Source organism: Phycisphaeraceae bacterium (assembly GCA_019636735.1).
In the GTDB taxonomy this organism is placed as follows: domain Bacteria; phylum Planctomycetota; class Phycisphaerae; order Phycisphaerales; family SM1A02; genus VGXK01.
Genome location: JAHBWY010000001.1, coordinates 519,042 through 576,712 on the forward strand (window position 1 = coordinate 519,042; position 57,671 = coordinate 576,712).

At 64.9% G+C, this 57,671-nt stretch carries 43 protein-coding genes, 1 tRNA gene and 1 pseudogene (2 of these 45 cut by a window edge); 24 read left to right on the forward strand and 21 right to left on the reverse strand.

Features of this window, described 5'->3' with window-relative positions:
- Nucleotides 1-1,653, forward strand: partial view of a PD40 domain-containing protein gene (locus KF724_01980; protein MBX3354449.1) — the final stretch only. Its footprint begins 1,848 nt before the window's first position; 1,653 of the gene's 3,501 nt are visible here — the last part of the coding sequence; its start codon lies off the left edge, out of view; the stop codon is at nucleotides 1,651-1,653.
- Nucleotides 1,654-2,163: 510 nt separating this feature from the next.
- Here the strand turns inward: KF724_01980 and KF724_01985 are convergent.
- Nucleotides 2,164-4,083: a serine/threonine protein kinase gene (locus KF724_01985; GenBank protein ID MBX3354450.1), complete on the reverse strand. Its 1,920-nt coding sequence runs from the start codon at nucleotides 4,081-4,083 to the stop codon at nucleotides 2,164-2,166.
- Nucleotides 4,084-4,419: 336 nt separating this feature from the next.
- Here KF724_01985 and KF724_01990 point away from each other — a divergent pair, with 336 nt between their 5' ends.
- Together KF724_01990 and KF724_01995 are read left to right on the forward strand one after the other, a co-directional pair.
- On the forward strand, nucleotides 4,420-5,040 hold the full coding sequence (locus KF724_01990; GenBank protein MBX3354451.1) for a hypothetical protein: 621 nt from the start codon (nucleotides 4,420-4,422) through the stop codon (nucleotides 5,038-5,040).
- Between the two features lie 64 nt (nucleotides 5,041-5,104).
- Nucleotides 5,105-5,716: a hypothetical protein gene (locus tag KF724_01995; GenBank protein ID MBX3354452.1), complete on the forward strand. Its 612-nt coding sequence runs from the start codon at nucleotides 5,105-5,107 to the stop codon at nucleotides 5,714-5,716.
- A gap of 194 nt (nucleotides 5,717-5,910) precedes the next feature.
- Here KF724_01995 and KF724_02000 read toward each other — a convergent pair whose 3' ends face one another.
- From KF724_02000 to KF724_02010, 3 genes are read right to left on the reverse strand one after another with little or no spacing between them, the layout of a single operon-like run.
- Nucleotides 5,911-7,476, reverse strand: a complete 1,566-nt coding sequence (locus tag KF724_02000) for an MmgE/PrpD family protein (protein MBX3354453.1) — start codon at nucleotides 7,474-7,476, stop codon at nucleotides 5,911-5,913.
- Nucleotides 7,473-8,603, reverse strand: a complete 1,131-nt coding sequence (locus tag KF724_02005; GenBank protein MBX3354454.1) for a cobalamin-dependent protein — start codon at nucleotides 8,601-8,603, stop codon at nucleotides 7,473-7,475. Before KF724_02005 ends, KF724_02000 begins: the two co-directional genes overlap by 4 nt.
- A gap of 38 nt (nucleotides 8,604-8,641) precedes the next feature.
- Entirely contained in the window at nucleotides 8,642-9,460 is an 819-nt protein-coding gene (locus KF724_02010; GenBank protein ID MBX3354455.1) for a hypothetical protein, read from the reverse strand.
- Between the two features lie 171 nt (nucleotides 9,461-9,631).
- Here KF724_02010 and KF724_02015 point away from each other — a divergent pair, with 171 nt between their 5' ends.
- On the forward strand, nucleotides 9,632-11,824 hold the full coding sequence (locus tag KF724_02015; protein ID MBX3354456.1) for a hypothetical protein: 2,193 nt from the start codon (nucleotides 9,632-9,634) through the stop codon (nucleotides 11,822-11,824).
- Between the two features lie 225 nt (nucleotides 11,825-12,049).
- Nucleotides 12,050-12,745, forward strand: a complete 696-nt coding sequence (locus KF724_02020) for a hypothetical protein (GenBank protein MBX3354457.1) — start codon at nucleotides 12,050-12,052, stop codon at nucleotides 12,743-12,745.
- A 1,556-nt stretch (nucleotides 12,746-14,301) separates the two neighbouring features.
- Here the strand turns inward: KF724_02020 and KF724_02025 are convergent.
- Nucleotides 14,302-17,064: pseudogene (locus KF724_02025) on the reverse strand (adenosylcobalamin-dependent ribonucleoside-diphosphate reductase).
- Nucleotides 17,065-17,142: 78 nt separating this feature from the next.
- Complete coding sequence (locus KF724_02030; GenBank protein ID MBX3354458.1) at nucleotides 17,143-17,730, reverse strand: dCTP deaminase; 588 nt, start codon at nucleotides 17,728-17,730, stop codon at nucleotides 17,143-17,145.
- Nucleotides 17,731-18,144: 414 nt separating this feature from the next.
- Here KF724_02030 and KF724_02035 point away from each other — a divergent pair, with 414 nt between their 5' ends.
- Nucleotides 18,145-20,742 carry a UvrD-helicase domain-containing protein gene (locus KF724_02035; protein MBX3354459.1) on the forward strand — a complete coding sequence of 866 codons (2,598 nt, stop codon included), beginning with the start codon at nucleotides 18,145-18,147 and terminating at the stop codon, nucleotides 20,740-20,742.
- A 26-nt stretch (nucleotides 20,743-20,768) separates the two neighbouring features.
- Nucleotides 20,769-21,455, forward strand: a complete 687-nt coding sequence (locus KF724_02040) for a type II secretion system protein GspG (protein MBX3354460.1) — start codon at nucleotides 20,769-20,771, stop codon at nucleotides 21,453-21,455.
- Nucleotides 21,456-21,468: 13 nt separating this feature from the next.
- Here KF724_02040 and KF724_02045 read toward each other — a convergent pair whose 3' ends face one another.
- From KF724_02045 to hutI, 4 genes are read right to left on the reverse strand one after another with little or no spacing between them, the layout of a single operon-like run.
- Nucleotides 21,469-23,625 (reverse strand): S9 family peptidase, encoded by a 2,157-nt coding sequence (locus KF724_02045; protein ID MBX3354461.1) that lies wholly within the window; start codon nucleotides 23,623-23,625, stop codon nucleotides 21,469-21,471.
- Nucleotides 23,622-24,902: a phosphoglycerate dehydrogenase gene (gene serA / locus KF724_02050; GenBank protein MBX3354462.1), complete on the reverse strand. Its 1,281-nt coding sequence runs from the start codon at nucleotides 24,900-24,902 to the stop codon at nucleotides 23,622-23,624. Before serA ends, KF724_02045 begins: the two co-directional genes overlap by 4 nt.
- 43 nt (nucleotides 24,903-24,945) lie before the next feature.
- Complete coding sequence (gene map, locus KF724_02055) at nucleotides 24,946-25,761, reverse strand: type I methionyl aminopeptidase (protein ID MBX3354463.1); 816 nt, start codon at nucleotides 25,759-25,761, stop codon at nucleotides 24,946-24,948.
- A complete protein-coding gene (gene hutI / locus KF724_02060) occupies nucleotides 25,758-26,981 on the reverse strand; it encodes an imidazolonepropionase (GenBank protein MBX3354464.1) in 1,224 nt (407 codons plus the stop codon). The genes map and hutI overlap by 4 nt, the downstream gene beginning before the upstream one ends.
- Before the next feature lie 56 nt (nucleotides 26,982-27,037).
- Between hutI and KF724_02065 the strand changes: the two genes are divergently transcribed.
- Nucleotides 27,038-27,556 (forward strand): histidine phosphatase family protein, encoded by a 519-nt coding sequence (locus KF724_02065; protein MBX3354465.1) that lies wholly within the window; start codon nucleotides 27,038-27,040, stop codon nucleotides 27,554-27,556.
- 43 nt (nucleotides 27,557-27,599) lie between these two features.
- Nucleotides 27,600-27,980 carry an STAS domain-containing protein gene (locus KF724_02070; protein MBX3354466.1) on the forward strand — a complete coding sequence of 127 codons (381 nt, stop codon included), beginning with the start codon at nucleotides 27,600-27,602 and terminating at the stop codon, nucleotides 27,978-27,980.
- Here the strand turns inward: KF724_02070 and KF724_02075 are convergent.
- Entirely contained in the window at nucleotides 27,929-29,143 is a 1,215-nt protein-coding gene (locus tag KF724_02075) for a ChaN family lipoprotein (GenBank protein ID MBX3354467.1), read from the reverse strand. The genes KF724_02070 and KF724_02075 overlap by 52 nt on opposite strands.
- Nucleotides 29,144-29,196: 53 nt before the next feature.
- Between KF724_02075 and KF724_02080 the strand changes: the two genes are divergently transcribed.
- Nucleotides 29,197-31,494, forward strand: coding sequence for a hypothetical protein (locus KF724_02080; GenBank protein MBX3354468.1), 2,298 nt, complete (start codon nucleotides 29,197-29,199; stop codon nucleotides 31,492-31,494).
- On the opposite strand, the gene efp is transcribed toward KF724_02080, so the two are convergent.
- Complete coding sequence (gene efp / locus KF724_02085) at nucleotides 31,495-32,049, reverse strand: elongation factor P (protein MBX3354469.1); 555 nt, start codon at nucleotides 32,047-32,049, stop codon at nucleotides 31,495-31,497.
- A 405-nt stretch (nucleotides 32,050-32,454) separates the two neighbouring features.
- Here efp and KF724_02090 point away from each other — a divergent pair, with 405 nt between their 5' ends.
- Nucleotides 32,455-33,420: a DUF1573 domain-containing protein gene (locus KF724_02090; GenBank protein ID MBX3354470.1), complete on the forward strand. Its 966-nt coding sequence runs from the start codon at nucleotides 32,455-32,457 to the stop codon at nucleotides 33,418-33,420.
- A gap of 12 nt (nucleotides 33,421-33,432) precedes the next feature.
- Nucleotides 33,433-34,212 carry an enoyl-ACP reductase gene (locus KF724_02095; protein MBX3354471.1) on the forward strand — a complete coding sequence of 260 codons (780 nt, stop codon included), beginning with the start codon at nucleotides 33,433-33,435 and terminating at the stop codon, nucleotides 34,210-34,212.
- 47 nt (nucleotides 34,213-34,259) lie between these two features.
- On the opposite strand, the gene KF724_02100 is transcribed toward KF724_02095, so the two are convergent.
- From KF724_02100 to KF724_02115, 4 genes are all read right to left on the reverse strand, one after another.
- Nucleotides 34,260-35,240 (reverse strand): 50S ribosome-binding GTPase, encoded by a 981-nt coding sequence (locus KF724_02100; protein MBX3354472.1) that lies wholly within the window; start codon nucleotides 35,238-35,240, stop codon nucleotides 34,260-34,262.
- A 71-nt stretch (nucleotides 35,241-35,311) separates the two neighbouring features.
- Entirely contained in the window at nucleotides 35,312-36,100 is a 789-nt protein-coding gene (locus tag KF724_02105) for a type III pantothenate kinase (GenBank protein ID MBX3354473.1), read from the reverse strand.
- On the reverse strand, nucleotides 36,097-37,023 hold the full coding sequence (locus KF724_02110; GenBank protein MBX3354474.1) for an aminotransferase class IV: 927 nt from the start codon (nucleotides 37,021-37,023) through the stop codon (nucleotides 36,097-36,099). The genes KF724_02105 and KF724_02110 overlap by 4 nt, the downstream gene beginning before the upstream one ends.
- Nucleotides 37,020-37,820 (reverse strand): BtpA/SgcQ family protein, encoded by an 801-nt coding sequence (locus tag KF724_02115; protein MBX3354475.1) that lies wholly within the window; start codon nucleotides 37,818-37,820, stop codon nucleotides 37,020-37,022. The genes KF724_02110 and KF724_02115 overlap by 4 nt, the downstream gene beginning before the upstream one ends.
- Nucleotides 37,821-37,946: 126 nt before the next feature.
- On the opposite strand from KF724_02115, the gene KF724_02120 reads away from it, so the two are divergent.
- From KF724_02120 to KF724_02135, 4 genes are all read left to right on the forward strand, one after another.
- Entirely contained in the window at nucleotides 37,947-38,942 is a 996-nt protein-coding gene (locus KF724_02120; GenBank protein MBX3354476.1) for an aldose 1-epimerase, read from the forward strand.
- Complete coding sequence (locus KF724_02125; protein MBX3354477.1) at nucleotides 38,942-39,784, forward strand: SDR family NAD(P)-dependent oxidoreductase; 843 nt, start codon at nucleotides 38,942-38,944, stop codon at nucleotides 39,782-39,784. The genes KF724_02120 and KF724_02125 overlap by 1 nt, the downstream gene beginning before the upstream one ends.
- Before the next feature lie 186 nt (nucleotides 39,785-39,970).
- Complete coding sequence (gap, locus tag KF724_02130) at nucleotides 39,971-40,993, forward strand: type I glyceraldehyde-3-phosphate dehydrogenase (protein MBX3354478.1); 1,023 nt, start codon at nucleotides 39,971-39,973, stop codon at nucleotides 40,991-40,993.
- Between the two features lie 285 nt (nucleotides 40,994-41,278).
- Nucleotides 41,279-41,935 (forward strand): PEP-CTERM sorting domain-containing protein, encoded by a 657-nt coding sequence (locus KF724_02135; protein MBX3354479.1) that lies wholly within the window; start codon nucleotides 41,279-41,281, stop codon nucleotides 41,933-41,935.
- 83 nt (nucleotides 41,936-42,018) lie between these two features.
- Here KF724_02135 and KF724_02140 read toward each other — a convergent pair whose 3' ends face one another.
- On the reverse strand, nucleotides 42,019-43,110 hold the full coding sequence (locus KF724_02140; GenBank protein ID MBX3354480.1) for an integrase core domain-containing protein: 1,092 nt from the start codon (nucleotides 43,108-43,110) through the stop codon (nucleotides 42,019-42,021).
- Nucleotides 43,111-43,291: 181 nt separating this feature from the next.
- Between KF724_02140 and KF724_02145 the strand changes: the two genes are divergently transcribed.
- Nucleotides 43,292-43,365, forward strand: a tRNA-Met gene (locus KF724_02145).
- A gap of 394 nt (nucleotides 43,366-43,759) precedes the next feature.
- Here KF724_02145 and KF724_02150 read toward each other — a convergent pair.
- Nucleotides 43,760-45,214: a hypothetical protein gene (locus tag KF724_02150; GenBank protein ID MBX3354481.1), complete on the reverse strand. Its 1,455-nt coding sequence runs from the start codon at nucleotides 45,212-45,214 to the stop codon at nucleotides 43,760-43,762.
- A gap of 421 nt (nucleotides 45,215-45,635) precedes the next feature.
- Between KF724_02150 and KF724_02155 the strand changes: the two genes are divergently transcribed.
- The 7 genes from KF724_02155 to KF724_02185 all read left to right on the forward strand — a co-directional run bounded on the left by KF724_02155 (nucleotide 45,636) and on the right by KF724_02185 (nucleotide 55,861).
- Nucleotides 45,636-46,151: a DUF2924 domain-containing protein gene (locus KF724_02155; protein ID MBX3354482.1), complete on the forward strand. Its 516-nt coding sequence runs from the start codon at nucleotides 45,636-45,638 to the stop codon at nucleotides 46,149-46,151.
- Nucleotides 46,148-47,734, forward strand: coding sequence for a recombinase family protein (locus KF724_02160; GenBank protein MBX3354483.1), 1,587 nt, complete (start codon nucleotides 46,148-46,150; stop codon nucleotides 47,732-47,734). Before KF724_02155 ends, KF724_02160 begins: the two co-directional genes overlap by 4 nt.
- Complete coding sequence (locus tag KF724_02165) at nucleotides 47,731-48,162, forward strand: hypothetical protein (GenBank protein ID MBX3354484.1); 432 nt, start codon at nucleotides 47,731-47,733, stop codon at nucleotides 48,160-48,162. Before KF724_02160 ends, KF724_02165 begins: the two co-directional genes overlap by 4 nt.
- 1,117 nt (nucleotides 48,163-49,279) lie before the next feature.
- Nucleotides 49,280-50,245, forward strand: coding sequence for a hypothetical protein (locus KF724_02170; GenBank protein MBX3354485.1), 966 nt, complete (start codon nucleotides 49,280-49,282; stop codon nucleotides 50,243-50,245).
- Between the two features lie 233 nt (nucleotides 50,246-50,478).
- Nucleotides 50,479-51,081 carry a hypothetical protein gene (locus KF724_02175; GenBank protein ID MBX3354486.1) on the forward strand — a complete coding sequence of 201 codons (603 nt, stop codon included), beginning with the start codon at nucleotides 50,479-50,481 and terminating at the stop codon, nucleotides 51,079-51,081.
- Nucleotides 51,082-52,259: 1,178 nt separating this feature from the next.
- On the forward strand, nucleotides 52,260-55,184 hold the full coding sequence (locus KF724_02180) for a hypothetical protein (protein MBX3354487.1): 2,925 nt from the start codon (nucleotides 52,260-52,262) through the stop codon (nucleotides 55,182-55,184).
- Nucleotides 55,181-55,861, forward strand: coding sequence for a hypothetical protein (locus tag KF724_02185; GenBank protein ID MBX3354488.1), 681 nt, complete (start codon nucleotides 55,181-55,183; stop codon nucleotides 55,859-55,861). The genes KF724_02180 and KF724_02185 overlap by 4 nt, the downstream gene beginning before the upstream one ends.
- Nucleotides 55,862-56,045: 184 nt before the next feature.
- Here KF724_02185 and KF724_02190 read toward each other — a convergent pair whose 3' ends face one another.
- The 3 genes from KF724_02190 to KF724_02200 form a co-directional block, all read right to left on the reverse strand.
- Nucleotides 56,046-56,546: a transposase gene (locus tag KF724_02190; GenBank protein MBX3354489.1), complete on the reverse strand. Its 501-nt coding sequence runs from the start codon at nucleotides 56,544-56,546 to the stop codon at nucleotides 56,046-56,048.
- A 31-nt stretch (nucleotides 56,547-56,577) separates the two neighbouring features.
- Nucleotides 56,578-57,009: an IS630 family transposase gene (locus KF724_02195; protein ID MBX3354490.1), complete on the reverse strand. Its 432-nt coding sequence runs from the start codon at nucleotides 57,007-57,009 to the stop codon at nucleotides 56,578-56,580.
- Between the two features lie 634 nt (nucleotides 57,010-57,643).
- Nucleotides 57,644-57,671 carry the 3' end of a hypothetical protein gene (locus tag KF724_02200; GenBank protein ID MBX3354491.1) on the reverse strand. The gene runs 1,427 nt beyond the window's last position, so the window shows 28 of its 1,455 coding nt (coding positions 1,428-1,455); its start codon lies off the right edge, out of view; its stop codon occupies nucleotides 57,644-57,646.

Sequence of the window (57,671 nt, forward strand, 5' to 3'; positions counted from 1 at the left end):
AACGCCGAGGAGACGGCGACCGTCAAGGGTGCCGGGAAGCAGCCGACGCCTGCCCCGGTGAAGTTCGAGTTCACGGCGAGCCTCTCCGATCGAGTGGCGCTCCTTCTGATTGAGCCGGGCGAGATCTCCTCGCTCGAAGCGGTCCATGGCGGCCTGCTCTACATGCGGCGCAAGCCTCAGACATTGAATGAGGAGATCTGGCCGCCGCCGCCACTGGGCGTGCCCGGCGCGGCGCTTCACCGTGTGACGCTCGTTGACGGCGAAGACACGCCGCTCATCACGGATCTCTCCGCCTACGCCATGAGTCGCGATGGCTCCACGGTGCTGGCGGCTGCGGGCGAGAGGCTGGTTGTGCTCCACCCGGGTGAGGCTCATGCCGGGGGGGAGGCAGCATCCGCCGAGGCCGCGGAAGCGCTCGATCTCTCCGCCGTTCGGGTGACGGTCGATGTCCGCGGCGAGTGGCGGCACATCTTCGATGAAGCATGGCGCCTGCAACGCGACTTCTTCTGGCGCGAGGATCTTGGGGGTGTTGATTGGGACGCCGTGCGCCAGCGCTACGAGGCTCTTCTGCCGCGCATCGGCAGTCGTGGCGAGCTCAATGAACTCATCGGGCAGATGATGGGCGAGCTCGGTGTGAGCCATCTCTACATTGCCGGCGGCGATGACTTCGCGCGGCCGCGGCCGATCAGCGTGGGACTCCTTGGCGTGGATCTTGAGCGGCAGGGCGATGCGATGGTCATCGCGCGCATCCTTCCCGACTTCTCGGCGGAGGGCGGTCCACCGAGTCCGCTCGCGGCGCCACACCTTGGCGTGGCCGTGGGGGAGGTCATCCTTGCAATCGATGGTGTGCCGCTCGACCCTGCGCGTGATCCCCACGAGCGACTGGTCGGTCGTGGCGGGATGCCGGTGGCACTGACCATTGCCGACGATGCCACCGGCGCGAAGACGCGACGCCTTGAGGTCCAGGCGCTCGAAGACGATCACGACCTCCGGTACCGTGCCTGGGTCGAGACCAATCGATTGCGTGTGCACAGGGAATCGAATGGAAGACTGGGGTACATCCACCTTCCCGACATGGACTCCGAGGGCCTGACGGCCTTTGTGCGGCAGTTCTATCCCCAGCTCGACCGGGAGGGAATGGTCATTGATGTCCGGGGCAATGGCGGCGGTTTCGTGAGCCAGATGATCATCGAGCGCCTGGCGCGGCGCATCTACGCGTGGTCGCTACCGCGCCACGGCGCGCCGGAGACCTACCCGCAGCGCGTCATGGATGGACCGATCGCCGTCATCATCGATCAGCATGCGGGCAGTGACGGTGACATCTTTCCGGAGAGCGTCCGTATCCGCGACTTGGGACCGCTGATCGGCAAGCGCACCTGGGGCGGTGTCATCGGCATTCGCCAGGACAAGCCCTTCATCGACGGAGGCTCCGCCAGTCAGCCCGAGTACGCCTGGTGGGAACCGCTCCGCGGCTTCGATCTTGAGAACACCGGAGTCGCGCCTGACATCGAGGTGGACATCACGCCGCCGGATCGCGTGGCGGGTCGGGATCCTCAGCTTGATCGGACGGTGCAGGTTCTGCTGAATGCGCTTCGCGAGCGGACCCCGACTCCCGTACCGCCTCGCCCTGGTCAGCTGCGCGCGACCCCCTGAGTCGCGCCATCAGTCGATGCCAGCGACGCCTCGCCGTCTCGGCGGGAACGCCGAGGTGATCGCTGATCTGGCTCCACGAGAGTCCCTGCTTCCAGAGCAGCACCAGCTCCCACTCATCGGGCTTGAGCGACGGAGGCGCAGAGTCGTGGTCGGTGAGGGCAGGTCTCTCGTCGTGGCGTGGTGCCGAACGGGCCGCCTCGGCCTGGCGTCGTTGACGGCTCACCTCCTCGCGCACCTTGTCGACATAGGCGCGGTGGAGAATGCGCTTCAGGAGCGCCCGGCCCGCGGCATCATCGACACCGCCCGGTCCCATGCGCAGCAGGCGCCGAATGGTGGTGGCCACCAGGTCGTGCGTGTCGAAGCCGAGACGCGAGTGACGCCGATGGAGCGAACGCGCAATGGCTTCGAGCGACGGCTGCCAGAGGCGAAGCAAGTGATCCAGCGCCGTCTCATCGCCCTGCTGCGCGCGGCGGAGGAGATCTTCCTCGGTCTCTCGCGATCCGGGGCCAGTCATGGTGAATCGCGCCTCACCTGGGAGATCGTCCTGCTGATGACGAGAGCGAGCCGAGGGTCACGAGGAGCGGCGTCGGCGCCCATCGCTTCGAGTCGGGCGAGCGTGTTGGCTCGATCGGCGCGGGCGCTTGCCAGATCGGCCAGGATCGAGGCGACATAGGCCACGGCCTCCGTCGAGCGACGGATCGGATCATCCTCCGCGAAGCGCTCGCGCCACCAGGGGAGGTCCTCGGTCATCAGGGCCAGCGCGCGACCCGCTGAGGCGCGCTCCAAGTCGGTCAGCGCCAGGTTCACCGCCGCCAGCTTCGCTTCGAGATGGTCTCGGCGCCCTCTGGCAGTGGCGCTTTCAATCAGGGCCGCCCAACCGCTCCGCTGCGCCTCGACGGTGCGCGAGGCCAGATCGGAATCGGGAATGCCGCGTTCACCCACCAGCCACTGCATCGCCAGCACTTGCGGTGCGGTGCTCAGGCCATCGGCCCGCGCAAGATCACCGAGTGAATCGACATACTGGCTCAGCGCCGCCTGCGCACGGAGCTGTCGAGCCTCGGTGGCCAAGCGGTCGGCTCGCCGACGGCTCTCCTCGATCAGTCCGTCGATCCAAAGCCACGCGACGAGTGTGACCGCCACCAGCGCCGAGGCGCCGAGGACCCAGGTCACGGGATCGCGTCGAACGGAGAGTTGGAGCGACGCCGCGATTGAGGGGACTTCGCTCGGGAGCGGTCGATGCGCAAGCCACGCCGACAGGTCATCGGTAAGTGCTTGAGCGGTCGGCGGTCGCGACGCCGGGTCGGGCGCCATCGCGCGTCGCCAGATGGACTCCAGTCGATCTGCATCGGCGCGCGGCGATGGCGGGGCGTCGATGGCATCAAGGCCATCGGCACACCATCGCAAGACGGCGCCGAGCGCGTAGATGTCAGCGGCCGGTCCCGCTGGCGCGCCGTCGAGCACCTCGGGCGATGCGAAGAACGGCGTGGACTGGATCGACGCCGCGTCGAGGTCGGTGGGCTGAGCGGCGCCGAAGTCACACAGTCGTGCTTCGCCAGATTCAGAGACGAGAATGTTCGCCGGCTTCACATCGAGGTGGAGCACGCCGGCGGAGTGCGCCGCAGCAACGGCCTGCGCGATCTGTCGGACGACATCCACGGCGCCACGGCGACCGAGGACCGACAGCACGCCCGGATCCTCGAGGGTTCGACCCGCGACAAGTTCGGAGACGACGAACCCCCGTCCATCCGGTGCGACTCCGGAGTCAAGCCATCGGACCACCGACGGGTGCTGCACCCGGCTGCCGCGGAGCAACTCCGGCTCCGCGCGATGCGCAAGGTGGGGCGGGAGCACCTTGACCACCACCACATGGCGATAGGCGCCATCGCTGTAGCGTCGATCAATGGCTTCGAACACCTGTCCCGACGAACCTGTGCCAAGCTCACGACGCAGGTCGAAGCGATGATTGTGCCCCGCACACGGGGGGCCGAACGAGCAGGGGGCCTCCAGCGCGTCCCTCGCATCGGGGTCCGACGGTCGATGCGCTGTGCCCGATACACCGACTGTCTCGTCGCCCTGAATCCATGCGTGCACCAGGCGCAACCGCGCCACCGCTGCAGCGAACTCAGGCCCCAGCGCCGCGACACGACGCGCCATCTCAGGAAAGCCTGGATCGTCGAGATGATCTCCAAGCGAAGCCGTGACGGCGGCATCGAGCACGAGCTCACGGTCCGGACCCCTCCGGAATGAACTTCGCCATCGCTCCACGGATCGCTCGCGCCCAAGAAGACGCCGAACCTCCGCATCGATCTCGATGGAGTGCACATCATCGACGAGGCCTTCCGCGCGCAGAACCTCGACAACCCGCTCGAAGGGCGGATCGCTCGCCTCGCGCCGGTAGAGCGCCAGCACGCGTGCGACGGCGTCGGCCATGGGTGGCATCGTGGCACCACTCGGCGGCGCGGTCAACGAGGTGGGCCGTGATTTCGGGATGAGAGCCGCCGAACCACCACCCACGGTTCGGTCTGTGCGGGTGGGCGGCGGCAATCTCGCGGAAATCCGAAGTCCTTCGCACTCCGTCTCGCAGAGAATCGGCGGAAAATCAACGGTGCGTGTCTCGCTCGAACGGTCGGCGTCGATAGATCGGGGCACGGAGGCGGAGAGACAGACTTGAACGACTGAAGAAGGAGCACTGCTCGGGGCCACTGCGATGCCGAAGCCGGCCTCTCATGGCAGGGGTTCCCGTGATTGCTCCAAGGAGGATGTCCCATGGGAGCTATGAATCGCGCGGCGCGTCTTGGTTTCCTCGTCCTGATCATCGGGGCAGGCGCGGCGGCTGTGAGTGCGCGTCCGTCCAATGCGGTCGCCGGTTCAGCGGTCGAGGTGGTCAAGGGTGATCCACGCCTCGACCTCGCTTGGGCTTTGGCGCAGGGCGGCATGACTGACAGGGATTCGACGCGTGTCAGCGTGGTCCTTGTCGACGGGGTGGACCCCGCCGCTGAGAACCAAGTGTTGACCGTCACCTTCACCGCGGAGTTCTGGTGGAAGGCCGATCGCCCGGGGCGACCAGGGGCGCTCCAGATGATGCGAGGTCGCGTGAACATGGACTGGTCGCGGGCCTTCCGCCATGCCATGCGTGATCGAGCGTGCAGCGGCGATGAGGTTCCATTCGTTCCGCTTCGCGCGATTGGCGATCCGGCGCTGCCTTTCCCTGCGGGCGAAGTGGTGCTGATGCGCCTGATCAAGGTGCATCACGCGGGAGCGCTGGCCTCGGTTCATGAACGCGCTTTCGCTCCGGTGATGCCGTCGGAAGTGCGAGTGGAGTGTCTGCCGGTCGCACTGGATCTCGAGACAGGGGTGCAGGTCCCGACGAGTTGGCCTGGGGGGTGAACCAGGTGTGCCCAGGGGTGGGATGGGCGTGGAGTTGAAGTCCTCTCATCAAGGAGTCGCAGTCATGTGTCGTTGTGTCAATGGGTTGGTCGTACTGATGGTGTGGTTCGTCGTCTGTTCCGCAGCAGTTGCGCAGGCCGAAATGGCTGTTGAAAGCCCGGCCAGTGAGCCCGAGGTGATCCTGACGCAGGCGCTCGTGGCAACCGGGTTCGAAGTGCAGTTCGCCCATGATGTGGCATTGCTGGCCACCGCAGGCGTCATTCGAATCCAACTGCCCGAAGTGTGTCTCTCGTACCTCGTCACTCTGCACTGGTGTGAGGTGATCGACGGCACCCCCATCTACCGCGCTGTTCGATTCAGGCTCGGCGCGGAGTGCTTCCACCACTTCTTCCCGCCTGACGGGATCTGTCCATTGCCGGAATGTCCTCTCGGAATGAAGCCATTTCACAAACTGCGCGCGAATCCATCGGTGCCGTTGGGACTGCCGTCGGGCGTCTGCGTGTACGCCGAGTTCGAGGGCCCCGTGGAGACCGTGTGCGACATCTCTGTCGCATGCGAAGTCCTCCCTGACCTCGCGTCGGAGTCGTGCGACGACCTCTTCGAGTGTGTTCCAGCCACGCCGACGGACAATCCCAAGCCTGGCTTCATGCCCGAGGTGTGCCCGCAATGTGATTGACCGTGGCGACCACCATTGAAGGGTCCGGGGCCGTGTCAATGCGAAGAGGCGCGACACCAGTGGCGCGCTGCTTCGCGCCGATCGTGACTTGCTTCGGTTCAGCGATCGAGCCCTTGAGACAACTTCAGAACTCCCGCGTCGCAGAACCGGTCGAAGGCAGCGCGGGCACTGAAACAGTCGCTTGCGGCACCGGATCAGTCGAAGCGACCGTGATCCTCGATCGCGAAGTCGTGGATCGACGCCAGTTCCTGAGCGGAGAGTGACGCGAGGCGATTGAAGCGATCGATGATCGGCTTGGGATCGCGCATCGCGAGACGCCCGAGCAGGTCGAACTTGTGAGCAAGAATTGCCTTCAGGTCGGCCGTGGTGTTCCGGGCATGACCGCTCGGGTACATCACGAGCCCGCTCTCCAGGCGCTGGCCCGTCGAGGTCTCGATGACGACCGAGGTCGGAATGCCGTCGGGGTAGCGTCGGTCGTAGTCGGGGCCGCCGTGCTCGAAGGCGATCTTCTCCATGAGCGCGCGAGTCTGCGGGTGGTTGATCGCGCGAGCGTCGTAGTCGTGCGGCGCGAGCATGAGCGTGCGCCAGGTGTCATCGTTCGCATCGAGGAAGCGCCGCGCGGCCGCGCCGCCCGGCTGCACCGCCTCCATCGCCTTCCGGAGCAAGGTGCTCACGATGTAGACCATCGAGTGATCGGCGCTCTGCCGAGTCTTCGGGTCGCGCTTCGCCGGGTCACCGATGATGCCGAACGCGGGCTCATAGGCGACGATGGTGATCTTCCGAATCGCAGTTGAATCGGCAAGCACCTCGGGATGCTTGCGCATGAGATCGATCACTCCCTGGAGTGCGCCGGCACTCTGGTGCTCATAGAGCCCCAGCTTGAAGTGCATGCCCATGACCGCGAAGTCGTCGCCGGCGGACGAGAGCACCAGGTCGAATGGCGAGTCGCCCTGAGTCTTCACGAACTGGCGGAACATGCTCTCGGGGTTTCGGAAGATGTCCCGCGGACCAAGAAACCCTCGCATGGACCGCTGCATGCAGAGCACTGCGAACTCGGTGGAAATCGCCGCACTGGCCCCCTTCGAATCCGAGAGCTGCTTGCCCGCGCGGATCGCCCGCCAGGGGATGGCATGGGCGACGAACATGCCGATCGCGCTCTCGATCTGCTCGGCGCTGGCACCGAGCATGGCTCCATACACCGCGGCGCTCGCGATGGCGCCATGGACGACATGATCGATCTTGTAGGTCTTGAGCGAGAAGACCTCGGCGAGGCGGCCGCGGATCTCATCAATCGCCACCATGCCGCGCAGCGCGAAGGCACCATCGCGGCCCGCGAGCTGCGCGGCCGCCAGGGCCACCGGGTAGAAGTCGTTGTGTCCGAACTCGCCGGCGGTGTGGCCCAGCGGCGCATTGAATCCAAAGTTCGTGCCGTTGGAGTCCCACTCGCGCACCGCCGCCGAGTTTGCGACGATCGCCTTCTCGGGTCGCACCTTGGTTGACGACGCGAAGAAGGTCACGCCGCGCGGATCGGGGTACTCGAGCGCTTCATCGCGCAGAAGCCGCGGCGCGTTGGTGCCCAGCGCCACCGCCGACAGGCCGCAGAGCACCGCGTCGGTGTGGAAGAGCGTGGTGCGCTCGAGCACGCGCGGCGACGGTTGCCCCTGCGCCATGAACTCGATGGCGTAGCGGCTGATGCCGAGGGCCTGATTGCTGGAGCGCGGAAGCGTGACGGTGGTCGATGCGGTGGCGGTGGCGGTCATGAGCGGAGAGGGGGAAGAAGGGCGTCAAGCAACTCCACCACGCCTTTGCCCTGCGTGGCGATCGTCTCGTGAATGGGTCGGCCCCCGGCGATGTCGAGGAGATCGCGGACGAGCTTCGACTCACCCGCGAAGTCCGCCTTGTTGACTACGAAGAGGTCGGCGATCTCGAGAATTCCGGCCTTGTCCATCTGCACGCTGTCGCCCATGCCCGGCACGACGACCACGGCGCAGCGATCGACATGCCGCCGGATCGCGACATCGTTCTGCCCGGCGCCGACCGTCTCGACGATGAGTCGCTCGTACCCGGCCGCACCGATCAGCTCGATGATCGCGTCGAGGGTGGCGTAGTCCTCGCCGGCAATCGCCAGCGAGCGATAGAAGACACCATCATCAACGGCATTGAAGTCGACGCGAAGGCGATCGCCCAGGAGTGCTCCCGAGGTGATCGGGCTCATCGGATCGAAGGCCACGACGGCGAGCCGATCGCCGCGGCGCACCGCCTCGCGCGCCATCGACGCGACCAGCGTGCTCTTACCCGCGCCGGGTGCACCGGTGATGCCGATCACCTGCTTCGGTCGTCGGCGCGGCGCTTCCTTCGGCAGCGTGCCGGCATGGGCCAGGGAGATCAGGCGGGAGAGGCGCGCCGTGGGATGCTCGAAGTCGGCGGGGCCGTACGGTCGCGTCGCGCCCCGCACGCTGTCGACAATCTCGTTCAGGCCAGTGCCCGTGTGATAGACGCGCGCCACACCGGCATTGCGGAGCGCCTGGACATCCTCCTGTGGAATGATGCCGCCGACATTGATGACCATGTCGGGGCGTCCCACCTTGCCGCACTCCTCGACAAGCTTCGGCACCAGCACGAGATGCGAATTGCTCATCATGCTGCATGCGATGCAGTCAGCGTCCTCGTCACGGGCACCGAGCGCGAGCGAGCGCGGCGTCTGCCAGAGCCCCGAGTAGATGACATGGGCGCCTGAGTCGCGCAGCAATCTGGCGATGAGCTTCACACCGCGATCATGCCCATCGAGCCCCATCTTCCCGAGAAGCACGCGCGGCCGGTGTGGAAGATCGGCGCAGCGGTCGAGTTTCTCGATCGATGTCGTCGGTTCGTGGATCACTCGCGCCATGGGGCCCCGGATGGTAGCGGATCGGCCGATGTGGCCAATCAGTCGCCGTTGCCGCCACCGCCATCGCCACCATGACCGCCGTCGCCACCCTCGGCGTGGCTCGCGTGGGCCTTCTCGAGCGACACCTCGTCGGATGAGGCACCTTCGCCAACTTCGTCGCCTTCGGCCTTCACCCGCTTGGCCTGGGGGGTCCACGACTCGGGATGGAAGTGGTGCGCGTAGAAGCCGATGATGAGATGCATGTCGCGATAGTCGTGGTCGTCGAGTTCGTGGCGACGACCATCGCGTGTGAGAAGCCAGGCCTTCCAGGTCGAACGCTTGCTCCCGGTCGGAGCGCACCAACGACTCATGTCAATCCCGGTGACTTCGCTCAGGGGAATGACATCGGTCGGCGTACGCAGCGTGCCATCCTCGGAGAGTTCCCAGCGGCTTCGCATCATGCGCACGAGCGGCCACGCGAAGAAGGGGAAGCCGAGCACACCGCACCCGATCACCCAGAGCCAGAGCTGCAGTGGTCGATCCCACGCGGCAAGCTGACGCGGTGGCCCCTTGAACCTGAGCTCGATGCGCTCGATCGTCTCCTGCGCTGCCCGATAGCGAGCGAGATCCTCTTCGCTCACCGTGACCGGAACGACGATGCTCGGCGCGGAAGTCGCATCACGGGCGCGGGCCTTGACGGCGTCGCCGAGTTCGGTCAGCACCTCAGCGGCCGCGCGATGCTCCTGATTCGCGCGCTCAATCTCGGGATACCAGATCCAGTAGTCGTACGCGCCCCAGATGGCTCCTCCGAGGCAGAAGAGCGCGAACCCGAGGTTCAGAAAAAATGGGAACGGCCGAACGCCTGTCTTCACCTTCATCCGGGGCCAATCGTATCCGAGAACTCGTCGTCCTCTCCGCTCGGTGCGGGAGAAGTGATGGATCCCCAATTGCATCGGCGCGAAGCTCGGACTAAGGTGTCGATCTCCGGCGGCGTGGGGGGCGGTCGCATTTGGCGGCTGCTTGAGAACCCTGACGGAGACCATTCGGACATGCCAACCCACCTGATCCTCCGCCGCGGCGCGTCGGCCGTGCTCGCCCTTGCCGTGACCCATGGGACCGTCATGGCGTGCCCCCCGGATCTGGATGGAAGTGGAGTGATCGACGGCGCCGATCTCGCGCTCCTTCTTGGAGCCTGGGGTGGAAGCGGACCCGCTGACCTCGATGGCAATGGCACGGTGGATGGTGCGGACCTCGCCATCCTTCTCGGCGAATGGGGAACCGAGTGCCCGACGGAGCCGGTCGGCATCAGGAGCATTCAACTCGCGGGTCGACCGCTCTCGCAATTCCCTTGGTTCGACTTCGTCCAGAGCTTCAACTTCGGCGCGCCCGTGCGATTCGCCGTGGACACGCTCCGCATGCCGGAACTGATCGGCGCGACGGCCGATGTCTACATCACCGCGCCGCGCTCCGCCGCCGAGTGGCAACTCAATCCCACGCTCACCGATGTTCGAGGTTTCGAGCAGCCCGTGACCTTCGTTGCCGGTGGCGTGCTGCCGAACACCATTTCACTTTTCGATTCGACCCTCCTCCTGGCGACCGACGGCACGAACTTCGGTCGCAGCTACGACCTCGTGATCGATCTCAATCGCAATGGCATCCTCGATGATGGCGACCTGATTGACGGCTTCGGCGACACGCCGGGGTTCACGGTGCTCTCGAACTTCACCTTGAATGGTCCCTACGCAGTGACGAATCCCGCGGACTACACCGTGGCGGGCGCGACCTCGGGCTTCACATCGCAGCGACTCTGGTATCCAAGCAATCTCGCGTCGCTCACGCCGCGACCAATCGTCGTCATCAGTCACGGCAATGGTCACAGCTACACCTGGTACAACTACCTCGGCTCGTTTCTGGCGTCGTGGGGATATGTGGTTATCTCCCACCAGAACAACACCGTGCCGGGGATCGAGACGGCCAGCACCACCACGCTTCAGCACACCGCCGCGCTGATCAACCAGCAGGCGACCATCGCCGGTGGAGTACTCAATGGCAAGCTCGACGCGAGCACGATCGTCTGGATCGGGCACTCCCGCGGGGGCGAGGGTGTGGTCCGCGCCTTTGATCGGCTCTTTGACGGCACCTACACGCCGCCGTCGAATGCCTACTCGAAGAACAGCATCAAGCAGTTGATTTCGATTGCACCGACGGACTTCCTCGGCAAGGGCGGCCCCACCACCGGCTCCGACCCCCACGATGTGCCCTTCTTCCTGATCTATGGCGCGGCCGACGGCGATGTCTGCGGATGCCCTGGAAACAATGTTGCGCACAGCTTCAACCTCTATGAGCGCTCGGTCGGTGAGCACTGGTCGACCTACATTCACGGCGCGGATCACAACGACTTCAATTGCTGCGGCCCGAATGACTTCTCGGGGCCCGCGGGGACCGCGCTCGGCACCGCGGCAGTGCAAGCGCTCATGAAGGTGCACACGCTCGTGGCCATCAAGTCGACGCTTGAAGGCTCGCCAGCGGCTCGCGAACTGCGATGGCGTCGGTACGCGTCGCTTCGGCCGCTGGGGGTGAGCACGAGTGCGATCGTCCGCAATGACGAAAGTCGGCTCGGATCCGGCACCATTGCCGTCATCGATGACTTCCAGACGCAGACATCAGTCACCATGAGTTCGAGCGGTGGCGTCGTGTCGCCCGCGGTCGAGAGCCTGACCGAGGGCATCGCCGACGACAACAACTCGTCGTTCACATGGCTGACGACGGATCCCTTCAACGGACAGACGCGCGTCGGCGTCGGCGACTCGCAGCGCGCCATCGTCTTTGCATGGACGGCACCGGCGTCGATCACATGGAGCATCACCGAGCCGCTGAAGGACTTCTCCGGCGCTGTCGCGCTGGGGTTCCGAGCGGCGCAGGGCACGCGCCATCCGAGCGGCACGGCCGCCGATGCGACATTCACGGTCACGCTGGTTGACCATGATGGTGTCGAGTCGACGATCTCCCTGGTGCCCTACAGCAAGGGCCTCGGGCGCACCTACCAGCGCACGGGTTTCGGGACTGGCGCCGGCTGGCAGAACGAACTGCAACTCGTTCGCCTCCGTCTCGATGACTTCCGGCGTCATGGCAACGCCATTGACCTCTCTCGCATCGCCACGATTCGGATGAACTTCGGCGGCGCGGGTGAAACCTCGACCGGCCGCATCGTGATTGATGATCTCTCCCTCCTTGCCGAGTGAACTCCCATGCGAAGCCTTCTGATCAACTCCACTGCGCTCGGACTGGGACTCTTGGTCGTGGTCGGGTCGGCCTCGGCCGTCCCGCAGTCGCCGCGCACGCCACCGTCAGCACCCGCCTCCGCGCCCGGAACCTCTCCTTCGGTTCCGGGGTCATCGACGCCGGCCGCGCCGCCGTCGAGTGGCGCCCCGCGCTCGGGGAATCCGCCTACTTTGGAGACGCCAGCGGTGACTCCTGGTGCGGGCGCTCCTTCGCCCGATGAGATCTCCGAGCTTCCGCCGTTGCCGGAAACTCCCGGAGCAATCACGGAGATCGTGGCGGCGCGACCATTCGTGGTGACGGACGCGTGGGAGAGCGACTGGGCGAGAGAGCGCCCCGAAGTTTCGCAGGGATGGGTCGTGGTCCTTCGTGCCCCCCATGCCTTCGTCTTCCCGCGACAGACGCAAGAGCCGATTCTTCTCGCGGGCGCTCGCGCGGTCGAGCGCGTCGCCAATGTGCCCAGCGCCAATTTGATTCTCGCGATCGTTCCGGCGACGCCGCGGAGCGCGGCGGTTCCGGGCTTCGCCGCGGGAGAGGGCGCATCATCACCGAACGGTGACCAGGCTTCGGTCAATCGACCGCTCTCGGAACTCGCCTTCTGGTTTGGCACACCTGGCTTGCCTGAGCAGCTCGATCTGGCGGGCATCGCGCATGAGATCGTGCTCGCCGAGCAGGTGTCGATTGGTCCCCGCTCAAGCGATGAAGTGGCGCGTGCCCTCGACAGGGGCGGTGAGGCGCTGATGATCAAGGACCGCGAAGCGCTCCTCCGCGCCGTTGAGCCATGGGCGCGCCGACTCGGCATCACCTTCCCGGAGGATGTCGGCGACGAGGGTGGTGCGAACAATGCGAGTGGCCCGGCTGGATCGGCTCCATCGGGTCGGTGAGCGGCGCTCGGCGCGCTCACAACGATGCTGATGGTGTCGGTCGATCGGTCGGCCGGCAAGATCGACTGGTTCGCGGGCGATGATCGATCCCGAGTGCGTTTCGCGGGCAACTCCGGTCGCCGCACCGGGCAGGCATGGCGCGATGCCGGCGTCATCGCACCATTGGTCCAAGCTCGCTGAAGCCGAATGAAAGTCCCCCGCCGCGGTGCTGGGACGCCGCAGGCGGGGGGGAGGAAAAGGACCAGAAAAATGCTCGCGATGGGAGGGTCGTTGGGGGCTTCGGCCACCTCGAATCGAACCCGTACGCTCGTTCCGGGTTCTACGGCTGAATTGGTGGGCGTTTCGCCGTTGAGGGGTCGGGCAACCGCTGACTCCGTGCTCGCCCGACCAGTGCCCTAGTTCCGTCCAGTGCCGACCGAAATCTCCGTGAACCGCTCCCATCGCGAGTCCGTCCCGTGGCGACCGTCGGAGCGATCGGGCCGCACGGGTGTTCCGAACGCAGGCCCGCGCGAAGGCGCGAGCCTGTCGTCATGAGGTCGTCAACTGCAACCCATGCTCTGGCCGCAGTTGAGGCAGCGATAGCAAGTCCCGTTCCGCACGGTGATGGCGCCGCAGTTGTCGCAGGCCGGCGCATCACCCATGAGGGCCGAGTTGCTCTGATCCAGTGCCGAGGCGCGATGCACGCTCACGCTCTCTTCGATGTCGACGACCGTGGTCGTCAGGTGCCTCTCGATCACCACCCCAGGCGAAGGTTCGACCCTCGCGTCGGTGCCAGTGACCGAGGTGATCCGCCCGCGGCTCGGGTTCCCTTCCATCGTCGGCGCGTCGCCGTCGAAGGGGGCTGACCTGTCGCTCGTGGTCGAACCATGCTGCCCGTGTTCGTGCACGCGCACTCGCTGCCATGAACCGCATGACTGGTCCTCCGTGACGGTGGTGTTCTCCGGCGCGTGGTCCGTCACGGCCGGTCGCAGGGCGCCCACGCTGCGTGCGGGGGCGTTCTGCTCTCGATATCCGGGGATGAACTGCATGCCCATCCACCGGAAGATGTAGTCCACCAGGCTCTTGGCGAAGGGGATGTCGGAGTTGGTGGTCATCCCCATCGGCTCGAATCGCTGGTGAGCAAACTTGTTGACGAGGCTTTCGACGGGCACTCCATACTGGAGCGCCACGCTGATGGCAGTTCCAAGCGAGTCCATCAGGCCGCCGATGGTCGAACCTTCCTTGGCCATCGTGATGAAGAGCTCGCCCGGGCGACCATCCTCGTAGAGACCCACGATCAGGTAACCCTCGTGGCCTGCCACATTGAACTTGTGCGTGATGCTGCCGCGCGTCTCGGGAAGGCGTCGGCGCATCGGGCGCTCGATGACCCGCTCCACCACGCGCTCGACGATCCGCTCGATCATGCGCGGCTCATCGGCGGAGTCGTCGTCAACGGCGCCGCGCTCAAGCGTCAGGTCACTCAGCGAGCGGAGCTCCTCCCTCGAGTTCACCCGGGAGTCGGATGATGTCGTCGAGGTCGAGGTCGCAGCTTCCGCCGCTGCACGCAGTTGATCCGGGGCGGAGGCCGCCGAAGCCGAGGCGGCCACGGATTCCCCCGGGGCACCGCGGCCCTCTCGGTCGAGACCGTCGAGATCCTCCTCATCGCGATCGAAGTCGCTGTCGGACTTCGTCGAGAGAGGCTGGCTGAGCTTGCAGCCGTCGCGGTAGAGCGCGTTGGCCTTCAGCGCCAGCTCCCAACTCAGCATGTAGCAGGAGCCGATCTCTTCGACCGTCGCCTCGTTGGGCAGGTTGATCGTCTTCGAGATGGCACCCGAGATGAAGGGCTGCGCCGCAGCCATCATCCGGATGTGTCCCACCGGGGCGATGAAGCGCTGGCCGTCGGGGCCGCATCGATTCGCACAATCGAAGACGGCCAGGTGCTTCTCCTTCAGGTGCGGAGCGCCCTCGATGGTCTGCGTGCCGCAAATGCGGCGGTTGAGCGCCTTGATCTGCCTCGGCGAGAGTCCGAGCAGGCGCAGTCCGTTGAAGCGGGAGTCGCTCCTGGCCTGCGCCGGGTCGACGCCATGTGCCCGCAGCACGCGCTCGGGAATGCTCCACGCGGAGAAGGCGAATCCGATTTCGAAGAAAGTCGGGAGCTGATTCTCAAGCTGCACGAGTTCATCGCCCGTGTAACCGCGCTCGAGCAGCCAAGCGCGGAAAGTCGCCTCTTCGGAAGGGCGGCCTGCCGGCATGGCGCCGTCGCGCTCGGGCATCGGCTCATCGAGAGAGAGCGTGCCCATGACATGCTCCAGAATCGCATCAGTCTGATCGGCGGAGTAGCCGAGCGCCCTCAGCGCCGGTCGCACGCTCTGGTTCGCAATCTTGAAGTAGCCGCCGCCAGCGAGCTTCTTGAACTTGGTCAGCGCGAAGTCGGGCTCGACGCCGGTCGTGTCGCAGTCCATCAGGAGACCGATGGTGCCCGTCGGAGCGATGACCGTCACCTGCGCGTTGCGATATCCATAGCGCTCGCCGAAGTCGAGGGCATCATCCCACGACGCGGTGGCGCGGGTGCGAAGGTCCTCGGCGTTCGCAAGGGTCATGCGACTCGAACCGAAGACGGCGTGATCGATCGGTACGGGCTTCGTCCGCAGCGACTCCCATTCGTTGGAGGCGCGATCGACGCCATAGGCCGCACGGCGGTGGTTGCGGATCACTCGCAGCATCGACTCGCGGTTCTCGGCGAACCCGGCGAAGGGGCCATGCTCCGCCGCGAGCAGGGCGCTCGCCGCATAGGAGCGGCCCGTCAGGATCGCAGTCAGCGCACCGCAGATCGCGCGGCCCTCATCGGAGTCGTAGGGAATGCCGGCCTGCATCAGCATGGCGCCGAGATTGGCGTAGCCGAGACCGAGTGTGCGGTACTTCCAGGAGAGCTCCGCAATCTCGCGGCTCGGGAAGCTCGCCATCAGCACGCTGATCTCCAGCACGATCGTCCAGAGGCTGATGGCGTGCTCGTACCCATCGAGGTCGAAGCGCCGCGTCTCCGGGTCGTAGAACTTCAGAAGGTTGATCGATGCGAGATTGCATGCCGTGTTGTCGAGGAACATGTACTCGCTGCACGGGTTGCTCGCGTTGATGCGACCGCCCGAGGGGCAGGTGTGCCACTCGTTGATGGTGGAATCGAACTGCACGCCGGGGTCGGCGCAGCGCCACGCGGCCTCGTTGATCTGCCGCCAGAGTTCCCGCGCCTTGATGACCTTGTGGGGCGAACCATCGGTGCGCCGCGTGAGCGTCCAGTCACCGTCGGCCTTGACCGCGTCCATGAAGGCATCGCTCACTCGAACCGAGTTGTTCGAGTTCTGACCACTGACGGTGTAGTAGGCCTCGCCGTTGAAGTCGTAGGTGAGATCGAGGCCGAGCGCCTCGGCCGCCTCCTGCTGAGCGGGCGAGAGGTGCTTCATGCCCTCGACGAGCGCCGCCACCTTGATCTCCTCGCGCACCTTCCAGTTCACGAAGGCTTCGATGTCCGGGTGATCGACATCCAGGCAGACCATCTTCGCGGCGCGGCGCGTGGTGCCGCCGGACTTGATGGCGCCCGCGGCGCGATCACCAATCTTCAGGAAGCTCATCAGGCCTGAACTCTTGCCTCCGCCCGAGAGCGGCTCGTTCTCGCCGCGCAGGTGGCTGAAGTTCGTGCCCGTGCCCGAGCCGTACTTGAAGAGCCGCGCCTCGCGGACCCAGAGATCCATGATGCCGCCTTCATTCACGAGGTCATCGTTCACACTCTGGATGAAGCAGGCGTGAGGCTGCGGATGGGTGTAGGCGTCGGCGGCGAGCGAAGTGGCGCCGGTGGCGGGGTCGGCAATCCAGTGGCCCTGCGCCGGACCGGAAAGGCCGTACGCCCACGCGAGACCTGTGTTGAACCACTGCGGACTGTTGGGGGCAGCCACCTGATGCAGGAGCATCCAGGCAATCTCGTCGTAGAAGGCCTGCGCATCCTTCGCGGAGCTGAAGTATCCGTGCGTCTCGCCCCAGTGGCGCCAGCATCCGGCGAGCCGGTGGACCACCTGCTGCACCGAGCGCTCCGGACCAAGCTGGGGCGCGCCATTGGCGCCCTTCAGCACGCGGCCGCGCTCATCGACCTGCGGGACCCCAGCCTTGCGAAAGTACTTGCTCACCACGATGTCGGTGGCGAGCTGACTCCAGGTGGATGGCACCTTGGCATCGTTCATCTCGAAGACGGTGGAGCCGTCGCTGTTGGAGATGCGGCTTTGGCGCGTGGACCACTCCACGGTGGCGTAGACATCCTTGTTGGCCTGCGTGAAGCGTCGTGCGATTCTCATGGCCTGTCTCTTCCGTGAAAGGGGAACGAAGAAGAGCCGGCTGGCGAAGCCATTCGCCTCCGGCGGGGATCGGTGAAGTCACGAATCCGGAGAAATGCCGTCAACCATGGGCAGGGTCAGGCCTGCCTGGTCCTGGTACTTGCCGCCCTTGTCCGCGTAGCTGACCGCGCAGACGCGATCCGCCTTCAGGAACACCATCTGGGCGATGCCTTCGTTGGCGTAGATCTTGGCGGGCAGCGGCGTGGTGTTCGAGATCTCGATGGTCACGCGGCCGCGCCACTCAGGTTCGAGCGGCGTGACATTCACGATGATCCCGCATCGGGCGTAGGTGCTCTTGCCGACGCAGATGGCGAGCACATCACGGGGAATCGCGAAGGTCTCGATCGTCTCGGCGAGCGCGAAGGAGTTGGGCGGAATGATGACATGGTCACGCCCGGTCTCCTTCGTGTCGATGGTGAGAAAGAGGTCGTTCGTGAAGCGCTTCGGATCGACGACCGCGACACCGCCGCTGGTCGCGTTGGTGAATATCTTGAAGCGCGTTCCGACGCGCACGTCGTAGCCGTAGCTTGAGACACCGAAGCTGACGACACCGGGGCGCCGCTCGTTCTCAGCGAAGGGCTCAATACCGACGAGTTCTCGAATCTGCGTGTCGCAGAGGACGGTCATGAGTTACTCCGCAGCCAACCGAGCCGGAAGAGGGGAACCAGGCGCGCACCCAAGGCCGGTCCGCTCTCGCAGAAATCCCGAACAGACACCGAATTCAAGGCTCTGAACCTCCAGAACCCACCATTGCGAGACCAAGGTTTCCGCACCTCCGAATCAGGGCAGCAGGACCGCGTGGACGGAAAACGGGCTGCTGAACTGTTCGATCGGCTCCCTTGGGGTCGCGGGGCCAAGATACCCCTATGGATTGTGGATGCAAGCCCCCACACACCCAATTTTGACAGGATTTGTGGATCCCGTTTGCAAATGGTTCCGGGACCATGGGTTGCGCGAGCCAAGTTCTCGCGTTGGTCGCATGGGCCTCGGGTTCGCGCCGGTGGACAGGTTGTCGCGGGGGTGCCTGCTACCCTCGCGCGCATGGACGCAGGGATGCGAGATGAGACGCGGGATGAAGCGATGATTCCGCGCCCGTCGCCGAGCGAGGTCTCGGGCAGCGCGGCGTTGACGCCATCGCAGCAGCGCGCGGTCGAGCATGTCGATGGTCCCGTGCTCGTGCTCGCCGGTCCCGGGTCCGGCAAGACGCGCGTCATCACGCGCCGCATTGCCCACCTCGTGTCGATCGGCATTCCCGCGTGGCAGATCATGGCGCTCACCTTCACCAACAAGGCGGCGTCGGAGATGCGCCGGCGCGTCGACTCGCTCATTCCTGCCGATGCGCCGGGGCGGCGCGGTCTGGTGGTCAGCACCTTCCACTCGTTCGCCTCCATGCTGCTGCGGCATCACCCCGAGGAGACGGGATTGCGCCCCGGCTTCGTCATTCATGACACCTCCGATCAGCGCGACACCATGAAGCGGGTGATCGCTGATCTGGGTGTCGGCGGACGGTGGACTCCCGCGTCGGCGCTCGCGCAAGTGAGCCGACTGAAGAACGCGCTTCGATCTCCCGCCGATGCCGCAGGCGATGGCGACTTTCGCGGGCGCTCCGTGGCCCGGCTGTACGAGGCCTATCAGGCGGAGCTCGCGCGATCGAATGCCGTGGACTTCGATGACCTGCTCTACATGACGGCGCGCCTGCTGCGATCGAAGGAGGCGCTGCGGCGCGCCTACTCGGAACGCTTCCGGTACCTGCTCATCGATGAGTACCAGGACACCAATCACGCGCAGCTCGTCATTGCTCGCGCCATCGCCGAGCACGGCAACATCATGGTGGTGGGCGACCCCGACCAGTCGATCTACGGCTGGCGCGGCGCAGACCTCCGCAACATTCTCGAGTTCGAGGAGGCATTTCCCGGCGCGGAGATCATTCCGCTCGGTGAGAACTTCCGCTCCACCGGGTACATCGTTGATGCGGCCTCGTCGCTCATTCGTCACAATACGCGGCGACGACACAAGGTCTTGTCGACCTCACTCGGCCCGGGGCGGCGGCCGCTCATCATCGGCTGCTTCGATGAACACCACGAAGCGCAGGAACTGGTCGGCCGTCTTCGCGAGGCGGAGCGCTCGGGAATGGCCTGGCGCGACATGGCGGTGCTCTATCGCATGAACGCGCTGTCGCGCGTCGTCGAAGATGCACTGCGACGGGATGGCGTGCCCTACCAGGTCGTGCGCGGCACGGCGTTCTTCGAGCGGCGCGAGGTGAAGGATGCGCTCGCCTACCTGCGCGTGCTTTCCAATCCCGCCGATGCGACGAGCCTGCGACGAATCGTCAATGTGCCCGCGCGAGGGCTGGGTGATGTGAGCCTCGATCGCCTCGACGAGACGGCTCGGGCCCGTGATCTGTCGCTCTCGGCCATGCTGTTGCGCGCGTCGGAGGCGGGGGTGACGGGCCGAGCGCTGAAGGCGGCCGGCACGCTCGGCGCCCTCTTCGAGCGGTGGCGCTCACTCGGCCGCCAGGCGGATGCCTCGGCCCTGGGAGAGCTCGTGAGAGCCGTCATCGATGAGAGCGGCCTCCGCAGTCATTACACCTCGCGCGAGGAGTCGGATGAGGATTTCGAGGATGAGGATCGCCTCGCGAATCTCGATGAGCTTGAGAACGCGGCGCATGAGTTCGTGACGAACGCCTATGCCGAGGGCGATCAGCTCGATGCCTCGAATGCGGCGCGAGCCGAAGATCTCGAACGCTCGTGGCAGGGTGAGGCCGACCTCGTGGCGTCGATGGATGGCGACAGCGATCTCGGCGATCGGCGCGAGCCGCCCGACGCCGCATGCGATGGCGACATGGCAGATCCGACGGCCGCGGTCGATGGCCCTGGGCCCATGCAGGCCCCCAAGCGCAACGCACTCGAAGCGCTGGCCGCGTGGCTCGAGAGCGTGGCGCTGGTCGCCGACTCCGATGCCCTCGACGGCGAGCGCGGTGCCGTCACGCTGATGACGCTGCACGCCGCCAAGGGACTGGAGTTCCCGCTTGTCGCGATGATCGGGCTCGAAGAGGGCCTGCTGCCGCACGCCCGGTCGATCGAGAGTGCCGATGGGTGCGAGGAGGAGCGGCGCCTCTGCTTCGTGGGCATGACTCGCGCGGAGCGCACGCTGCTCCTGCTGCACAGCGGGACGCGCATCGTGCATGGTGTCCGACACTCGACGCGCGAAAGCCGATTTCTTGGTGAGATCGACGCGAAACAGGTGGAGCGCGTCGATGCCATGCGCAGCGCATCGAGCGATGTCTTCGACGACCTTGAATCGGGGCACCAGGGATCGGGCGGCCGACCAGGGTGGCGAGGGTCTGGTCGCGGGGCGGAGGAGCAGGTCTTCCGCGTCGATCGCTCCGAGGACTGGCATGGCGGCAAGCCGAGCGCACCGCGTCGCGCGTCACCGACCTCCGGCGGTACCGCGGGTGCGCGAGGCGCCACCCTCCAGGGATTCTCCGTGGGATCGATGGTGCGGCATCCTCTCTTTGGCATCGGCCGGGTCATCGAACTCCTGCCGCGGGCTGGTGCGTCGAGCGTGCGCGTGAACTTCAACTCGGCTGGCGTGAAGACCCTCGTTCTCGCCTACGCCAAGCTTCAGAAGCTCACTTGACCCGTCAGTAGGTAGGCTCCTCCGCCATGAGCCAACAAGGTCACTGGTACTCGGAGGGGGCGCCGCCAACCGATTCACCGCTGCCGCCGCCGAGAGTCAATGGACTCGGCATCGCAGGATTTGTTGTCGGTCTGATCGGCCTCTGTGGATGCCTTGGGCTGCTTTCGCCCATCGGACTCATCCTGAGCCTCTTCGCGCTCACCAGGGCGCCACGGGGGTGGGCCATTGCGGGCACTGTCGTGAGCGCCATCGGCTGCTGCTGCCTGCTTCCCATGGGTCTGCCTCTGGTGCTCGTCGCGACCGGTGTGGTTTCCGTCTCCGCATTCGCCATCTGGATCGTGAACACCTTTGGCCTCGGACCCGAGGGCAAGACCGCCCTCTTCGCCTCGATCGTCGCCGCGATGATCTCGATTTACTACGCGCAGAACGGCGTCCTTCCGCCGACGCTCGACGACCTTGATCTCGCTCCGGAGATCCTGCGCGATGGCTGGGGGCAACCCTTCGTCTACGAGATCACGGACCAGGGTGGCTTCGTTCTCCGAACGCTCGGCGCTGATGGCAAGGAAGGCACGGCCGATGACTTCGAGCTCGAGGGGGTGCTGCAAGGCGGAAGCTTGCAGATTCAGCCGAGGCCGAGACGCCTGCCCGTGGTTCCGACCGCACCCGCCGACAGCGCCGCTCCCCCCGACCCAACCGGGGAGAGCGCGCCCTGATCAAGTCCGCCGGTCAACGGCAGAGCCCGGTCTGCCACATCACGAAGGCCCACTGATCGGCGCGATCGCGCAAGCGCAGCGAGAGCGGCTTGCCCTGTCCATGGCCGCCGTCGCGGTCGACCCACAGGAGGATCGGTTTCGTCTCGGGGTCGCTCGTCGTCATCGCCTGGAGCCGTGCCGCCATCTTGCGTGCGTGCAGGGGATGGACGCGACTGTCGTTCTCACCGGTGTGCAGAAAGACCGCGGGATAGGCCGTGCCCTGCTGCACATGGTGATAGGGCGAGTAGGCGCGCAGCCAGCCATACGCCTCGGGGTCTTCGGCGCTGCCGTACTCGGGCACCCAGAACTTGGCCAGCAGGAAGCGGTCGTATCGGAGCATGTCCAGAAGCGGGACTCCCACGATGGCAGCAGCGAAGAGCTCAGGCCGTTGCGTGACGGCCACTCCCGTCAGCAGACCGCCGTTACTTCCGCCCTCGATGACCAGTCGGCGTGAGTTGGTCCAGCGCTGTTCGATGAGCCACTCGGCGCAGGCGTAGAAGTCATCAAAGACATTCTGCTTCTTGTCCCTCATGCCGGCGCGATGCCACGCTTCGCCGTACTCGCCGCCGCCGCGCAGATTGGCCTGCACCCAGACGCCACCCGCATCGAGCCACGGAATGATCGTGGGGTTGAAGAACGGAGTCAGGGAGACATTGAAACCGCCGTAACCATAGAGCAGGCATGGGTTGTCACCCTGCGGCGTGACACCCTTGCGCGTCACAATGAACATCGGGATCATCGTGCCGTCGCGACTCTTCGCGCGGACCTGCTGGACCTCGTACTTCGAGGGGTCCACGGGGACTTCCGGTCGAGCCCAGAGCGCGAGGGACGGCGGCGGAAGCGTGGCTCGCGCGGCCGAGCTGGCGATTCCGCTCGAGGGTTCAGCGCCTTCAGCAAGGTCGAGTCGATAGATGCTGCGCGGCTCGGTGAAGCTTGTGAAGGTGAGGAATGCTTCGCTGCGCTCCTCTTCGGTGCTGAGTGACGCCGTGCCGAGGCCCGGCAGGGCAATGTCGCCGCGAGGACTTCCGTCGAGCGACACGCGCGTCAGCCGCGATGAGGCATCCTGTTCATAGTCGAGCACGAGCAGGTCGCGGGCGAGTTGCGCCCCTTGAAGCACCGCGTCCGCGCGCTCCGGCACCACGGTCTGCCACGCCGAAGGATCGCCCGGCGCGTTCAGGTCGATGCGCACCAGACGCGTGTTCGGAGCGTTGAAGGTCGTCGTCGCCCACAGCGTGTCGCCGAGCGTCGACGCGGGTTGCGTGCGGGCATCGAGCCCCTTCGCGATCGGGATCGGCGCGAGCGTGCCGGTGCGCCGCCAGTCATCGAAGCGCATCACCGAGAGGTCATTCGCCTGCCATCCCCGGAAGAGGCCCGTGAAGAGCCAGCGGCCGTCGGTGGAGAGCGCGGCGAAGGGAATCTCGCTCGGGTTCTCCTGCTTCAGGAGCACGGGATCAAAGCGCGGGCTGGTGCCCACCTCGTGGAAGCGCACCTCGCGGCTGTAGGGGTCCTTCGGGTCGCGCAGCACGCTGTAGAGGAACCCCTTGCCATCCGGAGTCCAACTGGAGAAGGAGACCTTGCCCGAGATCTGATCAGCGAGCCAGCGACCAGTGGCGGTGTCGAGAATGTGAAGTTCGCTCATCTCGCTGCCGGAGCGGCTCAGCCCGAAGGCAAGGAGTGCGCCATCACGGCTCGGGTTCATCCAATCGAGCGATGTGAGTCCGGTCTGGTCGAGCGAGTTGAGATCGAGGAGATCGCGCGGGGCGCCATCGAAACCCTGGCGGACCTTCACCACCGGCTGATTCTGACTGCCGGTGCGCTCGGTGTAGAAGTAGAGATTCCCGCGCATGCGTGGCGCCGAGATGGCGCCGATCTCCATGAGCGGTCGCAGCGCCGACTCCAGCGCGCTTCGACAGGGCAGGGCGTCGAGTCGTGCTCGCGTGAAGTCGTTCTGGGCCGTGGTCCACGCCTCCACCTCGGCAGACTCGGAGTCGAGCGCCTCGAGCCAGCGGTAGTCATCGGTGATCGATTGACCGTGGAAGACCTCGACCACTGGATCGCGCCGCGTGGGTGGCGGTGCAGAAGGGCTTTGAAGAGCGACGAGGGCCGACGGAAGAAGCGCAATGGCAATCATGTCGCCATCGTAGCGGGGGTCACCGGGCCGCCGAGAAGTCTCATTCGGATGGTCTCGGGGACGGCGGCCAATCGGCGGGCGATCTCGTCCACCGGCGCCGACGGATCCACATCCATGATCACATAGCTGAGCGATCGATTGCTCTGGAGGTACTCGGCATTGATATTGACACCGAGATCGGCGAGCACCGTGTGCAACTGCCGAAGAACTCCGGGCACATTCTGATGGAAGTGAGCGATGCGGAGTTGATCGTCGCGTCGCAGCGGCAGGTCGACTTCAGGCACGCTCACGCTGGTCGAGGTGGAGCCGTGGGTCAGGTACTTCGCGAGCTTCTCCGCCACCTCGAGGGCGATGAGCGCCTGCGCTTCCTCGGTGCTGCCGCCAATATGAGGCGTCAGGATCACATTGGGAAGTCCGCGCAGGGGTGTCTCGAATGACGCGCCATTCTGCTCGGGTTCGCTGGGAAAGACATCGATGGCGGCGCCGGAGAGGCGCCCCTGGTGGAGCGCCGCTGCGAGCGCGTCGATGTCGACGACCCCGCCGCGGGCGTTGTTGATGAGCACGGCACCAGGTTTCATGCGCGCCAGCTCCGCGGCGCCGATCATGCCGCGCGTCTGTGGCGTGGCGGGCACATGCAGCGACACGATGTCCGAGTGTTCAAGCAGATGATGGAGCGAGGGCACCGAGTGGGCGTTGCCGAGCGGAAGCCGCCGCGCAATGTCGAAGAAGAGCACCCTGAGTCCGAGCGCCTCGGCGAGGATTGAAAGCTGACTTCCGATGTGTCCGTAGCCCACGATGCCGAGCGTGCGCCCGCGAACTTCGTGGGCGTCGCGCGCATTCTTGTCCCAGCGCCCCGCGTGCAGTTCGGCGCTCTTCTGGAAGAGGCGCCGAGAGAGCACCACGACTTCGGCGAGCGTCATCTCCGCCACGCTCCGGGTGTTGGCGAAGGGCGCGTTGAAGACCGCGATGCCGGCGTCGGCCGCGGCAGCGAGATCCACCTGGTCCGTCCCGATGCAGAAGCACCCGATGGCGAGGGCGGAGGTGTCCTTGAGGTGCTCGGCTCGAAGGCGCGTTCGACTGCGAATGCCGATCACTTCCGCGCTGCGGAGCGCGGAGTCGAGCCGATCACCTTCGCCGGCCGCGACATGGCGTTCGACGGTGGCGCCGGCGTCGCGCAGGAGTGCGTCGGCGTTCCCATGCACACCTTCGAAGAGGACGGCCTTCATGCGGGACTGATCCGCGCGATCATCATCGCCATCGAGGGGGGAGTGCGTCATGGTCCGAGCTCAGCAGCGTGTCCGTTCGTCGGCGCGCGTTCGATCACGCGCCGACCACATCGGGGAGGTTGAAGAGGCCCTGCGTGAGGTTGCGGGGGCCGTCCGCGGTGATCAGCACATCCGCTTCGTAGTGCACGCTCAAGCTTCCATCGGCTGTTCGAATGGGCCACTCGCGTCCCGAGGTGCGGATCTCCGTGGTCGAGACGGCGATCATGGGTTCGACCGCGAGCAGCATGCCGACTTCGAAGGGCTTCCACGCTTCCGACCACTCGCCCGGATAACTCGGGACGACATTGGAGATGAATGGCGGCTCGTGCAGGGAGCGACCGATCCCGTGACCGCCCAGCCCGCGGACCAGGTGGAACCCGGCGTCAATCTCCACCGCGCTCTGAACCGCCTTGGCCCAATCGATGAGCGGTCGGCCCGCGACCATCGCCTGCACGCCGCGCCGGAGCGACTCGCGGCCGCACTCCTGCAAGCGCCGACCGAGTTCAGTCTGGGTGCCGACGGAGTAGGTCCACGCGGCGTCGCCGATGAAGCCTCGGTATCGCACGCCGATGTCGATCTTCAGGAGATCGCCCGGCGCGAACGGCTCGCGCTCGGAAAGGTGCGTGCCGTGAACGATGCAGTCATTCACGCTGATGCAGGCGTGGCTCGGGTAGGGCGGGTGACCTCTCACGCGATAGCCGAGGAAGCAGCTTGAGCAGCCGAGTTCATCGAGCTTCTGCGCGACGAAACGATCGACTTCGATCGCCGTCACGCCGGGGCGAATCATGGCGACGAGCGCCTCGTGAATGCGCACGACGCGGGCGGCCGCCTCTTCCGCGAGAGTCATGTCCTGCGCTCGGGTGATCGTCACGGCAGCAGTCTCCGAGGGAATTGTCCCCCAATCATGCTCCAGCGTGGGCCAGGGCCCGCCACATCGAAGATCAGTGAGAGTTCGCTGCCTTCGACCATCATCAGGTCCGCCCGCTTGCCGACCTCGATTGATCCCACCTCGCGATCGAGGCCGAGCAACACGGCGGCGTTCCATGTCGCCGCGGTCAGCGCCTCGGCTGGCGTCAGCCCCAGGTGACGGACCGCGAGCGCCATCGAGAAGGCGAGGCTGAGCGACGGCGCCGAGCCGGGGTTCGCATTGCTCGCCACCACGATGGCGCCGCCCATGTCCACCAATCGCCGCGCGGGGGCGAAGCGACCATCGAGCGCGAAGCCGCAGCAGGGGAGGACGACGCCGGCAGTCTCGCTTCCGGCCAGTCGGCGCAGTTGTGGTTCACCGCTCGCTTCAAGGTGATCGACGCTCAGGGCGCCGAGTTCGACGGCCATCTCGACGCCGCCCTTCACCGAGAACTGGTCGGCATGAAGTCGCAGTCGCAGCCCGAGGTCCCGCGCCCGCTCGAGGTAGCGACGGCACTGCTCGAGGCTCCACCCGCCATCGTCGCAGAAGGCATCCACGACCGCGCCCGGCAGTCGCTCGGCGAGGCGTGGCAGCCCTTCGTCGATCATCGCCTCGACCTGCGTGGGCAGGCCGGGATCGAGGGCATGACCCCCGAGGAAGGTCGGGACCACCGGCGCGGGAGAGTGAGCGGCCACGCGGAGGATGGACTCGAGCATGCGGAACTCATCTTCGACGCGCAATCCGTAGCCGGTCTTCACCTCGATGGCGCCGCTGCCCAGCATGCGGCACTCGGCGAGTCGCGTGCGCAGCAGGTGGTCGAGTTCATGATCCGACGCGGCGCGAGTGGCGCGCACGCTGCTCATGATGCCCCCGCCGCGCTTCACGATCTCGAGATAGGGAGTTCCCGACCACTTGAGCGCCCACTCGTCATCACGACGGCCCGCCCACAGGAGGTGCGTGTGCGCATCGACCAGCAGCGGCAGGAGCGTGGCACCGTGCGCGTCGTGAATCTCACCGATCAACTCCGGAGGTTCGCCTTCACCCACGCCGTGAATGAGACCGTCGCGCACCGTGACCCAGCCGCGCTCGATGACGCCGAGATCGCGCAGCTGCGCGCCTCGCCGGTAGCCGGCGGGACCGCGGAGAGAAACCACGCGGGCTCGGTGGATGGTGGCGACGGTCATGGTGGCGAAACCGCACGGCGTGGCGCCGTCGGGAGTGGAATCTAGCAGCGCTGCAAATGAGTACGCTCCGAGTCATGCGTCTCCTGCTGGTGCGTCACGCCAAGGCATTCGATCGAGATCCGGCGCGCTGGCCCGATGACTCGACCCGCCCGCTGACGGACGAGGGGCGGCGGGCCTTCCGGCGCCTGGCGGAGCGGCTGGATCGTTGGGTGGATCCCCCTCGCGTGGTGCTTGCCAGCGCATGGAGCCGCGCCTGGGAAACGGCGCAGATCCTTGAGGAGCGGGCGCTGTGGCCAGCCAGAGTGCGCGAGCCAATGCTGGAAGACGCGGAAGAAACCGGGGCCACGGCGGAGCTCCTCGAGCGCATCCGCCGTGCTTCAGTGGCAAGCATGGCCATGGTTGGACACGAACCCTTCCTTTCGCGCTTTGCAAGTCGGCTCCTTTGTGGTCGAGCCGACGGCGTGGCGATCGACTTTCGCAAGGGTGCGGTGATCGAACTCGAGGTCGATCCCGAGGGACCCGTTGGAGCCGTCCTCCGATCGCTGGTGCACCCGGCGCTCTTCAAGAAGTCATGAAGGCGGTCCTCGCGGTATAACTCTGATCTTCACGGAGTTGACCATGACCGCGCTGCCCCCCGAAAAGAAGACGCCGCTCATCGAGATCAAGTGGAACGGATCCGTGCTGCACCTTCGCCCCACGGGGCCCAATGTCGGTCAGCGTGAAGCGCCGGTCATCCACGAAGAGGTGAATCCCTACTTCAAGGAACTCTCCAAGTCGATCCGCGCCATGGTGCTGGACCTCACCGATGTCCACTTCATGTCGAGCATGGGGCTTGGCACCTGCATCGCGCTCCGCAACGCAGCCGCCAATGTCGGCGCGAAGCCCATCATCTTCGGCATGAACAAGGAGCTTCATGCCCTCATGATGATGATGAAGATCGAGAAGCTCTACAAGATCGCCGCGAGCCGCGCCGATCTCGAGAAGCTCATCGGTGACTGAACTCGTTCTTCCGCGCTCGCTTCGGAATTGCTCTCCAGCGTCACGGGTGGCAACGGCGCCTCTGGTGCGATGGGCATCACCGGCATGTCTGGCGTCTCGGGCGCCACGGGTGCCTCCGGCGTCTCAGATGCTGGCGATGCGGCCTCCGGTGGAGGGCGCTCTCCCGAGTAGATCACGATGGCCGCTCGATCCCGATCGCTCTCGCCGAGCGTGCGATCCGAGCGCCGCTGCACGGAGATGGTGCAGATCCTGAGGAAGCCGTTGCGCACGGCAATCTCATCCACCAGCCCTCCGTCGAAGTCACTGTGAAACTGGCCCACGAGGTGAATCACCTTGGGAGGCGAGAACGGTCGCCCTGGGAGCGAGGCCGCGCTTCGGCGGGCGTCCACGATCGACTCGGCCATCGTCGCGTCCCACACCAGTTGGCTTCTGAAGACCGAGTCGAACGCGGTGGAATCGAATGACTTTGCATCGCTCATGCCGGACATGACCGTGTCGAAGCGAGCGCGGTACTCGGGCTTGGACTCGCGCCGTGGCAGAGCGAAGAGCGCCTGTTCATCTGCGGGAAGCGCGCGGAGCGCGTCGTAGCCTTCGAGCCGGGCCTGCCGAACGAGGCGCCGCGGCGCGTTCGCGCCCACGACGGGAGCGCCCGAGGCCTTCGCCGCATCGATCATCGGCTGGAAGAAGATGACCCAGGTGTCGCGCCCCGCCCAATGGCGCGAGTCGGTCCCGTCGATGAAGGCATCGACCTCGATCTCACCGCGGAGATACGCGTCGATGAGCGGCTGATCGTCGCGCTCGAGCATCTCCATCGAGAGGACCACGCGCGGGAAGCGCGCGATCGTCTCCATCACGATCGCCTGCTGCACGGCGTGCGCGACGGGATCGTCGTGCTGCTCGCCGATGATGATGACATCGGCCCACGCCACCGCCTCCGAAAGGTCGTACCAGGTCAGGATCGTGCCGCGGCGACCATCGAACATCGGAAGTCCGTGCGGAACGAAGGGCTGATCGGGCACACGAGCCCAGCCCTTCTCCGGCCCCGCAAAGGGATTCGCGAAAGGATCGCGTGGGGAGCAGCCGAACAGCATGGAGAGTCCAACAACCACGACTCCAGGCACGAGTTTGGCGCAGCGGCGCGTGGCGCGGTCGAAAATTCTCATCGGAGGACGGAGTCTAGGCGTGCCTTGGCCGCGGCCTAGGTCATGATGGAGGAATGGATCTGAAGCGCCGTCACCTCGTGCTCGCCCTGGTCGGATCGCTTCTGGCGCCGCTTGGGGCGCTCGCGGCCGAAGAGATCCCCGACTCGACCGGGGCGATCCCGCCCGGCGAGAAGACTTCGCTCGTCCGGGTGCAGCCGAGAACGGTGCGCGACCTGCGCGTCGCTCTCGCTCTGACCAATGATGTCTGGAGCCACGCGATGCGCGACGGTCTCATCGACCTTCGTGTTGCGGTGACCAGCCTCGCGACCTTGGATCAGCAGGGCGTGCCCTTTGAGGTCCTCATCGCCGATGTCGAGGGGTTGATCGAGGCCCAGGCCGCCGACCGCACTCGCGTCGCGGCGGAGCAGGCCGAGGGCGGCATCGCCGACGCCGATTGGTACGCCGATGTGAAGACGCTCGCCCAGATCAACGCGCGCATGGATCAGCTCGCCGCGTCGCACCCGGCGCTCGTGACACCGATCACCATCGGAACGAGTCTCCAGGGGCGGCCGATCCGCGGTCTGCGTCTCTCGTCGCTTCCCGTTGACAGTGAAGCTCCCGGGTTCCTCTTCAATGCCACGCAGCACGCCCGCGAGTGGGCCACGCCGATGGTCGCGATGTTCCTCGCGGAGCGGCTTGTCAATGACGCCGCGACCGACTCGGAGATCGCTGCAATCCTCGCGGGCAGTGAGATCTTCATCCTGCCGGTCATCAACCCCGATGGCTACCAGTTCAGTTGGGACTCGCAGCGCCTCTGGCGAAAGAACCGGCGCAACAACGGCAATGGAACCTTCGGTGTCGATCTCAATCGCAACTGGGGCTATCAGTGGGGTGGGGCGGGGTCAAGCGGCAATCCTGCCTCGGAGACCTACCGCGGAACCGCGCCGTTCAGCGAACCCGAAACCCAGGTCCTCCGCGATTTCATGCTCAACCACGGATGGATCCTGGCGCACATCGACTACCACAGCTATGGCCAGCTCATTCTCTGGCCTTGGGGCTACACCTCGCAGTTCTGCGATGACCAGCCTCTCTTTGCATCACTCGGCGCGTCGATCCAGACTGCCATCGCCGAGGTGCATGGCCGAAGCTACTTTCCCGGCCCGATCTACACCGGCATCTATCCCGCATCGGGCACTGTGGTGGACTGGGCCTATGGCGCTGGTGGCGTCCTCTCAACAACCATCGAGGTTCGGGACAAGGGCGGCTACGGCTTCCTGATTCCGCCACCCGAAGTGAGACCCTGCGCCGAAGAGAACACCGAGGCGGCGCTCGCCCTCATTCGCGCGACGCTTCAGCCGGGGTTCATGACCTACGAAGGTACGCCACCCTGGTGGGTCGAGCCTGAAACGCTCGTGCCGGTGGTCGTCTTTGCCTCGGCGCTCGTGTCGACTTTCGACGCGCCGCCGCTCCTGCGCACTCGCATTGGCACGACCGCGCCCTTTGCTGAGTCAGAAACACAGTCGCTCGGTGGCGGCCGCTATCTCGGCTGGCTTCCTCCCGCGAAGTGCGGCGCGATCATCGAGTGGTTCTTCGAGTGGCCGGGCAGCGATGGCGCGCTCCTTCTGCCCGATGCGGCGCCGAATGAGGTGTTCCGAACAACGGTGCTCGCCTACGAGCGGATCTACTTCGACGACTTCGAGCAGGACTCCGGGTGGGTCTCGGGCGCGCCTGGCGACAATGCCACCAGTGGCCACTGGGTCTTGGTTGAACCGATCGGCTCCATCGGCGAACCCAGCGAGGATCACACGCCCGACGGCACCATGTGCTGGCTCACCGGACAGAGCGACCCCTTCGGACCGCCTGGCAATGGGAATGTCGACAACGGGGTGACCTCGCTCACCAGCCCCTGGCTCGACGGGAGCGATCCCAACGCGATGCTCCGGTACTGGCGCTGGTACTCCAACGACATGGGCCCCAATCCGAACAATGACTCGATGCTCGTCCTCGCCTCGACTGATGACTCCACCTGGACGCTCGTCGAAGAGGTGTCAGTCACCACCTATGAGTGGACCGAAGCGAGCTTCCGCATCGGCGACCTTCTCGAGACGCCGGGTCCGTTCAAGCTGCGATTCGTTGCGCGAGACCTGCGAGGGCCGTCACTTGTCGAAGCGGCGCTCGACGATGTCTCGATCGACGCGACCTTCTGCGGTCCTCGGCCCGAGGACCTGAACTCCGACGGCTCCGTCGACGGTGCCGACCTCGCGCTACTCCTGGGCCAGTGGGGGCCCTGCGACGGCTGCGCGGCCGATCTCAACGGTGACGGGACCGTGAATGGGGCCGATCTCGCGCTGCTGCTGGGCGCCTGGGGTTGATCAGGCGCGGCTCTGGTAGCTGCCGTCGGTCGTGTTGACGCGAATCTTCTCGCCGATGGTGATGAACGGCGGCACGCGCGTCTTGAGGCCGGTCTCGAGCGTGGCCTCCTTGAGCTGGTTCGTGGCCGTGGCGCCCTTGATGCCGGGCGGCGTGTCGGTCACTTCAAGCTCCACCGAGGTCGGGAGCTCGATCGACACGGGTTTGCCGTCGCACCAGCAGACGACGACGGAGTTGTTCGGCTTCACATAGAGCGGGAAGTCGCCGACGAAGTCCTTGGAAAGCTCCGCCTGTTCGAAGTTCTCGTTGTCCATGAAGACGAAGGTGTCACCGCTGGAGTAGAGGTACTCCATGGGGCGACGGTCGAGATCAACCTGTTCGACTTCCTCGCCGGAGCGGAGGCGCTTGTCGATGAGCGAGCCGGAGTTGAGGTCACGAAGCTTGACCTGCACGAATGCCCGGAGATTGCCCGGGGTGACATGGGTGTACTCGGTGATCTGAAAGAGCTTGCCATCCATCTTGATGGCCATGCCCGGGCGCAGGTCGGTCGACTTCATGGGTTTCTCCGCACAATTTGGGGGTCGCGATTGTAACGCGATCGTTGAGAAGTGCCACCTCGGTGCCGGGAACATCGCGTGACGGCCTTGTGACCCCCTCGTGCAAAGGGCGGGTTAGACTCACTGTTCGTTCGAAATTGCTCCTTGGAGTACCCGTCAATGATCCTTGCGATGTCTCTCGTCGTGGCGCTTGCGCCGCTCCCTCCTGTCGAGCCCTCCGCGATTGCGCCTTCACCGGTCACCGCGTTGGAGACTCAGGCGCAGGACGCGCCGACCCCGGCCGGAACGCCCCAGCCTTCGCCGCGCCCCGAGCGCACCGCTCCGCAGCGTGGAGACGCGCCAGCCCCCGGAGCGCGGCCGACGCCGCCTTCCACAACGCCGACCCCGCCGCGGCCGCGCGCTCCCATGCCCGAGCCTGAGCCCGATGAGGATGGCATGATCGACGCGCCGCCGCCGCTCGAAGTCGATCCGCCGGTGCTCGACTTCGGGTTCATTGCGCCGCGCCAGCAGGTCACCGGCAAGGTGAAGCTCTGGAATCGCGGCCGAAACCCCGTGCGGATCATCGCGGTGCAGCCGAGCTGCAAGTGCACCACCACCAACGATGTGACCGACCAGGACATTGCGCCGGGCGAGTTCGTCGAGCTCGAAGCGGGGCTTGATGCGGCCAATTCGCCCCAGCCTCGCAAGGCGGTCATCAAGATTCTGGCCGACAAGTATCAGCGCGTGCTCGAGTTCGATGTGCGGGGCGAGGTCGCCTACCCGCTTCGTGCGCAGCCCGGCACCTTCAACATCGTGCGCGGTCAGGAGCAGTCCGGTCGAGTGCTCATCGAGAGCATCGACAAGAAGCCCTTCCGCATCTGCAATGTGCATGGCGAAGCGCCGCAGTATGTGAACTTCGACCCGACCAGCGGCGAACCGCAGTCGCAGTACCTCATCGCGTGGGATCTCAAGAAGTATGGCGATGCGCCACCACACTACTGGCTCATCGAGACCGATCACCCCGACTGCCCGCTTCTGCCGGTGCGCATTCGACATGAATCGACCATTCCGCGGCCCGTGTTCCGCATGAAGGACTACGCCATGAACCTCGGTCGGATGGATCCGAACTCCTCGGTCGAGGCGGAGATCCTCATCGAGGACCCGGGCGAGCCCATTCTCACGGTGACCTCGGCGAGCGATCGCGCCCGGGCGGAGATGATCCGGACGGAGGTCGTCGATGGCTGGCTCCACCTTCGCGTGCGCATTACCCCGAGGAAGGATCTCGAGGGAGTCTTCGACTTTCCATTGGTGATCTACTCGCCGACCAAGGACATGGAGATCCCCGCCTTCGGCGTCATCCGTTCGTCGGATGCCGGTTGCCGCGCCTCCTGACAGGACCAACGCATGAGCCTGATGCAGGGAAAGCGCGGACTCGTCGTCGGCATCATCAACGACCACAGCTACGCATGGAGCATCGCCCAGCGCCTTCGCACGCACGGGGCTGAGTTGCTCTTCACGCACCTGCCCGGCGACAAGATGCAGCGCCGAGTCCTGAAGGCCATCGAAGGGCTCGGCATTTCGCAGCCGTGGCTCGAACCGATGGATGCCGGAAGCGACGAGGATCTCGACCGGGTCTTCGCCAAGATCGGCGCGGACTTCGGGCGGCTCGATTTCCTGGTGCACTCGATCGCTTTCGCTGACAAGGACTGGCTGCGCGAGGGCGCATTCACAGGCACCCCGCGCCAGGTCTTCACGCAGGCGATGGACATTTCCGCGTTCACCTACGCCGCCATGGCGCATCGCGCTGCTCCGCTCATGACCAATGGCGGCTCGATGATCGCCATGAGCTACTACGGCGCGGAGAAGGCGGTGCCCGGCTACAACGTGATGGGGGTCGCGAAGGCCGCGCTCGAAGCCACCGGGCGCTACCTCGCCATGGAGTTGGGCCAGAAGCAGATTCGCGTGAATGTCATCAGCGGCGGGCCCCTGCGCACCATGAGCGCCCTCGCCGTTGGAGGTTTCCAGGAGATTCTCGGCTGGGTGGAGAAGAAGGCGCCGCTTCGCCGCAACATCACGGGCGCCGAGGTCGGCGACACAGCGGTCTGGCTCCTCTCCGACCTCGGATCAGGCGTGACCGGCCAGACCATCTATGTCGATGCCGGCTACTCGATCATGGGCCTGTAGTCAGAGCGTGAGAGCGACGGCGCCGCCAACATGGCGCGGCGCATGGATTACTCCCACTCCGCTGCCAGCGCATTACGAGGCAGGATCCACGGACCGGGGTGATCGAGATCAGCCTGAGGCAGGAGCATCTCGCGAAGCCGAGCCACCAGTGCCGCGATGCCGTCCCCGGTCTTGGAACTGACAACGAGGTCGGCCTCGGCGGCTTCCCTTGATGCGGAGGCCTCCGGCAGATCGCCCTTGTTCAGCACTCGAAGATGCGTGCGCGGCGCGTCCGGCCAACCGCCGCCTGGTTCGGCCAGCGACACGACAAGATCTGCCGCGCCGATCAATGACGACGCGATCGTCTGGGCTTCACGCTCGATGGGGTCGTCGCTCAGCCGAAGTCCCGGGGTATCGAACCAGTCCACCACCAGTCCATCGAGCTCGATGCGCGCCGAGACCGCGTCGCGCGTCAGGCCGGGTTCGGGACCCGAGAGCGCCAGGTCGAACTCGGCCAATCGGTTCAGCAGCGAGCTCTTTCCAGCGTTCGGCCGACCGATGACCGCAATGCGCGCCGGCTCGATCAGGCGCCACAGTCGTTCGCCGCGGGCGAAGTCGTCAGCGGTCACCGGCTCGCGCGGCGCAGCGCGATCTCGTTCGGCGAGCCTGGCGGCCTGGCGAAGCAGCAGCGGCATGGCGATCGGGCTTGCCGCCCTCGCCACGGCTTCGAGCACCGCTGCCTCCTCCTCGTCATCGGCCTCCGGATAGAGGTCGCTCTGGGTCAGGTGCGAGCGAGCCGTCTGAAACGACGGCTCGGCATGAAGCACCTGGCACTCATGCAGCAGGTTGGAGAGGCGCTCTCGAATGCGCACGCCGCCGTGGGGCATCAGCAGGGCCACGCGCGCGTTCACGCGCGCAATGACTCCGGTGTCGATGTCGCCGAATCGGGCCAGAATGACCTGCCCCGGATCGGGGACACGGCCCGCCACGCGCTGAAGCACGGGTTCGATTTCACCGACGAGTTGGAGCACGGCGATGGGCCCGGGCACGGAGACCGTTGTCCAGGTTGACGCGCATCTGGACCTGCGGGTCGATGACCGCCCGTCTTCGGTAGACCCGGTCACGATTCGACCTCGAGCGATCGACGCACCGCGACGGCAATGCCCAGAAGTGTCAACTCGGGCACGATGCGATCGATGAGTTCATCCTCGCCAAAGAGCGTGGCCGCGTCACCGCCAGTCGCGACCACCGGCGGAAATGCGCCGTATCCGGTGGCATATCGCTCGACCAAGCGCCACACCATGCCTCGGAGGCCGTGATAGACGCCCTGAAGCATGGCCTCCGCGGTGTTCCGTCCGAATGGAACATCGTCGGGCTGGGCGAACGCGACGCGCGGCAGCGCCGCGGTGCGCTCATGCAGCGCGGTGAGCTGCATCGACGCTCCAGGCGCGATGGCGCCGCCATGGAAGACGCCCTCACCATCGATGAAGTCCACGGTGACGGCGGTCCCCGCATCGACCACGATGCACGCACTGCGCATGACATCCCAGGCGGCTGCCGCATTCAGGAGGCGGTCGGCGCCGACTCTGGTTCCCGGCTCAAGGCACTCGCCGATGGGCACCGCAAGGTCGCGCCCGATGCGCTGAATCTCCGTTCCCAGCGCCGCCGAGAGACGCACTTCCAGCGGGTCCGCCACCGGATCGTTCACGCTCGCAAGCACACACAGCCGGTCGACGGTGACCGCATCGCCGCGTCCTTCCTCCACCCGTTGCCAGAGGCGCCTCGCCGTCGCGTCGAGGCGCTCGTGGTCGCTGTTGTCCACGCGATCGCTCTCAAGGAGGGTGCCGTCAGCGAACGCGCCGAAGGCCGTGCGGGTGTTGCCAACTGAAACGGCGAGCAGGGGGGTCACTTCGCCGAGTGTAGGCGGGGACGAAGCAGCTCGAAGAGCCGCGGCGCCCACGCGTCCGAGTCGACTGCTATGGGCGCGTCGCCCAGGGACCCCGTGGCCGACGCAGTTTGGAGCCGCGCGGCGTTGCGAGTCGGCACGCCGTCGATTTCGGCAACGATGGAGAGAAGTCGGCGGCTGCTGGTGATCATGACCTCATCGGCGTCGACGAGCTCTTCGATTCGCACGCGCCGCTCGTCCACTTCAACCCCCTCGGATCGCGCCGCATCGATCACCATGGCGCGCGTCACGCCATGCAGGATCGGCGGGCCGTCCTCCGTTCCCGGAGTGATCAGGCGTTCACCACGACGAAGGAAGACATTCGTGGAGCCGCCTTCGCTCAGGATGCCGTCGCGGTGCAGGACGGGCTCATCGGCGCCAAGCTCCGCCGCTCGCATGGCTGCGAGCACATTGCCCAGGAGGCTGATGGTCTTGATTTCGCAGCGAAGCCATCGCTCATCGGGCAGCAGGACGATGCGGACACGGTCGGGCCCCATCAGCTCGGCAAGACTCGGCGCTGACGACGCGAGCGCCAGGACCGTCGGCTGAAGCCCCGCGGGGGGCACATGCGACCGCTGGGGCGCCGCGCCGCGAGTCACCTGAAGGTAGACGGTTCCATTGTCGATGCCGTTGGCGTCCAGAAGCGCCTCGCATATGGTTGGCAGCTCGCCCGCGTCGAAGCCATCGATTCGAGCGAGTTGCAGGCTTCGCTCCAGGCGGCGCTGATGCAACTCCATGCCGACGCCGATGCGATCGAACACGCGCACCAATTCATAGACGCCGTCGCCGAAGAGAAATCCGCGGTCGAGCACGCTCACCCGCGCCTCGTGAAGGGCACGCACCTTGCCGTTCAACCACACCTGCTCCGCGGGTGCGCCGTGGATCATGCTCGCGCCCTCACCATGGCATCGAGGCGCGCGGGATCGAGCGGACTCGCCCAATGGCCGTCTCTCTTCAACGCGCTGCCGACGATGACCGCGTCGGCCACTTCGAGCAGCATGGGAAGCGTGTTTGGCGTGGCGCCCGAGCCGACGATGAGCGGAAGCGACGACGCCTCCCGAACGGCACGAAGGTCACCATGCGAGGTGGCGCGGCCGGTCTCTGGGCCGGTGACAATGAGCGCCTCGGCACCGAAGAACTCCGCCGCTCGGGCATGCGCGGCCACATCGAGGTCGTGGGTCAGTGCGTGACTGGAGTGCTTCTTTCGAATGTCCACGGCCACCAGGACTCCCTCGGCGCCAATCTGGCGACGATAGCGCAGGAGCGGACCGGCATCGGCGCTGGCGAGAACACCTTCGTCGGCCACGGCGCTGAAGACAAAGCCCTCGGCGCGGATGAACGCGCCGCTGGCGGCGTGGGCCACCGCGAGCGCCGCCATGTTGGCTCCCGCCAGAATCTGGACGCCAACCGGAATGGCGACCGCTTGGCGCACGGCGAGAACGCACGCCGTCATCGCAGCCACGATCTCGGGACCGACCACACGCGCGAGGTAAGGCGCGTCGTGCATGTTCTCGACGAGGATCGCATCGAAGCCTGCATCGGCGAGGATCTTCGCTTCGGCAGCCGCATGGGCCGCAATCTCCGTGACGGTGTGTAGCGCCTTCGGTGTGCCGGGGAGCGCGGGCACATGCACCATGCCGATGAGTGCGCGGGGGCGATGCAGGAAGGGGCGCCGAGCGGCCATGGCCGAAGCATACGGCCGGCGCGGCGTAGACTGCGGTTGATGCGGCGATCGTCAGTCACCCGGTCCCGGAGCGCGCCAGCCACGCCGCGCGAGAGCACGGTCGAACTTCGCTCACTGAGGGGGGGCGTGACGGCCCGGGTCGCTCCCGGCGCTGGCGCCGCACTCGTCTCACTCGCCATCGCGGGGCGCGAGTGGCTGCACCTTCCCGAGCCGCTGCGCCGGTTCCTTCAAGGAGAGCGAACCGGCGGGGTGCCGCTGCTCTTCCCGTGGGCCAATCGACTTCGGACCGACCGCTTCCGAGTGCTGGGCCGCAGCATCGATCTCTCGCATGTGGCAGGCGTGCATCGTGACTCGGCGGGCCTGCCCATGCATGGGCTTCTGCTTCGATGGGGTCGATGGGAACTGGATCGGGCGGCCAATGGCGACGCCTTTGCTGCGCGCCTTCACTGGTCGGGGCGAGGCACCACCAGGGAGCTCTACCGCGCGTTCCCGTTCGACCTCGAGCTTGAGGTTCGATACCGCCTCATTGACGCACCCGGGTTGAGCCTCGGGGTCGAAGTGGAGACCGTCGTTGATGCGCTCACGGCTCCTGTGCCGCTCAGTTTCGGCTGGCATCCGTACCTTCGACTGCCCGGAGCACGAGAGCACTGTGTCATGTGCGCCCCACCACTCCTGCAGATTCCGCTCACCGGTGGCCTGCCAACGGTCGGCGGGACACCGGGGCCATCCGACTTGCTCCAGCCTCCGAGTTCAGTGTGGACAACGGCGGGCGCAGACGAGCTTCATTCGGGAGTTCGGGACGGCCAGCGGGTCCTGGTCGAGGCGATCAGCCCGTCGTCACCCGCCCGATCTGCGCGGCGCATCGTGCGACGGCGTTCGGTGCCTCGATGCGAAGTCGAGTCAATTGGCATCCAGGTGGAGTTCGTGCGAGGCTATCGGTTCATGCAGATCTACTCACCGCCCGGCGCGTCCTTCATTTGCATCGAACCCATGATGGCGCCAACGGCCGCGCTCTCTGACAGCTCCGTTCAGCTTCCCGTCATTCAGCCCGGTACAAGGTCGAGCGCCATCTTTCGCATCGGTGTGCAGGGGTTCACGCCAGGCGGGAGTGGAGACGAGTAATGGGTGGTGTTGGTGGTGAACTCTCGGGCAAGGTCGCCATCATCACTGGCGCAAGCTCCGGCATCGGCAGGGCGACAGCGTTGGCCATGGCGGGAGAGGGTATTCGCCTTGTGCTCGCTGCGCGGCGGGAGGATCGGCTACGCGAGCTTGCGGGTGACATCGAGCGAGGCGGTGGTCAGGTGGAGGTGGTCGTCGGCGACGCCGCCGATGCCGGAAACTCGGAGCGTTTGCTCAGCGCGGCCGCGCGGCGCTTCGGGGGTTTTGATGTGGTCTTCGCGAACGCTGGCTATGGAACCGAGCGAGGGCTCCTCGACCTGACGCCCGACGAAGTTCGGCGCATGTTCGAGGTCAACTTCTTCGCCTCCGTCGAGTTGCTTCGAGCGGCGGCGCAGCATCTGATCGCGGAACGGCGGCGCGGGCACTTGCTTCTGTGCTCAAGCGCGCTCGCCAAGTTCACCTTGCCGTACTTCGGTGTCTACGCGGCCACCAAGGCGGCGCAGGCGATGGTGGCCCGCTCGCTTCGATTCGAGCTTGAGCCGCATGGCATCGAAGTCAGCAGCGTGCACCCGATCACCACCGTCACGGAGTTCTTCGAGCAGGCGCAGGTGGTCGCCGCGAAGGACCACGGTGAGGCGCGCGTGCCAGCGCATGCGCCGAGTTTCTTCGTGCAGCGGCCGGAGCGCGTCGCTCGCGCCATTGTGCAAGGGCTTCGTCGGCCGCGTTCGGAGATCTGGACCAGTCATATTGTGCGGCTGAGCACGGGAGTGCTCAACGCCTTTCCGTTCGTGCTCGACGCCGTCCTGCGCCGTGAAGCGAGGCGGACTCGCAACCACGCGAGTTGAGCCCCGCGTTGCCGGAGTCGCCGGCGGCGACCGAGGCCCGGGGGGCGTCACATTGGCGGCCGGAACGCAACCGGAGGCATCCCGGCAGCGGCGTCGTGATATCCTCATCGCTTCCCCCATTCGGGCGTCATGACGATCGATCGTGCGCCATGACGGCCCTCACGCACGCCCTTCGGAAGCACTGTCATGGCCATCAAGATCGCCATCAACGGATTCGGTCGAATCGGTCGCCTCGTCTATCGCATCGCCATGGAGCAGGGGGGATTTGAAGTGGTCGGTGTTAACGACCTGGTGCCATCGGACAACCTTGCGTACCTTCTTCGTTACGACACCTGCCATGGCCGCTTTTCCCACGCGGTTGAGACCCGGGACGACGGCTTCGCATGCCGCGGTATCGTCACTCGCTGCCTGAGCGAGAAGGACCCATCGAAACTGCCATGGGGCTCGCTCGGTGCCGCGTATGTCCTTGAGAGCACGGGGCTCTTCACCGAGGCGGAGAAGGCCCGGCTGCACATCGACGCGGGTGCGCGTCGGGTGCTGATCTCGGCACCGACCAAGAGTGAGAAGGAGGTTCCGACCATTGTGTACAAGGTCAATCACCTCACCTATGACCCGTCGAAGCACACCGTGGTGTCCAACGCGAGTTGCACCACCAACTGCTTGGCGCCGGTGGCCAAGGTCATTCTTCAGAACTTCGGAATCGAAGAGGGCCTGATGACCACCGTGCACGCGGTCACCGCGACGCAGCCGACGCAGGACGGCCCAAGCAAGAAGGATTGGCGCGGCGGGCGCAATGCCTATCAGAACATCATCCCGTCAAGCACCGGAGCGGCCAAGGCAGCGGCGCTCTGCATTCCTGAACTCAAGGGGAAACTGACCGGAATGTCGTTCCGTGTTCCTACGGCGAATGTCAGTGCGGTCGATCTGACCTTTCGGACCTCCAGGCCGACCTCGCTCGCGGAGATCAATGTCGCGATGAAGTCTGCCGCCGAGGGGGAGATGAGCGGCGTGCTGGGATACACCGACGATGAAGTCGTCTCGTGCGACTTCATGAGCGATCCGCGCAGCTCCATCTTCGACGCCAAGGCCGGGATCCAGCTCAACGATCGGTTCTTCAAGGTCGTGAGCTGGTACGACAATGAGTACGGCTACGCCGCGCGCTGTGTGGACATGCTCCGATTGATGGCCGAGCGCGACGGCGTGAAGTGAGGCACCCCGGATCGAAGGCGCGGCGGGCGCCTTCGCGACGCTCGGGGCGATGCGGTTGTCGGACCTCACGAGGTGGACGCACGGGACATCTCGGGCCTGATGAGGGCCGAGAATTCCGTTGTCTTGCCTCGGGGGTCTCAATCATGCAACTTTCTCTTGCCGTCAGGCCGGTCGGCGCGCACTCTAATGTGCCTGCTGGCCCGGGAGGAGCTGGCGGGCAGGACATGGGAACGAGATGTTCGGACCTGTGCAGTTGAGGTTCTTCCCACCGGAAGGAAGTTTGCCATGAACCAGTCGCTGTCCAGTCGGGGGATCGGGATGGCCGCCGCGGCGTGCGTGATGTCGATCGGGGCCAGCCTTGCCAACGCTTCGGTCACTCTGCCGATTGCCGTCTACAACAACGCGGGTGGCGCGTCCCTGTCGGGACTGAATGTCACCGTCAACATCTCAGACGGCGGTTCGTTCGCGCTCTTCAGCATTCAGAACAACTCAAGTGGATTGAACGCGGCGGCCGTGGTCACGGGGATCTACTTCGAGTCCACCGCCTTCTCTTCGGCGTTCCTTGGGGCGGGCGTGCTCGATGCTCCCTTCATGACGGGCGTGAATTACTCGCCAGGCGCCACACCCGGGAACCCCGCGGGGGGAATGAGCCCGTCGTGGGGAGGCAACAAGTTCACAGCGGGTCCTGCGTCGCCGCCTACGGCGAATGGTGTCAACAGCGGTGAGGAGGTCGGCGTCAGGTTCGCGTATCTCGGCGGAATGGACTTCGCGACATTGACCACGGCCCTGGTGACCGATCCGTCGCTCTTCCGAGTCGCGATGCACATTCAGAGCGTCGGCTTTGACGCCCAAAGCGTCTGGGGCATCACCGTTCCCGCGCCGGGAGCCCTGGCGCTTCTTGGAGCTGCGGGCGGGCTGTCACTCCGACGGCGCCGTGCTTGACCGTTCGCTGTGGAGCCTCGATCCCGGCATCGGCGGCAGCCAGCCCGTGCGAGGTGCTGCCGACATCGGATTGGAAGCCGGTCTTAGGCAGCCTTCCGACAGTAGTGTTGAACAACGCCACCGAGCCGCGTGTGACAGACCACACGCGGCTCGTCGTTTCGAGCGAGTCGTTCAGGCGTCGGCCCGCTGGGCGTTCGATGGTCCAAAGACGCGTGAGGGCGCTCCCGGTTGTAGTGCAGCGCATACTCCTGGGTCAGCGCATTCATGTGTCGGCATCCAAGAATGATGAAGTGATCGAGACACTCGCGGCGAAGCGTCTGAATGGCGCGTTCCACATGAGCGTTCAGGTTAGGCGAGCGCGGCGGGAGAACCTTGGCTCGAGCACGATGATCCTCGAGGACCGCGTCAAACATCGGACCGAACTTGGTGTCGCGGTCTCGAATCAAGATGTTGGCCGGTTCGTCCATCGACTGAATCACTTGGAGAAAGGTCTCGGTCTCGCGGGCGACCCACTCTTCGGTCGGAGCTGTCGTCGATGGAGACAGCAGCATCCGTCGAGTTCCAATGTGAAGAAACACCAGCAGGAACGCATCCTTCACTCCCCGCCATGTGACGATGCGGGTCGCCACGAAGTCACAGGCCCACAGCGTGCGAGCATGCTGACGAAGGAACTTCGACCAAGTTCCCCCGGCTCCGAGCCGTCGAGGCGGGACACCCGCCTCGCGCAGGATCGATCGCACGGTCGATCTGGAGACCTGCGAGAAGCCCAGTTTCCGCAGCTCACCTGTGATGCGAGTCTGTCCCCACTCGGTCTCTCGTGCCATTCGTAGGATGAGTGCGCGGATGGCCTGCGGGGTGCGGGGGCGCCCCGGCTTCCGAGCAAACTCGCCGAGTTCATGGGGACGGCTACTGTGACTCCGGCGGCTGAGGACCCATCGCCGGAAAGTTGCTGGTGAGACGATCGTGATGATGCTCGCGAGTGCTGGGCCAACGGCCCTGCCCAGCTTGATCAATCGCCGCCGCTCGCGAACGGTGGTTCGAATCCGTGTTGGCAGGCGGCGTCGCAGGATTTCGTTCTCGGCCTTCAGGAACTCCACCTGTTGGCGGAGGTCGCTTCGACGAGATCCGGCGAGCACCGCCATCAGCCGACGGTAGAGCGGAAACGCGGTCTGCATGGTGGAAGTCTCCGATGTTCACGAGTTGTTGCCCCCTGCTCGGGCCTCGGTTTCCAAGTTCCGGGTGTAGTCGATCAGCCCGCGCGATCCTCCGAGGGGAGGGCGTTGGTCGGAGGTGGGTCGCAGATCGATGGGGCCGGTTGACGGAACGGGACCTTGCGGGTAGGGTGTCCCGATCAACTGCGGGGTAGAGCAGCCTGGTAGCTCGTCGGGCTCATAACCCGGAGGTCACTGGTTCAAATCCAGTCCCCGCTATTGCCGAGCCGGTTCCAAAGTGGACCGGCCCACCAGTTCAGACGAAACGCCGCCGAGACAATCGGCGGCGTTCTCGCGTTCTGGCGAGGGTTTCGCGGGGTGGCCAACCGGGCGGCGAGTCTCTGATTGCGGCGTGGTCATCACCAGCCGGGCAGGGACAGAGCGCCTCGGTCCCCCGATTCGGCCCGAAGTCTCTCTGTCTCTCCCCGAGACCCGCGCACGGGTTATGACGGGGTTGGTCTCCCTATAGGTCGAGCAACCGGGGAGGTTGGGAGCGGACAGCGCGGGCAACGCTGTTCGAGAACGCGCGCCGGTGGTGATCGCGCCGGTGCCCGATCGAGGATGAGCCGCCGCCTGCCGCAGCCGCGATGACTCGCATCACGCTGCCTCACTGTCAGGGCAGCGCGATGACGGTTCTGGCATCTGGCGGCGTCGCTGAACCGAGCGACGACAGGTCGGATGCATCGATCCAGATCCCTCGATGGCGCACGAAGCTGCCATCGTCGGAGAACCCGATGGCGTCGTTCATGTCATGGATCGGGGAATGGGCGAGCAGCGTGTAGAGCAGCAGCGCGCGGTCTCGGTCGTTTCCCGTGTTGAAAAGCAGCGTCTCGTCGGGCATCGCGATGCGATCACGACTCCCGAAGATCGATTCGTGACCGGTGATGCTCTTGACGATGGCGAGCGCTCCGGCAAGGTCCGTCACGCCTTGCCCCAACTCACGCGTTCGCGCCTCGCGCATCGCGGCGAGGATATAGGCCTGCGGGTGCGCCACGCGCAGACTTCGGAATGCGTACATGGCGTAGTCGTAGATGGAGCCGGGTCGTTCCGCCGCCAGCGCCGCGACCGCGGCTTGATAGCTCGACGCCGACGTGTGTTCGGCGGGGTCGGGGATGCCGTCGGCCGGGTCGATGACGCGGGTGCAGCATGTCTCGGGGCGCTTGAGCGGATTGGAGACGAAGCCGCCAATACGGTCGAAGACCCGCGAGATTCGTTCGAACGGCACCTGCGAGGCGCCCGTCGAACAGTGGCACATACCCACTACCGGGTTATAGAAGAACGTCGTCTCGGTGCCCGAAGCGACGGCCCTGACGAACTCCGAGAGATCGGACTGGTTGTTGATCCGCGTCGAGCTGAACCACTTCGTGTTGTTGAGCAGGTGGCCGTCGCCCTCGTCCAGAAAGACGAACATGTGCGCGCGGTTGCCGGTGATGTAGATGCGGTCGAGCGGGAACCGGCCCCACACGGCAAGCCCCGCCGCCCATAGCATGCCCAGCCCGATGCACTTCCCCGACGGCTTGTGCTGCGGGTTGATCCGGGCCATCGCGTTCATCACCTCGACCGACTCGTTCTTGAGGCGAGGGAACAGGCCGCGCTGGTAGTACGGCTCGTTGATGATCTGCCCGAACTGTGATTCGGGCGTGTCCACCAGCAACTTCCTGAACGTCGCGTCATACTCGGCTCGGATGGCGCGGACAAAGCCCGGTGGGAAGCGTCGCTCCTCTTCGGCGAAGTCCATCAGCCCCCACACGTCGCCCCCGGGCAGCCCGGGCATGATGGTGAACGTGTAGCGGTGGAAGAATCGCTGCAACGCGTCCAAACGGCTCTTGGCGCTCAGGAGCGAGCCATCGGGGGCGTGCGCCCGCTTCTGGTCACGCCACGCCCAGACCACGGGGGACATCAGGTCCGCCAGCAGAAATGCGGGCACGAGATGCTGAGCGTCGGCGTCGATCTCCAGCACGGACAAGCTGACGGCCCGGCTCAGGGACTCTGCCGAATCGTCCCGATCACGCCGAACGCCGGCGGATGGCGGGTTCAGCGGGATGTCTGTCTTGCGGTCGGTGCTCACAACCCGAATCGTATCGCGAGGAGTCGGGCGGGTCGCGACGGGGCTGCGCGAACAACGCTGTTCGAGAACGCGCGCCGGTGGTGATCGCGCCGCGCATCGCGCATGCGCACGGCATAGGGCAACCGTAGTGGCGAAGCGATTCCCGCGTCGCCCATGGAACCACCCCGATGCCCGCGGACTCCACGCGCGATCCCGAGAGCATGACGGCCGACGAGCGCCGCGACGAGGTCGTCAGCATCCTTGCGCGCGGCCTCGTTCGCAGCATCGTCGCCAACCGCGCTCGCACATCGCGGCCAGTTGCGGATCTCGCAGATTGCGGCCGGACATGCCTTGAACTTTCGGGCGACTTGCCCCTCAGTGTGGCTCCGCGGCCCGGCGGTTAGGGCCGGGCAGAACGGAGACCCATGCAACGGAGCCACACATGCCAGAGTCCATCGAGAGACAGATCAACGTGCTGGAGCGCATGACCACGACGGAGCTCGTCGAGCGCTTCGCAGAGGTGCACGGCTACCCCTGCCGCACACGGCACCGGACGTACCTCATTCGCAAGATCGCCTGGCGGATTCAGGCCAACGCCGAGGGCGACCTCAGCGAGCGGGCCAGACGCCGCGCCGCGGAGCTCGCCAACGACGCCGAGGTTCGGGTCATGGCCCCGAAGTCCATGATCGCACCACCCCAGCCGGGACCGAGCACAACGGTCCATCGCCGGACGCGCGGTGAGGACCACGAAGATCCGCGCATCCCGCCCGCGGGGTCGGCGATCGTCCGCCAGTACAAGGGGCGCACGATCCGCGTGGTGGTCCTCCCGCGCGGCGAAGGCTTCGAGTTCGAGGGTGAACGCTTCCGCACCCTGACCGCGGTGGCCAAGCGGATCACCGGCAGCCACATGAACGGCTTCCGGTTCTTCCGGCTGCCGTCCGCCGAGGCGAAGCGATGAGCGGCCGTCGTCGGAAACAGACTGCCGGGACCGCGGAGCCGAAAGCCAGCATCCGGTGTGCCATCTACACCCGCAAGTCGAGCGACGAGGGCCTTGATCAGGAGTTCAACTCGCTCGACGCCCAGCGCGAAAGCGCCGAGGCGTTCATCGCCAGCCAGAAGGCTGAGGGGTGGACCTGCGTTGCCGATCGATACGACGACGGCGGATTCTCCGGCGGGAGCATGGAGCGTCCGGCGCTCGATCGCCTCCTCCGCGACATTGAGGCCGGGAAGGTCGACTGCGTGGTGGTCTACAAGGTCGATCGCCTCAGCCGCTCGCTGATGGACTTCGCCCGCATCATGGAGGCGTTCGACCGCAAGGGCGTGTCGTTCGTCTCGGTCACCCAGCAGTTCAACACCACCAGCTCGATGGGTCGGCTCACGCTCAACATCCTGCTCTCCTTCGCCCAGTTCGAGCGGGAGATCATCGGCGAGCGCATCCGCGACAAGATCGCGGCGCAGAAGCGCAGGGGGAAGTGGGCAGGCGGAACGCCCGTCCTTGGCTACGACGTGGACCGTAGCGGCCCAAGCCCGCGGCTGGCGGTCAACACGAGTGAAGCACTACGAGTCCGACAGATCTTCGAGATGTACCTCGACAAGGGCTCGCTCCTCCCGGTCGTCAGCGAGCTTGCACGGCGGCAGTGGCCCAACAAGCGCCGCGTGACGAAGAAGGGTCAGACCCTCGGTGGCCGACCGTTCAACAAGGCGACGCTCTACCAGACGCTCACAAACCCAATCTACGTCGGCAAGATCGTCCACAAGAGCACCGCCTACGACGGCGAGCACGAATCGATCGTCAGTACCGACATCTTCGACCGCGTGCAGGCGCTGCTCAAACTGAACGGCCGCAGCGGCAGCGTCGAAGTCCGCAACAAATACGGAGCGCTCCTGCGAGGCCTGCTGCGGTGCAAGTGCTGCGGCTATTCGATGACGCACACGTTCACCGGTGGACGGAAGAACAGGTCGTACCGCTACTACCGCTGCGTCAAAGCCATCAAGAGCGGAAGCGGAGTCTGCCCATCAGGCACACTGCCCGCCGCCGAGATCGAACGGGTGGTGGTCGATGAAGTCCGATCGCTGGCCACTGATCGTGCTCTGCTGACGCGCGTGCTTGCCGATGCGCAGTCGATGATGGCGGCGGAACTCGAAGGACTGACGGCGGAACACAACACGCTCCGCAGCGAGATCGCTCGACACCATCGTGCGCTGCAGGAACTCGCTGTGAACGGATCGGCCTCAGCCGAGACCACGGCGCGCATCGCCGACCTGCACGAACGGATCGCCGATGCACAGCGTCGCCTGCCTCCACTCGACGCCCGTATCGCCGAGGTCGGCCACAACTCGATCAGCCGAGATGAAGCAGAAGCGGCATTCGCTGACTTCGACGAGCTCTGGCGGAACCTGATCCCACGCGAGCAGGCCCGACTGCTCAAGCTCCTGATCTCCACCGTCGACTACGACGCCAAGAGCGCCAGCATCGCGGTCACGTTCCGGCCAACCGGCATCCGCTCCCTGATTGCCCGGCGTCTGGAGGAAGCCGCATGACCACCGTGACCCGATCGATCACGTTCGCTACGAAGGGCCGCCGCAAGCGGGCCGTTGTGGCCACGTCGCCCAACGCGGGCCGGACGGCGAGCGACGAATGTCAGGCGGAGACGGCTGCCGTCGGCCGCGTCCCGCGCGTGGCTCGTCTGATGGCTCTGGCGATCCGCTTCGACCAGCTGCTCCGCGACGGGATCGTGGCCAACCAGACGGAACTGGCCAAGCTTGCCCGCGTCACGCAACCGCGCATGACGCAGATTATGAACCTGCTGCACTTGGCCCCGGACATTCAGGAGGCGATCCTGTTCCTGCCGCACGTGAACGAGGGGCGCGATCCGATCACGGAACGAGATCTGCGTGTAGTCGCGCGACACAGTTCGTGGATGAGGCAGCAAAGGTGCTGGAAGGAGCTGGTGCTCGTCTCCCAGTAGGCGTCGTCCCATCGTTTGTGCGACGGAGCATCTCATGAATCACAGCATCCTAATCCGGACGATTGCGGTCTCCCCGCGCGAAGGGAGCATCAGGTAGTGGGATGAACGAAACAGCAGAGATCCGAATCGACATGTCGGACACACCAAACCAGGCCTGACGCCGCAGTGCTCCGCTGTCCGCCCTGCCGCACAGCGGCGTGGACGATCTCGTCTGGGCGGCCACTGACTCTTGCCTTGGCACCCTCCTTCCTGCCGTGGACCAGTAACGACCGGTCCCCCGAGGGGTATAATCCGGTGAGTAGTGGGCACGAGAGCAACGGTGTCCGCCCGTCAGCGACTGGACGGGTGACCGCATTTGCTCCGCACGTCGTTGTTCCGCACGAGAGGATGTTCGATGGCAGACGACATCACCAACGAACCTGAACCATCACCGAGCCCGGGGCCGGAAAGTGGCGGTACTTCTACGGCCAGTTCCGGCAAGAGCACATCTAGTGAGTCGAATGGTGGAACTGGCCCTGGTCCGACCATCCATCCGACGATTGGACCGACGATCAAGCCCACCATCGGGCCGTCGTGGCCCCAGCCGACGATCGCCGTAAGCGTATCGGCCAGTCTGAGTCCTTCAGGTAGTCCGTCACCAAGCCCAAGTGCGAGCGCCTCGGCGAGCCCAAGTCCATCGCCAAGTCCAAGCGACGGCCCAAGTCCTGGTGACTCTCCTTCTTCCGGTCCACAACCGAGCCCCTCCGACAGCCCGGGGGCGTCTGGGAATCAATCGCCCAGCCCCACACGCCATCCGCCTTCTGACACACCAGAACCTACACCAGCGCCATCCATCACACCTCCACCGGGTGAGTGGAAGGCGTGGCCAGGCGGCGATTCAAACACGGCACTGAATCCAACCGAGTCTTTCAGAAGCTCCGATTTCGGTTTCCATGGCAATGTAAATTGGGATGTCGGTCAAGGGCCGGTCACTGCGATCATCGTCGAAACAAATAGCACGACCGCCCTGAACAGATCTTCCATCACGGTACGGTATAACACCAAGTCGCCGACTTCCTCTGAAGGCCATACCGTATGGATACAAGCATTGTCTCCTCTGGCGCCGACGCCAACTCCCGTGACGAAGAAGCGAACTGTGTTTCGAGTTACATGGTCTACGACTTTTCAAGGACCGGTAGATGCCGATAGCACTTTGCGATTTCCAGCAGACACGGGCACGGCAGATCATATGTGCGCCTTCAACTGGGCGGGCGACGATGGCGCCACTCGAATCGCCGCAAAAATGGAGGCGACAGCGACCTTCTCACCTTCCGGAATTGACTGGCCCGCCAGAGGGGTTCTGTTTGTTTACAGTATGCATGGCGGAGGCGCAAAGTTCCGGTGCCGATTGCACAGATACAAGCGATGGCAAGTGGTTGCACAGGTTATCAATACACCTAATCGAATAATCCCGGTACAAGGAGGTCAACCTCTCAATGACGCAGACTGGGTTTACGACGGCCACTCCGATCCCGGAGACGCCCAGTACCCAACCGCCGCCAAGCCGGATAAGGCATTTCGAATCGATGCTCCAGGCTTCCCGCCCAGTGCCTTTGCACAAGCCGCGATGAGAGCCGATTTTGTGGAGGTACTAGAATGGCATAATGGTTCAGCGTGGATTCGGTGCAGCAGCTCGGCATACGCTGACTGGTATACCAATATTACTGCAATCCTGCCCAACGCAGCTCAAGGAACTCCAAACAACCATGGCCGCGGTACGGCTGCCAACGTACCCAACGTATCCCCTGTTGCCAACGCAGGTCCTAATCAAGCAGTTGGCGGCAGTATCTTAGTTACACTCAATGGACTAGCGAGCTCTGACGTTGATAATGACGTTCTAACATATTTGTGGAACCAAACCGGCGGCCCTGCCGTTACTTTGTCCAACAATACATTGGCTCAGCCCACGTTTACTTCACCTCCAGGACCAGCCACGCTCACGTTTGAACTGAGGGTTTCGGACATCACCAAGGCACTTCACCACCACACCCCCGGCAACTACGAGAGCCTCCCCGATGACGTGGAGATTCAAGTTAATCCCTAGACGAGGAATCGTAAGTGCATACACCGAACTTCAGCAGAATCGATGAAAATCATCGTTGCAGGCCATGCCACGAAGGCCGCTTGTCGACCACACGCGCCCGCCATCGATTATGCCAGAATCTTTGTTGTTGCATTGCGGGTGTTTTGTGTTTAGTCCTTCTGAGCTCTTGTGCCGCAAACAGTTCCATTGCCCCAGTCCAACAGTCATCCGACACACGATTGGTGGAGAATAACATGCAACATGTCCAGAACCTCACTTCCGACGACCCTTCCGTGCGAGATGCAGCGGTCGATGCGATCCTCGCGAGCCGAAATACTGTGATCGAAGAGCTCATTTCACTCTTGTTGCCAGCTCCAAGAACCGGCGGCAACACGGACGTGAGTGCCTGCGCCGCATACCTCTTGGGTGAATTTCGTGCCGCTGAGGCTGTGCCAGCACTCTCGAATGCCATGATGCTCGACCAGGATACTCGCTTTATTGCTGATATAAGCCGATACGACACCCCCTACTTCAACGCACTCGTCAAGATCGGTCGGCCGTCGGTTCCAGCGATGATCGAGAATGTCCGCACTTCAGACGACGGACGGCTGCGTCAGAACTCACTTCTCGTGCTTGCTCATGTTCTGGGCGGCAAGCATCGAGTTCTGGAACTGCTCGCCATGCTTCAGGAGATGGAATCTGACGCGGAAGTCGAAGCGCGCGGCCATTACCGCAGGGTGCCCGGACAGCGGCAGGATCATCCGCGTGTGTCTGACCCGGAAGCTCTCCAGCGGCTTCAAGTGGCAGCCCAATGGGTATCGCAGCACTTCAACGAGCGAGAGAAGCCGTTGTTCTGATGACCATCAATCACTTTTTAGTCATGGGGCTTGTTTCGAGGCAACAGCCATGAGATGGCTTGTCGTCCACTGGGGCGAGAAGAAGAAGCATATCTTCGACGCCGTTGTTGGCGTCCTTAAGTCGTGGAGGCACGACTGCACGTGGATGCAACGTGATGACGAAACAACTAGAGCACGACTGGTCGAGGCGATCGCCAGCGGCGCAGGAGTTCGACTTTGGCGGCGTTGGCAATAGCCTGTTAACAAGTACGACGGAACACGTCGACGAGTCGACCACGCGCGTGACGGAGTTCACTTACGACTGGCGTGACCGGCTCGTGTTGACCGAGAGTCCACTCCCACCACACTCGGCAAAGATCTACGACAATCTCGATCGCGTCGTGGCGTCAGCGAGCTTCTCAACATTCCCCGGAAGCCCTCCAGCGGATTTCGACTCTGCCGACGCAACGCGCATTTCGCTCCAGCGAACCACCTATACGCAGCGCGGGCTCGTCGCGCGAAGTCAAGTCGCGATCGATCCGGGAGAGGACTCCGGCGACCAGGACTTCCTCGCAACGAACCAGTGGTACGACGAGGTCGGGCGCACCGTCGGCACCTGGGCGCCGAACTCCCCCGGAAGGAAGACCACCTACGACGGATTGGGGCGTCCGGTCGTCGAATACGTCACCGACCGCGGGGATGATACCTCGCCCGGAAGTGGAAGCCACGCCGACGTGTGGAGCGTTTCAACGCGTGCTTCAGTTCTCACCGACGACGCGGTCCTCGAACAGACCGAGTACCGCTACATCACCGCAGGCGGAGCACGGCACGGACTGCTCGACCTGGTCCGCCATCGCGAGCGACTCCACGACACGGGTGCCACAGACGCACTGGACTCTTCGAGCGCAGTAACGTCCTTCCGGGGACTCTTCTATGACGTCGCCGCGCGCGTGACCCACTCCGTCGACTTCGGCACGAACGACACGACGAACCATCAGTTCGTGAGCGGAACCTCCGATCCCACGATCACGCAAGGGACCCCGCCCGGAAACGGTCCGAACGCCCTGGTCACCCAGACGATCTACGACGAGCGCGGACTCGGCTCGACGACCGTGCGCCCCGGCGGGCGTTTCGATCGGACGATCGTCGATGCGCTCGGTCGCACGATTGCGACGGTCGAGAACGAGGTTGGTGATCCGGTGACGCTCAATTGGGACGGCGTCAACGGGACCTGGACGGTCGCCCACGTGAGTGGTGCGAACGACGAGGACCGCGTCACGACCTACGTCTACAACGGCATCGGCCAGCTCGTCAAGCTGACGGCGATCGCGAACCTGGATACCGGAAACGGCGATGACCAGGTCACGCGATACGTATACGGCGTCTCGAGCGATCCGTCCGGGCCGGACCCCTACGTCTCATCATCGATCCACTCGAACGACCTTCTCCTTCAGATCATCTATCCGGAAGGCGAAGGCAGCACGACCGAAGCCACAAGATCGGTCTACCATGGCTACAACCGCCAAGGCGAGATGACCGCGATGGTCGACCAGAACGCGACGCTGCACGAGTACGAGCGAGACTCGCTCGGTCGCATGACACGGGATACGGCCACTGCGACCGCCTCGAACATTGACGCCACGATCGACCGCATCGATGTCAGCTTCGACGGCGCCGGCCGACTGCTCAAGGTGACGTCGCTCGAGTCGGCTGGGCCGACCGTGCGGAACGAGGTCGAGTTCAAGTACACGGCGCTCGGGCAGGTCGAGAAAGTCTACCAGCACTCGAAGGGCGCCGTCACCTACGACGGCGGCGGCGACCCGACGGGTGACACGAGACTCGTGAGCTACCTGTACGCGAACGACGCGATCAATGCGGACTCGACGGGGAACTACAGCCGACAGATCGGGTTGGCGTACCCGCGGAAGATCAATTCCTCCGGCCACGATCCCGAGGTGCTCGAGTACGCATTCGGGTCGGCCGGAGGCACGGACGACCGGATCAGCCGCGTGAACGAGTTCCTGTTCAATCTCACGAGCAGTTCGAACACGTCGATGGTGAACCACGAGTATGTCGGCCTCGGCCGGACGATCCTGGTCGACCTCGTTCAGCCGGACGTGCAGCTCGACTTCACGCTCTCGCCCGACGGCAAGCGTTCGAGCGGCGTCAGCGCTGCCAAGCAGACGGTGGGCTACTACCCAGGCTACGACCAGTTCGGACGGCTGGCGCTCCAGACCTGGGCCGACGGTGCGCTGACCAGTGCCTCGTCGCTGCCAACCAAACCGCAGATCGTGGCCCTCCAGTACGGCTACGACGAACGAGGCAATCGAACGAGCGTTTACGACGTGCGGGAAGGCAACCAATGGCAGCGGAGCCACGTCTATACAAACGACGGGCTCGATCGCCTCTCAAAGGCGCGCCGAAACACATGGGCCAACCTCATCTCGGGCTCGCCGAGCGATGGCGTCGGAACTCAAGCATGGGCGCTTGACCTTCTTGGGAATTGGATCGACACCGATAACTGGGAACCCGGAAGCCCGCCGGCGCCCGCCAATGAGACGCGCACCCACAATGCGGTGAACGAGCTCCTGACACGGGTCCTACCGAGTTCCGTCACCCATAGCTTTACGTACGACGCCGCGGGCAACCTTCACACCGATGCCGTCACCTCCGGGGCGACCACGATCTACACCCACGACGCGTGGAACCGGCTCCTCAAGGTCGAGGTCGACGACGGCATCTCGGTCGAGACCCGACTCGAGCAGGAATTCAACGGCCTCACCTGGCGCACACTCAAGCGCGAGGACACGGACTTCGACGGCGACCTCGACGAGGAGCGGACCTTCACCTACGACGGGTCCTGGCGGCTCTTGGAGGAGCGAGTTGACAAGGACATCGACTCTGACCTCGACAAGCGCGTGCAATACGTCTGGGGACTGAGGTACATTGACGACTGCCTCATGCACCGCGCGGACGTGAACAACGACGGTTCGTACGGCGCCTCCGGCGGCGAGGGCACCTGGTACCACCTCACGGACGGGATGTTCTCGACGGTCGCGGTCCTCGACCCGGCCGCGGCCGTGGTCGAGCGTGTGAGCTACGACGCCTACGGACAGGCCAGGCACCAGACGGCGGGCGACATCAACGGCGACGGCGCGACCGACGGCGCCGACCTCAGCATCGTGCTCGGCATCGGAACCAAGTCGATCGGCCAGTCCGGCTATCGCGCTGAGGCGGACCTCACCCGCAACGGCACGGTCAACTCCGGCGACCTTGCGGTCGTCCTCGGAAACTGGGCCGGGAGCCTCGCGTCCGGGCTGATTTCCGATCCCGCCGGCCCCGACAATGCAATCGGGTGGGACGGGTATGCGTTCAATGCGGCGACGGCGGATTACATCGTTAGGTATCGCGGGTATGACCCGGTACAGGGACGATGGAAGCGGCACGATCCGCTTGGCTACATCGAGAGCACTAATCTATATCAGTATGCCGCCAGTGTTCCACTCAGTCGGATCGATCCGTTTGGGCAAGAGAGCTCGACGGCTTGTGCGATGAATCCGACTCTCCCATTTCAGGCAATTCTCGCAAAATTGGAAGCCGGCGCAATTACTCAGTACCAGGCCGCAAAGCTACTTGCCGCGCTAGGTCTGTTCACTGCCGCTCAGATTGCGCAACTAACTTCCGTTTCGGTTAAGACGGCCGACGAGCTGTTGAAGCTCGAAAACCTTAATCGCAAGTTCGCGGCAGCGTTGGATGCGATCAAGGCCGAGATTGTTGCTTTGCTTCTGAAGCAAATGAGTTGCCAGGCCGCGATCGCTGCAAAGAACCGGGAGTGTGGCAATCGTGGAGGCGGCAATCAGCCGCGGAGCTGTGATGGCTTGACGGCAACCCCTCGCCTCAATAAGACTCGCGACTGCACGATCTTCCTGGAGCGCGCGCAGCACTTCCGAAGATGCATGCTCGCGAGAGCGGCAGTCCTGATGCTCTGCGATAGAATGACAGATCCAGACCGTCTTGGCCATCTAGAACAATGGAAGGGAATGCTCCAAGGTGAATCGAAGTGCATGGTAGAGTGGAAGAAATGCCACGACCAGAATAATGAGTTGTGGAGACAGCTCCGATGAACATCGATAGAGCGCCAGATGGAGACTTCTTCGAATCATGTCCGCTCAGATTGATTAACTGGTTGGCATCAGCTATCGACGCCGACCACTGGCGACTCTTCTGCGACCAATACAGTGCTGATCCGCCCTTAGCCGACGAACTGCTGCGGCTACGAGAAGCAGATAGGAATCGACCTCCTGAGTTTTCGGTAGATGCATATGACGCACTACATGCGATGCCCCATCACATCGCAATGGGAATGAGCCGTGAACTGCCGCATGCAGGAGCATTGCGCCTCGAGGCGTTCGCGATCTCAATGTCGCTGAGTGCGGAGCTTCGAGGCCAAGTGGTAGCGGACACGCCCTGGCGGTCGATCTTGCGTCTCATTGAGTTGTGCGACCAGATTGGAGGAGATTGCTTGCGTCCCTGTGGTGACTTTATTATGTGGATGCGGGTGCATGTCGAGCGCGACCGATGGCGTGATGTTATGTGTGCGCTCTCGGCGCTCGTGCTTGTCAGTGCGGCTTCGCATGCAGCGACGAATGGCGCGGTAGTGCTTCGCGATCTCAGCCGGTTTCACATGCAGGGGGAGGAGTGGCGGCAATTGCCATTCGCCCGCATAGCAAGCGACGCGAGCTCCCGCTTGACGAAGAGCGTCGAAGATTACAACGCGGCCATCCGGTCGCTCTCCCCATGAGGTAGTGTTCGTCACGATGCGCACATTCGATCAAGCGGCCTCCGAGGGAAGGTGACGCGGCTCGTCGGGGTCAGATGTTCGCGATCGGACGAATCGCGAGATCTCGGCCGGAGAATGAGGGTTTGCACATGGATCGCTCGTCAGGCAGCTCACTTATTGAGGTTTGAATAGTCACACGACGGGCTCACAGTGGAAGCCGTGCGTGGTTGAAGAAGGACCGGAGCAATTGCTGGGAGCTGGCCGTTCGACGGAAGGAGTGGACGAGTTCGTGACCGAGCGTGTCGATGCGGTCAGGGATGAAGTTCGCCAGGTCGGTGTACTTGGCGCGGTTCCACACCTGCTCGTCGGGGTTGAGCTCGGGCGCGTACGGCGGCAGCCACTCGAAGTGGATGCGGTCCCCATACCGCTCGCGAAGTTCCCGCGCCGCGGCCCGATGCACGTTGAGACGATCGAGGACGACGACCAATCGTCGGCGCGTGCGGCGGAGCAGACGCTCGAGGAATGCGGCGAAGTGTTCGGTTCGGACGTTGTGGCGGAGCACGTCGAAGTAGAGGCCCAGTCGACGCGATCGCGGGGAGACGGTGATGGCCGAGATCGCCGAGAGTCGATCGCGTCGGTCCCAGCTGCAGTGAATCGGCGTCCGTCCGCGCGGCGCCCAGGTCCGACGCACGGTCGGCTGGAGCATGAAGCCGGATTCGTCGACGAAGGCAATGGTGCTACGACTTCGCCGCGCGTTTTTTTATGCGTGGCCACTCGACATGACGCCACACGGCGATCGCGCCGTCGTCCCGTTCGCGTGCCTGGCGCTCGGGCTTCTGGCAGGACCAGTCCATGCGTCGGAGCAGATGCCAGACGCCGGACGGATCGAAGGTCACGCCGAAGCGACGCTCGATCACCTGACCGACGCGCTCGAGCGTGCAGAGCTCCGTCGAGAACCCGAGCTTCGTTGGGCCCCGCAGCAGGAGCTTGGCGAGCTGCTCCATCTGCCGATCGTTCAGCTTGCGCGGTCGTCCAGGATGGCGTTTCTGCTTCAGGCCGTCCTCGCCACCTTGCCTCCGCTTCTTCACCCAGGTGGCGACGGACGAGTGCGCGACCCCCAGCATCTTCGCGACCTCGGCCTGCGTGTGCCCATTGTCGAGCAACGACATCGCCCGAAACCGTCGACGCTCCGCGTCGTTTTGTGAAAGGCGTCCTGCCATGGATGCCGATATCGTCCAGCGACATCGCGTAGCGCCACATTTCAAGATTCAATAGAGCAGTGCGTCAGCACGCCGCCGAAGCCGGTGTCCGATCTTCTAGCCGATCCCCACCGATCGGTCAGGACCGATTGGGCGATCCCACCGATGTAACTCGCGCGCGACATTTCGCACACTGTCTGGTTCCCTCTATTGCCGAGCCGGTTCCAAAGTGGACCGGCCCACCAGTTCAGACGAAACGCCGCCGAGACAATCGGCGGCGTTCTCGCGTTCTGGCGAGGGTTTCGCGGGGTGGCCAACCGGGCGGCGAGTCTCTGATTGCGGCGTGGTCATCACCAGCCGGGCAGGGACAGAGCGCCTCGGTCCCCCGATTCGGCCCGAAGTCTCTCTGTCTCTCCCCGAGACCCGCGCACGGGTTATGACGGGGTTGGTCTCCCTATAGGTCGAGCAACCGGGGAGGTTGGGAGCGGACAGCGCGGGCAACGCTGTTCGAGAACGCGCGCCGGTGGTGATCGCGCCGGTGCCCGATCGAGGATGAGCCGCCGCCTGCCGCAGCCGCGATGACTCGCATCACGCTGCCTCACTGTCAGGGCAGCGCGATGACGGTTCTGGCA

What these genes read in the sequence shown, in the direction of transcription:
- KF724_01985 (MBX3354450.1), bottom strand. Translation starts at nt 4,083, where the DNA reads ATGGCCGACGCCGTCGCACGCGTGCTGGCGCTCTACCGGCGCGAGGCG.
- KF724_01990 (MBX3354451.1), top strand. Translation starts at nt 4,420, where the DNA reads ATGGGAGCTATGAATCGCGCGGCGCGTCTTGGTTTCCTCGTCCTGATC.
- KF724_01995 (MBX3354452.1), top strand. Translation starts at nt 5,105, where the DNA reads ATGTGTCGTTGTGTCAATGGGTTGGTCGTACTGATGGTGTGGTTCGTC.
- KF724_02000 (MBX3354453.1), bottom strand. Translation starts at nt 7,476, where the DNA reads ATGACCGCCACCGCCACCGCATCGACCACCGTCACGCTTCCGCGCTCC.
- KF724_02005 (MBX3354454.1), bottom strand. Translation starts at nt 8,603, where the DNA reads ATGGCGCGAGTGATCCACGAACCGACGACATCGATCGAGAAACTCGAC.
- KF724_02010 (MBX3354455.1), bottom strand. Translation starts at nt 9,460, where the DNA reads ATGAAGGTGAAGACAGGCGTTCGGCCGTTCCCATTTTTTCTGAACCTC.
- KF724_02015 (MBX3354456.1), top strand. Translation starts at nt 9,632, where the DNA reads ATGCCAACCCACCTGATCCTCCGCCGCGGCGCGTCGGCCGTGCTCGCC.
- KF724_02030 (MBX3354458.1), bottom strand. Translation starts at nt 17,730, where the DNA reads ATGACCGTCCTCTGCGACACGCAGATTCGAGAACTCGTCGGTATTGAG.
- KF724_02035 (MBX3354459.1), top strand. Translation starts at nt 18,145, where the DNA reads ATGGACGCAGGGATGCGAGATGAGACGCGGGATGAAGCGATGATTCCG.
- KF724_02040 (MBX3354460.1), top strand. Translation starts at nt 20,769, where the DNA reads ATGAGCCAACAAGGTCACTGGTACTCGGAGGGGGCGCCGCCAACCGAT.
- KF724_02045 (MBX3354461.1), bottom strand. Translation starts at nt 23,625, where the DNA reads ATGATTGCCATTGCGCTTCTTCCGTCGGCCCTCGTCGCTCTTCAAAGC.
- serA (MBX3354462.1), bottom strand. Translation starts at nt 24,902, where the DNA reads ATGACGCACTCCCCCCTCGATGGCGATGATGATCGCGCGGATCAGTCC.
- hutI (MBX3354464.1), bottom strand. Translation starts at nt 26,981, where the DNA reads ATGACCGTCGCCACCATCCACCGAGCCCGCGTGGTTTCTCTCCGCGGT.
- KF724_02065 (MBX3354465.1), top strand. Translation starts at nt 27,038, where the DNA reads ATGAGTACGCTCCGAGTCATGCGTCTCCTGCTGGTGCGTCACGCCAAG.
- KF724_02070 (MBX3354466.1), top strand. Translation starts at nt 27,600, where the DNA reads ATGACCGCGCTGCCCCCCGAAAAGAAGACGCCGCTCATCGAGATCAAG.
- KF724_02075 (MBX3354467.1), bottom strand. Translation starts at nt 29,143, where the DNA reads ATGAGAATTTTCGACCGCGCCACGCGCCGCTGCGCCAAACTCGTGCCT.
- KF724_02080 (MBX3354468.1), top strand. Translation starts at nt 29,197, where the DNA reads ATGGATCTGAAGCGCCGTCACCTCGTGCTCGCCCTGGTCGGATCGCTT.
- efp (MBX3354469.1), bottom strand. Translation starts at nt 32,049, where the DNA reads ATGAAGTCGACCGACCTGCGCCCGGGCATGGCCATCAAGATGGATGGC.
- KF724_02090 (MBX3354470.1), top strand. Translation starts at nt 32,455, where the DNA reads ATGCCCGAGCCTGAGCCCGATGAGGATGGCATGATCGACGCGCCGCCG.
- KF724_02095 (MBX3354471.1), top strand. Translation starts at nt 33,433, where the DNA reads ATGAGCCTGATGCAGGGAAAGCGCGGACTCGTCGTCGGCATCATCAAC.
- KF724_02110 (MBX3354474.1), bottom strand. Translation starts at nt 37,023, where the DNA reads ATGATCCACGGCGCACCCGCGGAGCAGGTGTGGTTGAACGGCAAGGTG.
- KF724_02115 (MBX3354475.1), bottom strand. Translation starts at nt 37,820, where the DNA reads ATGGCCGCTCGGCGCCCCTTCCTGCATCGCCCCCGCGCACTCATCGGC.
- KF724_02125 (MBX3354477.1), top strand. Translation starts at nt 38,942, where the DNA reads ATGGGTGGTGTTGGTGGTGAACTCTCGGGCAAGGTCGCCATCATCACT.
- gap (MBX3354478.1), top strand. Translation starts at nt 39,971, where the DNA reads ATGGCCATCAAGATCGCCATCAACGGATTCGGTCGAATCGGTCGCCTC.
- KF724_02135 (MBX3354479.1), top strand. Translation starts at nt 41,279, where the DNA reads ATGAACCAGTCGCTGTCCAGTCGGGGGATCGGGATGGCCGCCGCGGCG.
- KF724_02140 (MBX3354480.1), bottom strand. Translation starts at nt 43,110, where the DNA reads ATGCAGACCGCGTTTCCGCTCTACCGTCGGCTGATGGCGGTGCTCGCC.
- KF724_02155 (MBX3354482.1), top strand. Translation starts at nt 45,636, where the DNA reads ATGCCAGAGTCCATCGAGAGACAGATCAACGTGCTGGAGCGCATGACC.
- KF724_02160 (MBX3354483.1), top strand. Translation starts at nt 46,148, where the DNA reads ATGAGCGGCCGTCGTCGGAAACAGACTGCCGGGACCGCGGAGCCGAAA.
- KF724_02165 (MBX3354484.1), top strand. Translation starts at nt 47,731, where the DNA reads ATGACCACCGTGACCCGATCGATCACGTTCGCTACGAAGGGCCGCCGC.
- KF724_02175 (MBX3354486.1), top strand. Translation starts at nt 50,479, where the DNA reads ATGCAACATGTCCAGAACCTCACTTCCGACGACCCTTCCGTGCGAGAT.
- KF724_02185 (MBX3354488.1), top strand. Translation starts at nt 55,181, where the DNA reads ATGAACATCGATAGAGCGCCAGATGGAGACTTCTTCGAATCATGTCCG.
- KF724_02190 (MBX3354489.1), bottom strand. Translation starts at nt 56,546, where the DNA reads ATGCTCCAGCCGACCGTGCGTCGGACCTGGGCGCCGCGCGGACGGACG.
- KF724_02195 (MBX3354490.1), bottom strand. Translation starts at nt 57,009, where the DNA reads ATGTCGTTGCTCGACAATGGGCACACGCAGGCCGAGGTCGCGAAGATG.